This window comes from Paenibacillus eucommiae (assembly GCF_017874215.1).
GTDB lineage: Bacteria > Bacillota > Bacilli > Paenibacillales > NBRC-103111 > Paenibacillus_AI > Paenibacillus_AI eucommiae.
In genome coordinates, this window is the sequence record NZ_JAGGLB010000052.1 from 1 (window position 1) to 53,820 (window position 53,820).

Annotated in this window: 42 protein-coding genes; 17 read left to right on the plus strand and 25 right to left on the minus strand. The window is 45.6% G+C overall.

Annotated features, from left to right (window positions below; translation table 11 throughout):
- Positions 1–384: 384 nt before the first annotated feature.
- Together J2Z66_RS39580 and J2Z66_RS39585 are read right to left on the minus strand one after the other, a co-directional pair.
- On the minus strand, positions 385–984 hold the full coding sequence (locus J2Z66_RS39580) for a TetR/AcrR family transcriptional regulator (protein ID WP_209979143.1): 600 nt from the start codon (positions 982–984) through the stop codon (positions 385–387).
- Between the two features lie 216 nt (positions 985–1,200).
- Entirely contained in the window at positions 1,201–1,386 is a 186-nt protein-coding gene (locus tag J2Z66_RS39585; protein ID WP_209979145.1) for a hypothetical protein, read from the minus strand.
- 149 nt (positions 1,387–1,535) lie between these two features.
- Here J2Z66_RS39585 and J2Z66_RS39590 point away from each other — a divergent pair, with 149 nt between their 5' ends.
- Genes J2Z66_RS39590 through J2Z66_RS39600 form a run of 3 tightly spaced genes read left to right on the plus strand, consistent with a single transcriptional unit; the run spans position 1,536 to position 4,160 of the window.
- Positions 1,536–2,537: an ABC transporter ATP-binding protein gene (locus tag J2Z66_RS39590; protein WP_209979147.1), complete on the plus strand. Its 1,002-nt coding sequence runs from the start codon at positions 1,536–1,538 to the stop codon at positions 2,535–2,537.
- A complete protein-coding gene (locus J2Z66_RS39595) occupies positions 2,534–3,451 on the plus strand; it encodes an ABC transporter permease (RefSeq protein WP_209979149.1) in 918 nt (305 codons plus the stop codon). The genes J2Z66_RS39590 and J2Z66_RS39595 overlap by 4 nt, the downstream gene beginning before the upstream one ends.
- Positions 3,381–4,160: an ABC transporter permease gene (locus J2Z66_RS39600; RefSeq protein ID WP_209979151.1), complete on the plus strand. Its 780-nt coding sequence runs from the start codon at positions 3,381–3,383 to the stop codon at positions 4,158–4,160. The genes J2Z66_RS39595 and J2Z66_RS39600 overlap by 71 nt, the downstream gene beginning before the upstream one ends.
- A gap of 188 nt (positions 4,161–4,348) precedes the next feature.
- On the opposite strand, the gene J2Z66_RS39605 is transcribed toward J2Z66_RS39600, so the two are convergent.
- On the minus strand, positions 4,349–6,493 hold the full coding sequence (locus J2Z66_RS39605) for a DNA topoisomerase III (protein WP_209979153.1): 2,145 nt from the start codon (positions 6,491–6,493) through the stop codon (positions 4,349–4,351).
- A gap of 237 nt (positions 6,494–6,730) precedes the next feature.
- On the opposite strand from J2Z66_RS39605, the gene J2Z66_RS39610 reads away from it, so the two are divergent.
- From J2Z66_RS39610 to J2Z66_RS39640, 7 genes are all read left to right on the plus strand, one after another.
- Positions 6,731–7,171 carry a MarR family winged helix-turn-helix transcriptional regulator gene (locus J2Z66_RS39610; protein ID WP_209979155.1) on the plus strand — a complete coding sequence of 147 codons (441 nt, stop codon included), beginning with the start codon at positions 6,731–6,733 and terminating at the stop codon, positions 7,169–7,171.
- 23 nt (positions 7,172–7,194) lie between these two features.
- The gene (locus J2Z66_RS39615; protein WP_209979157.1) at positions 7,195–10,386 is read left to right on the plus strand and encodes an MMPL family transporter; all 3,192 of its coding nucleotides are present in this window, start codon (positions 7,195–7,197) and stop codon (positions 10,384–10,386) included.
- A 280-nt stretch (positions 10,387–10,666) separates the two neighbouring features.
- Positions 10,667–13,564 carry a 2-oxoglutarate dehydrogenase E1 component gene (locus J2Z66_RS39620; RefSeq protein WP_209979159.1) on the plus strand — a complete coding sequence of 966 codons (2,898 nt, stop codon included), beginning with the start codon at positions 10,667–10,669 and terminating at the stop codon, positions 13,562–13,564.
- A 5-nt stretch (positions 13,565–13,569) separates the two neighbouring features.
- Positions 13,570–14,865 carry a 2-oxoglutarate dehydrogenase complex dihydrolipoyllysine-residue succinyltransferase gene (gene odhB / locus J2Z66_RS39625; protein WP_209979161.1) on the plus strand — a complete coding sequence of 432 codons (1,296 nt, stop codon included), beginning with the start codon at positions 13,570–13,572 and terminating at the stop codon, positions 14,863–14,865.
- A 169-nt stretch (positions 14,866–15,034) separates the two neighbouring features.
- Entirely contained in the window at positions 15,035–16,087 is a 1,053-nt protein-coding gene (locus J2Z66_RS39630; protein ID WP_209979163.1) for a CapA family protein, read from the plus strand.
- Between the two features lie 551 nt (positions 16,088–16,638).
- Complete coding sequence (yhbH, locus tag J2Z66_RS39635; RefSeq protein ID WP_209979165.1) at positions 16,639–17,799, plus strand: sporulation protein YhbH; 1,161 nt, start codon at positions 16,639–16,641, stop codon at positions 17,797–17,799.
- A 255-nt stretch (positions 17,800–18,054) separates the two neighbouring features.
- Positions 18,055–18,480, plus strand: coding sequence for a VOC family protein (locus tag J2Z66_RS39640; protein ID WP_209979167.1), 426 nt, complete (start codon positions 18,055–18,057; stop codon positions 18,478–18,480).
- A 116-nt stretch (positions 18,481–18,596) separates the two neighbouring features.
- Here J2Z66_RS39640 and J2Z66_RS39645 read toward each other — a convergent pair whose 3' ends face one another.
- A complete protein-coding gene (locus tag J2Z66_RS39645; RefSeq protein ID WP_209979169.1) occupies positions 18,597–19,115 on the minus strand; it encodes a DinB family protein in 519 nt (172 codons plus the stop codon).
- Positions 19,116–19,439: 324 nt separating this feature from the next.
- Here J2Z66_RS39645 and J2Z66_RS39650 point away from each other — a divergent pair, with 324 nt between their 5' ends.
- Positions 19,440–19,883 carry a YtxH domain-containing protein gene (locus tag J2Z66_RS39650; RefSeq protein ID WP_209979170.1) on the plus strand — a complete coding sequence of 148 codons (444 nt, stop codon included), beginning with the start codon at positions 19,440–19,442 and terminating at the stop codon, positions 19,881–19,883.
- A 292-nt stretch (positions 19,884–20,175) separates the two neighbouring features.
- On the opposite strand, the gene J2Z66_RS39655 is transcribed toward J2Z66_RS39650, so the two are convergent.
- The 7 genes from J2Z66_RS39655 to J2Z66_RS39685 form a co-directional block, all read right to left on the minus strand.
- Complete coding sequence (locus J2Z66_RS39655; protein WP_209979172.1) at positions 20,176–22,260, minus strand: glycoside hydrolase family 36 protein; 2,085 nt, start codon at positions 22,258–22,260, stop codon at positions 20,176–20,178.
- A gap of 228 nt (positions 22,261–22,488) precedes the next feature.
- Complete coding sequence (locus J2Z66_RS39660) at positions 22,489–23,403, minus strand: AraC family transcriptional regulator (RefSeq protein ID WP_209979174.1); 915 nt, start codon at positions 23,401–23,403, stop codon at positions 22,489–22,491.
- Positions 23,404–23,907: 504 nt separating this feature from the next.
- On the minus strand, positions 23,908–24,441 hold the full coding sequence (locus J2Z66_RS39665) for a type 1 glutamine amidotransferase domain-containing protein (protein ID WP_245376190.1): 534 nt from the start codon (positions 24,439–24,441) through the stop codon (positions 23,908–23,910).
- Between the two features lie 121 nt (positions 24,442–24,562).
- Complete coding sequence (locus tag J2Z66_RS39670) at positions 24,563–25,672, minus strand: slipin family protein (protein ID WP_209979177.1); 1,110 nt, start codon at positions 25,670–25,672, stop codon at positions 24,563–24,565.
- Between the two features lie 50 nt (positions 25,673–25,722).
- The gene (locus J2Z66_RS39675; RefSeq protein WP_209979179.1) at positions 25,723–25,911 is read right to left on the minus strand and encodes a hypothetical protein; all 189 of its coding nucleotides are present in this window, start codon (positions 25,909–25,911) and stop codon (positions 25,723–25,725) included.
- 405 nt (positions 25,912–26,316) lie between these two features.
- On the minus strand, positions 26,317–27,345 hold the full coding sequence (locus J2Z66_RS39680) for a DUF4432 family protein (protein WP_209979180.1): 1,029 nt from the start codon (positions 27,343–27,345) through the stop codon (positions 26,317–26,319).
- 108 nt (positions 27,346–27,453) lie between these two features.
- Complete coding sequence (locus tag J2Z66_RS39685) at positions 27,454–28,872, minus strand: RtcB family protein (RefSeq protein WP_209979182.1); 1,419 nt, start codon at positions 28,870–28,872, stop codon at positions 27,454–27,456.
- A 249-nt stretch (positions 28,873–29,121) separates the two neighbouring features.
- Between J2Z66_RS39685 and J2Z66_RS39690 the strand changes: the two genes are divergently transcribed.
- The 4 genes from J2Z66_RS39690 to J2Z66_RS39705 all read left to right on the plus strand — a co-directional run bounded on the left by J2Z66_RS39690 (position 29,122) and on the right by J2Z66_RS39705 (position 32,958).
- A complete protein-coding gene (locus J2Z66_RS39690; RefSeq protein WP_209979183.1) occupies positions 29,122–30,435 on the plus strand; it encodes a helix-turn-helix transcriptional regulator in 1,314 nt (437 codons plus the stop codon).
- Positions 30,422–31,246 (plus strand): WYL domain-containing protein, encoded by an 825-nt coding sequence (locus J2Z66_RS39695; RefSeq protein WP_209979186.1) that lies wholly within the window; start codon positions 30,422–30,424, stop codon positions 31,244–31,246. The genes J2Z66_RS39690 and J2Z66_RS39695 overlap by 14 nt, the downstream gene beginning before the upstream one ends.
- Positions 31,247–31,447: 201 nt before the next feature.
- Positions 31,448–32,116, plus strand: a complete 669-nt coding sequence (locus tag J2Z66_RS39700; RefSeq protein WP_245376191.1) for a futalosine hydrolase — start codon at positions 31,448–31,450, stop codon at positions 32,114–32,116.
- Entirely contained in the window at positions 32,116–32,958 is an 843-nt protein-coding gene (locus J2Z66_RS39705; protein WP_209979219.1) for a 1,4-dihydroxy-6-naphtoate synthase, read from the plus strand. The genes J2Z66_RS39700 and J2Z66_RS39705 overlap by 1 nt, the downstream gene beginning before the upstream one ends.
- 596 nt (positions 32,959–33,554) lie before the next feature.
- On the opposite strand, the gene J2Z66_RS39710 is transcribed toward J2Z66_RS39705, so the two are convergent.
- The gene (locus J2Z66_RS39710; protein ID WP_376774559.1) at positions 33,555–34,943 is read right to left on the minus strand and encodes an MDR family MFS transporter; all 1,389 of its coding nucleotides are present in this window, start codon (positions 34,941–34,943) and stop codon (positions 33,555–33,557) included.
- Between the two features lie 207 nt (positions 34,944–35,150).
- Between J2Z66_RS39710 and J2Z66_RS39715 the strand changes: the two genes are divergently transcribed.
- Complete coding sequence (locus J2Z66_RS39715; RefSeq protein ID WP_209979191.1) at positions 35,151–35,612, plus strand: MarR family winged helix-turn-helix transcriptional regulator; 462 nt, start codon at positions 35,151–35,153, stop codon at positions 35,610–35,612.
- A gap of 659 nt (positions 35,613–36,271) precedes the next feature.
- Here J2Z66_RS39715 and J2Z66_RS39720 read toward each other — a convergent pair.
- The 3 genes from J2Z66_RS39720 to J2Z66_RS39730 all read right to left on the minus strand — a co-directional run bounded on the left by J2Z66_RS39720 (position 36,272) and on the right by J2Z66_RS39730 (position 38,358).
- Complete coding sequence (locus J2Z66_RS39720; RefSeq protein WP_209979193.1) at positions 36,272–36,955, minus strand: YceI family protein; 684 nt, start codon at positions 36,953–36,955, stop codon at positions 36,272–36,274.
- Between the two features lie 89 nt (positions 36,956–37,044).
- The gene (locus J2Z66_RS39725; RefSeq protein ID WP_245376193.1) at positions 37,045–37,893 is read right to left on the minus strand and encodes a M56 family metallopeptidase; all 849 of its coding nucleotides are present in this window, start codon (positions 37,891–37,893) and stop codon (positions 37,045–37,047) included.
- A gap of 3 nt (positions 37,894–37,896) precedes the next feature.
- Positions 37,897–38,358: a BlaI/MecI/CopY family transcriptional regulator gene (locus J2Z66_RS39730; protein WP_209979195.1), complete on the minus strand. Its 462-nt coding sequence runs from the start codon at positions 38,356–38,358 to the stop codon at positions 37,897–37,899.
- Between the two features lie 207 nt (positions 38,359–38,565).
- Between J2Z66_RS39730 and J2Z66_RS39735 the strand changes: the two genes are divergently transcribed.
- A complete protein-coding gene (locus J2Z66_RS39735) occupies positions 38,566–39,996 on the plus strand; it encodes a SpoVR family protein (protein ID WP_209979197.1) in 1,431 nt (476 codons plus the stop codon).
- A gap of 163 nt (positions 39,997–40,159) precedes the next feature.
- Here J2Z66_RS39735 and J2Z66_RS39740 read toward each other — a convergent pair whose 3' ends face one another.
- Genes J2Z66_RS39740 through J2Z66_RS39785 form a run of 10 tightly spaced genes read right to left on the minus strand, consistent with a single transcriptional unit; the run spans position 40,160 to position 53,454 of the window.
- Positions 40,160–41,356, minus strand: coding sequence for a M24 family metallopeptidase (locus J2Z66_RS39740; RefSeq protein WP_209979199.1), 1,197 nt, complete (start codon positions 41,354–41,356; stop codon positions 40,160–40,162).
- A 22-nt stretch (positions 41,357–41,378) separates the two neighbouring features.
- A complete protein-coding gene (locus J2Z66_RS39745) occupies positions 41,379–42,863 on the minus strand; it encodes a hypothetical protein (RefSeq protein ID WP_209979202.1) in 1,485 nt (494 codons plus the stop codon).
- 1 nt (position 42,864) lies between these two features.
- On the minus strand, positions 42,865–43,716 hold the full coding sequence (locus J2Z66_RS39750; protein WP_209979204.1) for an amidohydrolase family protein: 852 nt from the start codon (positions 43,714–43,716) through the stop codon (positions 42,865–42,867).
- The gene (locus J2Z66_RS39755; RefSeq protein ID WP_209979205.1) at positions 43,713–44,498 is read right to left on the minus strand and encodes an amidohydrolase family protein; all 786 of its coding nucleotides are present in this window, start codon (positions 44,496–44,498) and stop codon (positions 43,713–43,715) included. The genes J2Z66_RS39750 and J2Z66_RS39755 overlap by 4 nt, the downstream gene beginning before the upstream one ends.
- A 34-nt stretch (positions 44,499–44,532) precedes the next feature.
- Complete coding sequence (locus tag J2Z66_RS39760; protein WP_209979207.1) at positions 44,533–45,579, minus strand: phosphotriesterase family protein; 1,047 nt, start codon at positions 45,577–45,579, stop codon at positions 44,533–44,535.
- 33 nt (positions 45,580–45,612) lie between these two features.
- On the minus strand, positions 45,613–47,646 hold the full coding sequence (locus tag J2Z66_RS39765) for a hypothetical protein (protein WP_209979209.1): 2,034 nt from the start codon (positions 47,644–47,646) through the stop codon (positions 45,613–45,615).
- Position 47,647: 1 nt separating this feature from the next.
- Positions 47,648–49,882 (minus strand): helix-turn-helix domain-containing protein, encoded by a 2,235-nt coding sequence (locus tag J2Z66_RS39770; protein ID WP_209979211.1) that lies wholly within the window; start codon positions 49,880–49,882, stop codon positions 47,648–47,650.
- Between the two features lie 33 nt (positions 49,883–49,915).
- Positions 49,916–51,532, minus strand: a complete 1,617-nt coding sequence (locus J2Z66_RS39775; RefSeq protein ID WP_209979213.1) for an extracellular solute-binding protein — start codon at positions 51,530–51,532, stop codon at positions 49,916–49,918.
- A gap of 52 nt (positions 51,533–51,584) precedes the next feature.
- Positions 51,585–52,466 (minus strand): carbohydrate ABC transporter permease, encoded by an 882-nt coding sequence (locus J2Z66_RS39780; protein WP_209979215.1) that lies wholly within the window; start codon positions 52,464–52,466, stop codon positions 51,585–51,587.
- 10 nt (positions 52,467–52,476) lie between these two features.
- Positions 52,477–53,454: an ABC transporter permease gene (locus tag J2Z66_RS39785; RefSeq protein WP_376774558.1), complete on the minus strand. Its 978-nt coding sequence runs from the start codon at positions 53,452–53,454 to the stop codon at positions 52,477–52,479.
- Positions 53,455–53,820 lie beyond the last annotated feature (366 nt).

Sequence of the window (53,820 nt, forward strand, 5' to 3'; positions counted from 1 at the left end):
TTATCTTTTATTCTTGACGGTTCTTTCTTTTAAAAAACCTTTGCTAGAACCCCTATTTTCATTCTTGGTGGTGACGTCGGCTACGAACGTCATGGTTGGTTTTTCATTGTTAAAAGAAGGGTTCCCCGATCAATCAGCCACTTAGCGATGTTTTTCATCGCTAAAAGAAGACAAATGGCTCCTCCGGGTGGAAAAAAGGCACTTTAACGATGTTTTTCATTGTTAAAGTAAGGTTGTGGCGACGATCCATGCTTTTAGCGATGAAAAACATCGCTAAAACAGCGGCTCTTCCTCCCAGCGCCCGAGCCCACAGCCATTCCCTCCCCTAACGACTCCAAGTTTCGATTACACTCATCAAAGGACGCCGCTGGGCATTTTTCTCATTTACTTTTTCACAAGCAGCATTTGGATCGCTTTCTCCGGAGTTACCGCGGTAATTTCCTGAATGCCCGGTATATCATGGAGCGAGAGCCCTTCCATTAACGCCACATAAATCAGCGCCAGCTCCCTGCTGTCTCCGGGCATAAAGATCCCCTCCCGCTGCCCTTCGGCAATGATTTCCGCCATCGGCCCCAGGTTATCTTGAAACCTGCCGGTTACTGCTTGCTTCACCTGCTCCGGTATCGTTTCGGATGTGCGGGCATGCTGCAAAATGATCGTATGCGCCCAGCCATTCTTATTATTCAGCCACTGCTCCGTATACCAGTATAGCTTTTGCAAAGGAGGCAGCGTCTTCTGCTGCGCTTCCTCCACAAAAGCTCTATACTCTCGCTGCGCAGATTCAACCAAAGCAATAAAAATCTCATCCTTTGAAGCAAAATACTTATATACGTTCCCGACGCTCAGTCCAGCAGTTGCGGCAATATCGGATATTTTGGTCGCCGAGAGCCCGCGGCGGGCGATTACCTGCATAGCAGCGTCCAAAATTTGAACTTTTCGCTCCATCCTCTGCTTCTGATCTTTCACGGCATTTCTTGGTGACATCGTTCTATAAGCCTCCTGCCCAGTAGTGATACACTAAAGATAGCACAGTTGGCTGGATGAACTCTAGCAGGCTTGCTTGTATGTATATCAGGTATTGGATAAAAATTATGTCAAGCTTCGAAAGCGTCAGTAGCACCAGTTAGCATCAGTTAGCATCAGTTAGCATCAGTCAGCATCAGTCAGCATCAGTCAGCCACCGGAGCGCCACAGATCGCATTAAGCCTCCGCCTGTTGGTTCTCTATTGAAACCGATAAAACCGACTCCATTTCCTCTTGCTTTTTTCCTGGTTTAAAGTGATAGTAATTGTAGTGATAATGCTTTTTACATAATCCCTTTGCATAATGAAACCCGCTGCAGCCTTCCAGACTGCATATTTTTCTGACCCCTCGTTTTCTTCCCATGCCCTTGAATACCTCCCATAGGTTCACATTTTTTAAACTTCAAAATTCTCCACTGATTTCAATATGAAAATAGTAACAGACTCACATGAACAAATAATGAACAACTTTATATATGCTATATACTTGCAGTCCATAGTGGAGGTGAACCCATGATAGTTTTGGAAAATGTTAGCAAAAAATTCAAAGTATCTCAAAGGAAAAAGGGGCTTTTCAATTTTTTGATGAGCGCTGTAAACCCTAAATACTCGACTAAGCTTGCCGTAGATAACTTGAATTTTTCCATAGCTCCCGGTGAAATTGTAGGTTATATCGGTCCAAACGGAGCAGGCAAATCAACGACCATTAAAATGCTATGCGGGATTCTCACTCCTTCTGAGGGCAAAGTATGGATCAGCGGACTTGATCCGTCGAATGAGCGAAATCGAAAGAAGGTCACTACACAAATCGGGGTCGTTTTTGGTCAACGGACTCAGCTATGGATGGACCTCCCCCTTGTGGACTCTTTACGCCTGAACCAAAAAATATATGGTATTGACGAAAAGGCTTTTCAACAGCAGCTGAAGTTATTTGATGATACTTTGTCTATAGGCAGTTTTCTGCACACACCCGTTCGCCAACTGAGCTTAGGTCAAAGGATGCGCGGCGACCTGGTGGCCTCACTTTTGCATAGACCGAGTATTTTGTTTCTGGATGAGCCCACAATAGGGCTTGACGTTCTCGCCAAAGATGCACTTCGAAAAATGATCCGGGAAATTAATCATCAATACGGGGTAACCGTCATCTTAACCACGCATGATATGAGCGATATTGAGGAGACTTGTAAGCGCATCATTTTAATAGATAACGGAACCCTTCAATTTGACGGATCTTTGGATGATATTAAACAAAAATACGGCAGTCATCGTACGCTTTTTGTGGAATTTTATCATAAACCGGCACAGCTTCATTTGCCCGAGCTTGAACTCCTAAAAACGGTTGATAACAAATACTGGTACTCCTTTGATTATACAACTTCCAATCCCTCGGATTTATTAACAAAAATAGCTGCACAAGCCGCTATCAAAGATTTAAGTGTGAATGAAATAAAAGTGGAAGACATTATCCGGCAAATCTATTCGGAAAGAAAGCTGATGCGGGAGGGGCTCGGGTGAAGTTCCTTTATGTGTTTTATTTATCCTTCAAATCCCAAACCATCTATTTAGCTCATGTATACATGTCCATTATGTTTGCACTAACACAGGTTGTCGTTCTGTTTTTTTTCTGGAAAGCCGTGTACACAGGCCGTACTCTCATCGACACCTACACCTTCCAGGATATGATAACGTATATTTTAATGGCTCAAATTATTGATTTACTTATTTTTTTCTCAATTGAACGATACATAAGCTCACAGCTGGCAGATGGAAGCATCGGTGTTAGATTGCATAAACCCATCAGCTTTCCTGTCTATGTGATGTTTGATCAAATGGGCCATACTGGCTTTCGTATCATGACTTCCGTTTTACCGATGTTTTTCATCGTCCTTTTCTTTTTCGACGTCCATATTTCACTTACCTTTATTGAAAGCCTGGTGTTCATCTTTAGCTTGATTGCGTCTTGGATACTCCTCTATTGCATTCAGTTTATTTTTGGACTTTTTGTTTTTTTTACAATGGCAGATGGCGGTATACGGGGCTTGAGGGTAACCTTGGTGCGGCTGCTCTCAGGCTCCTTGGTCCCTTTATCGATGTATCCAGACTGGCTGCAGCTCGTAGTGATGAATATACCGTTGAAGTTGATCTATTTTGTACCCTTGTCGATTTTAACAGGTAAGCATACATCCGATTTCGCCAATAAATATGATGTAATCCATCAAATACTTATCAAACTGGGGATGCCTTCATTAATGGCCATTACGGTCGAAATTATAGTATGGTTGGCCGTCTTTCTTCTGAGTGTGAACTATTTGTGGAACCAAACAAAACGCGATGTAGTTATCCAAGGGGGTAAAGATTTTGAAAACCCTGCAACTTTTTTATCAATATCAAAGGCTGCATTATGCGAAGTGGGGACAGTATACGAGTAATTTTGTAATCGAGGCATTGACATCATTGTTAGAGCTCACGATCGGTCTTTTAACTTTAAGTATTGTGTTTTCGAAAATTAACCTGTTAGGCGGCTGGTCACTCCCAGAGATGCTATTGCTCTATGCAACCTGGATTCTTGGGCTTTCTTTCTATCACACCTTCGGTCAAAATATTGCCGAGCTATCCAATTATATTCGTACTGGTGCCTTCGATCTAATATTGATGAAACCTGTCCACCCCTTATTCCATATGGTCTGTCTGGGATTAAATACGAAGGAATTAAGCCGAATGGCGTATGGCATCGTTATCCTTATTGTGGCGGTGAATATCGGAAATTTCCCGGTCGAACCCTACACATGGTTCATTTACATCCTGATGGTGCTATTCTGCAACCTGCTAAATTTCGCGCTCTATGCGACAGCTGTGAGTGTGTGCTTTTGGCTCGGCTACCTCCCCTCTCTCTATGGTATTTTGTTCAGCTTCACTAACGTCATGCAATATCCACTCGATATTTATCCAAGTTTGATTCGATTGGTTTTCATTGTTCTTCCGCTTTCCTTCACAAGTTATTTTCCTGCTATGTATTTACTGGACAAGCATGGAGGATCAATGGGCTTTCTTACGCCTGTAATCGCAATAATCTGGACCCTGCTTGCTGTAAAACTGTGGAACAAAGGCATCCGGTATTATCAAAGTACTGGGAACTAAGTTGCACCTACACGGCACCCCAGACAGCGAAAAAAGGCTCCTTAGTGATGAAAAACATCATTAAAGAGCCTGATTCTTTGAAACTTCATCACTTAAGGATGAAAAACATCACTAAAGTACGGATTTGTAGCTTGCCAGCGAATGAATCGGCTCTATAGCGATGAGAGAGCTTAAGAAAGTCAGCTAAGCTATTTATCGCCGCCAGACTTGTTTAAAGCAGCTTTAAGCGCGTCGGCCAGGCTCGAAGTAAGCGGCTCGGCTTCGCTGAATTGTTTGACGAGCTGCGACTGCTCCTTTTTGCTGGCGCGGCTATTTTCTTCATTTAACATCTCAATGACGTTACAGCGTCTGCACTGGGCATACTTCCCTGCCTTCCCCGTATGCAGCTCCATCTTCTTCATACATTGCGGGCAGCGTTTGTTAATAACCGCAGGCTCGGCCGAACGCCGGTATTCACATTCGCGATTGGAGCAAACCAGTGTTTTGCCGCGCTTGCTGTTGCGCTCCATCAAGAGATTGCTGCATTCAGGGCACTTGGAATGAGTCAGATTATGCGGCTTGTACACAACCTCGCTGATCTTCACTTCACGGACCAGCTGGGCCGCCTGCGCACGAATCCCTTCCATGAATTTGCCACGGTTCCCCTTGCCGCGGGCGATACGTTCCAGCTCCAGCTCCCACTCAGCTGTCAGCTCAGGCGAACGCAGCTCGTTGGCCGCCAGCTCGATCAGCTGCTTTCCTTTGCCGGTAGGAACCAGATTCTTTAAGCGCCGCTCAATCGTATCGCTCGACAAGAGCTTCTCGATAATATCAGCACGCGTAGCCGGTGTGCCCAGGTTATGCTTCTCCATCTGAGAAAGCAGCGAAGCTTCGGTATAGCGGCTTGGCGGGAGCGTCATCAGCTCCTGCGCCCGGCAGCCTTTGAGCTTTAACAGGTCGCCTTCCTTCAGCTCGGGCAGCAGTTGCCTCGTTGTCTGACGGTCATCACGATCGACCTCCTCATCCTCATCGGATGACTCCGGAACGCTGCCATAAACCTCTTTCCAGCCTGCATCCTTCTGCACCCTGCCCTTGGCAAAGAACAGCTCTCCAGCAGCCTTGAGGGTAAGACTTGTTTCTTCATAACGGTACGGAGGATAAAACAAAGCAATGAAGCGCCTTACTATAAGATCGTACAACTTGCGCTCCTCTACGCTTAATGCATTCAGATTAAGAAATTGCTCTGTAGGAATAATAGCATGATGGTCCGTAACCTTCGTATCGTCAACAATTCGCTTCGTGATCGCAAGCGGCTTGCGCAGCAAAGGCTTGGCTAATGCCGCATAGGGACCTACCGAAACGCTTTCCAATCGGCTCTTCAGCGTCGAAGCCATATCAGAGGTTAAATGACGCGAATCGGTTCGCGGATAAGTAACGAGCTTATGCTGCTCATAAAGCCGCTGAAGCACATTGGATGTCTGCTTGGCCGTAAAGCCATGGCGTTTGTTCGCATCCCTTTGAAGCTCAGTCAAATCGTAAGCCAGAGGCTGCGGTTCCATCTTCTCTGTTTTATTCAGCCTTAAGAGTCTTACATCTGCTGTCTTCACTTTATTCACGATCTCATCTGCTTTATCCTTGGCAAAAAGCCGGCCGTCCTGCTGCTCTCCGCCGCGCCATTTCGCCTGGAAGGAACCGAGATCAAGCGTAACGTTCCAATAAGCCACAGGCTTAAAATTGGTGATTTCCGACTCCCTGGCCATTAACGTTGCGAGGGTTGGCGTCTGCACACGACCAGCTGACAGCTGCGCGTCATACTTGCAGGTTAACGCACGTGTGACGTTAAGTCCGATTAACCAGTCGGCTTCCGCGCGGCACACAGCTGAAGCGTACAAGTTATCGTATTCCCTGCCTGGTCTCAGCTTGGAAAACCCTTCACGAATCGCCTTGTCCGTCTGCGAAGAAATCCACAAACGCTTAAAAGGCTTCCGCCAATGCGCCATTTCCATAATCCAGCGGGCTACTAGTTCGCCTTCGCGTCCAGCATCCGTAGCCACGATCAACTCGCCAAGATCACTGCGTTTGCAAAGCTGGGCTATCGCTTTATATTGGTGCGATGTTTCCTTAATGATTTTCAGCTTCATCGTTGGCGGCAGCAGAGGAAGATCCTCAAGCCTCCACGTTTTGTACTTATTATCATAATCTTCGGGTTCAGCCAGCTCAACAAGATGGCCCAGCGCCCAGGTAACCACATAATTAGGCCCTTCAAAAAAGCTTTTCTGTCTCTGTCCACAGCCAAGCACACGGGCAATTTCCTTCGCCACACTCGGCTTTTCACATAATACTAATGATTTCATTCGATCTCCCCAATATGTATAAGATTTCTTTTTATTATACCATTCCTGGGAAAAGAATCACCTTCCTTCAGAGCCTTAGCTTGAAATGCAACATTTTGTTCACTTTTTGACAGATGTTATGCCTTGACTTTGCAGACTTGAATGGATATAGTTTCATTATGAAACAATTCATCTATGAAACTTTACAGCAGTGAAACTGTATCACAATCAAACTTATAAACAGAAATGGAGGAAATCATGAAAAAAGAGCTGCTTAAAGACATTATTTCCCGCTACGAAGCTGCATCTTTTGCCGTCGACCGTAAATTGAATGCCATTATTAAAGATCGCATGCCTGAGGAGCTTACCGTCGATCAGTTTTCAACGATCCGGTACATCCGTAAGCGCGGCAAATGCACATCATCTGAGCTCTCAGACAGTTTTTGTGTAGGTAAAAGCTCGATCACAGCCATTATTACGCGCCTCTTCGATAAAGAGCTCCTGGAACGGATGCCTGACGAAAAGGACAGACGGGTCACTTACCTGTCGCTAACTGTAAAGGGTGCGCAGCTTGCAGACGAAATGGAAGAGAAGATTCAGGTGCTGCTCGCCTCCTATATCAAGCATTTTGATGAGCAGGAAGCCATACAATTTATCGAAACCTACGAAAAGCTGGCTAGTGTACTTAGTAAGCCGTAAGAGAGGAGAACAAGTGGGACCTAATGAGAACTGTACTAAAATTTAAATGGCTGATCCTTGCTGTATGGATAGCCGCTGCTGTGGGGATGTTTCTGTCAGCACCTAACATGGAGGAACTAGTCCGTGATAAAGGTCAGGTTAATGTGCCGGATGGCTATTCCTCGACCAACGCGGCACAAATGCTCGCAGATATGCAGGCAAATCAGACGGAGGGTAACGCCGGTGTAGCGACCGTACTGGTCTTTCATAACGATAGTGGCCTCTCCTCCGCTGATATACAGCAGGTTCAAACTGCTATTACGAAGCTTGAAGATAATAAGGAGAATTACGGAATTAACTCCGTGACCTCTCATTTCGACAACAAAGAGCTTGAAAAGCAAATGGTTGCCAAGGACGGAAAAACGATATTGGCACTTATCGATGTCGCCAGTGACGGCCGTACTCCGGGAGAAATGAGTGACACGCTCTATGAAGCTATCTCTGATGTATCAGTGGAGCATTACTACACAGGTAACTGGCTGATTTCGGAAGACGTCGTACAGAGCTCGCAGGAAGGCCTGAAAAAAACGGAATTTATTACCCTCATCTTTATTATGGGAATCTTATTCCTGGTGTTCCGCTCAGCGGTTGCTCCCTTTATTCCTCTACTGACTGTGGGATTCAGTTACCTGGTCTCCCAATCGGTGGTCGCCTTTTTAGTTGAATATATGGACTTTCCGCTTTCCAATTTCACACAGATCTTTATGGTTGCCGTGCTGTTTGGAATCGGAACCGACTATTGTATTTTGTTAATCAGCCGTTATAAGGAAGAGCTCGCACATTCGGACAATCGGACAGAAGCCATTGTGACTACTTACCGGACAGCCGGGAAAACGGTGCTTTACTCCGGGCTAGCCGTTCTGGTCGGGTTCTCCTCCATCGGTTTCTCCACCTTTATGCTGTATCGTTCGGCAGTCGCGGTAGCCGTTGGCGTCGCCGTCATGCTCATCGCCTTATTCACGATCGTGCCGTTCTTCATGTCCGTTCTGGGCAAAAAGATTTTCTGGCCTTCCAAAGGAAAGCTGGAGCATAAGCCAAGCAAGCTGTGGGGAGCGGTCGGCAAGTTTTCCTTGAAGCGTCCGCTGTGGGCTCTGCTCATTCTGGCTGTAGTCACCGTGCCTTTCCTGGTTGCCTATCAAGGTAAAACCTCCTTCAATTCCTTGGATGAAATCGGTGATAAATATAAATCTGTCAAGGCCTTTAATGTGATCTCGGACAGCTTCGGACCTGGAGATTCACTGCCTTCGACTGTGGTTGTGAAGTCCGGCAAGCCGCTGGATTCGGCGGAAGGACTTGCTGCGGTAGAGCAGATCAGCCGTGAGCTGGCAAAAGTCGATGGCGTAAAAACAGTTCGAAGTGCTACCCGCCCTGCTGGCGACACTCTCGATGATCTTCAAGTGACAGATCAGGTTACCAAACTTAGCACAGGCATCGGGCAAAGCGGAGATGGCCTCGGCGAAATTGGCAAGGGCTTATCTGATGCCAGCAGCGCCTTGAACGAAAATGCGCCTAAATTAAATCAGGCTGTAAGCGGCGTGGATGATCTCATCAGCGGTACCGAGGGTCTTAAGGCCGGTATCGTTCAGCTCGGCGATGGTCTAAGGCAGCTCCAGACTGGACTGCGCAGCGGCACAACGGGAGCGGGCGAGCTAAAAGCCGGCTTGGCTCAGGCCCAGGCAAGTGCGGAGAAGCTTAGCGCAGCAAGCAAAGAGCTGCTCGGCGGATACAAGGAAATGGGCACTGGCCTTGGCCAGCTGGCAAAAGGCTACGGCGATATAACCGGACAGCAGGCAGCTCTTGCCCAAAGTCTCTCCGATCTTGGCCAAGGGCTCCAAGGACTGCTGCAAAAGTATCCGGACCTGCAAAATGATGCTGACTTTCAGCGTGCTCAAGGAACAGTTACGGAGCTTGAATCCAGCGCTTCGCAGGTGAATGACGGACTCAAGCAGCTGAATGCCCAGCTTTCCGGTATCGCTGGTGGTATTGGACAAGCGAATTCAGCCTTCCAGCAGGCAGCCGAAGGTCAGGCAGCTTTGGCGCAAGGACTTGCCGGACTTGTTGATGGCATTGCTCAGCTTCAGTCAGGCATCGCCCAAGCCGCTGAAGGGCAAGGCCAGATTGTAACGAAGCTGCCAAGCATTACCCAAGGGTTTGACCAGCTGACGGACGGACAAAAAGAGCTGCAATCCGGCTTCTCCCAATTGAATGCGCAGCTTGGAGAGCTGACGGACGGATTGGATAAAAGCGTTGACGGCCTGTCGCAGGTATCGGGAGGTCTCGCAACAGCTCAAGACTTCCTGAAGGAGCTATCCAATGCACCAGACAAGCAATTGACAGGCTGGTACATTCCACAAGAGGCTATTGCAAATGAGCAATTCCAGACTGCACTTGATATTTATTTGTCAACGGACCGGAAAACGGCCAAATTCGACATCATATTTAGCGGCAACCCTTATGAAATCGAGACACTGGAAAAAATAAACGATTTGGAAGCCGCAGCTGTGCGGGCACTTAAAGGCACATCCTATCAAGACACCGTTGTAGCAATAGATGGAGTCTCAAGTATGAATAACGATCTTCGGGACATCTCTGCGGAGGACTACTCCCGTACCATGATGCTCATGATTATCGGAATCGGACTCATTCTTATTATTATGTTCCGCTCCATCGTCATCCCGGTTTATCTGATTTTGTCATTGATGCTTACGTTCTACACTTCAATGGCTATTACTGAATTGATTTTCGTCCGCATGATCGGACTCTCGGGCATAAGCTGGGCCGTACCGTTCTTCGGATTTGTTATGCTGATGGCGCTTGGTATCGACTATAGCATTTTCCTTATGGACCGCTTTAAAGAATTTAAGCATCTTTCCCCTCAGGAAGGCATTCTCAAGTCGATGAGAACGATGGGGACGGTGATTATGTCCGCCGCGCTCATACTCGGAGGCACCTTCGCCGCTATGCTTCCTTCGGGAGTTATGTCGCTGCTGCAGATTGCTACGATCGTGCTGTGCGGGTTGTTCCTGTACGCCATGGTCATGCTGCCGCTGTTCATTCCTGTTATGGTGCGCGTGTTTGGCGAAGCCAACTGGTGGCCGTTCATGAAGCGTAAGGAGCAGGACTCCTCAGTGATGGAGCCGCTCGCCGGTTCCGCTGCCAGCACAAAGGAGCTTTAAATTATAAATGTATAGTTCTTAATAGAACCACATAAATAAAGCCATATTATAGAGACATTCCGCCTGTTTGATCAGGGGAATGTCTCTTTTCATTTTTCCGCTAATGATGATATAAATAATTAAATAATCAATCTAATTGCGAGATGATATTGAACTAATATTGCTATTTAAGTTAATCGTATGTTTTGTACTATAATAGAGCTATGTGGAAATAGTGGTAGCAGGAAGATGTTGTTTATATCCCTCACCCTAGAAAAAACATAAAGACGGAGGTATTCACGTGCCGATTGACAATGATAGAACGCAGGATCCATGGGAAAGCTATTATGGCCCAAATCTTGGCTATATCCAAGAGCAGTACGAACGGTTTATACAAGACCCCGATTCGGTAGCTGACGAGTATCGAGAATTGTTTGCCCAATTAGGCGAACCGCCTCAATCCGCTCCTTCCGAGCAGGGTGTAGAAACCGCTACCACCCCAAAATCAAATAAAGCTTCCTCTCCTCAACAACTAGACTCTAAAATGTTAAAAAATGCCGTTGCGGCTGGTAAATTAGTCTGGAATATCCGCACCTTCGGTCATCTGGCTGCTGATATCGATCCGCTTGATATAAGCGGACAGGTAAGCAATCGGATGCTTGAGCCGGAAACCTATGACATCAATCAAGCCGATTTGGCTGCGTTGCCTGCAGAGCTGGTTTGGGAAGATGTTCCTTACGATGTGGCTAACGGCTGGGAAGCCATTCAGAAGCTTCGCCAAGTGTACACAGGTACCATTGCCTTTGAATTTGGCCATGTACACGATGAGAAGGAGCGCAGCTGGTTGAATCAGCGTGCTGAAGTGGTCATTCCACGTACAGTGCTTACTGATTCCGAAAGAAAAGCCCTGCTTTCCAGGCTGCTCGAAGCTGAGCAGTTCGAAGACTTTCTGCACCGTACCTTTGTCGGCCAAAAGCGTTTTTCGGCAGAAGGTACCGATGTCGTAGTTGCTTTAACGAATGAAATGGTTCATGAGCTCGCCAACGATGGGGCACGCCATATTTTAATGGGCATGGCTCACCGCGGGCGTTTAAATGTGCTGGCTCACGTTCTGGGCAAGCCGTACAGCAAGATCTTCTCAGAATTTCATCATTCGCCAAATAAAAACCTCATTCCTTCGGAAGGCTCTATCGGCATCAATTATGGCTGGACCGGGGATGTCAAATACCATCTTGGAGCGAATCGTTCTTTCAAATTGGGAGAAACGGTCGATACCCGCCTAACACTTGCGAACAACCCAAGTCACTTGGAATTCGTGAATCCTGTTGTGGAGGGTTTTACTCGCGCAGCTCAGGAAGACCGCAGTCAGCCTGGCTATCCGCAGCTTGATCTGGATTGTGCGGCCGCTATTATCTTACACGGTGATGCTGCATTTCCTGGTGAAGGCATCGTAGCAGAAACTTTAAATCTGAATAGTCTGCCAGGATATCTTAATGGCGGAACGCTTCATATCATCGTCAACAACCGGATCGGCTTCACTACGGAGAGCTTCAATTCCCGCTCCACCCATTATGCCAGCGATTTGGCCAAGGGGTATGAGGTGCCTATCGTTCACGTCAATGCTGATGATCCGGAAGCATGTATAGCTGCAGCAAGAATGGCCAGCGAATACCGCACCCTGTTCAAGAAAGATTTTCTAATTGATTTAATTGGCTACCGCCGTTACGGACATAATGAAACAGATGATCCGGAAACAACCCAGCCGCTCATTTACAAAAAAGTGAAAAGCCACCCTACCGTGAGCAAGATTTATGCGGATAGGCTTATTAGTGAAGGCGTTATTACTAGCGAGCAAGCTGAGCAGATGAAGCTGGATATCCAGAATCGGCTGCGGGAAGCTTACGATGAGATGAAGCAGCGTGAAGAGCAAGAGCCTGTTCAGCAAACTCAAGTCATCGCAAATGACCCTAGAATTGGTGAGTCCGTTGCTGCCGTATCACTGGATAAGCTGCGTCAATTCAATTCTGCCTTGCTGCAATGGCCGGAGAAATTCAATGTTTATCCGAAGCTGCAGCGCATTCTGGAGCGCCGGGCCAACGCCTTGAACGAAGGTGAAAAGGTCGATTGGGGACATGCCGAGACATTAGCCTTCTCATCTATACTTGCAGATGGCAGACCTATTCGTCTCAGCGGCCAGGACGTAGAACGGGCTACATTCGCCCATCGTAATCTGATGCTGCACGATGCTGAAACTGGCGATACCTTCTGTCCGCTGCACCAGCTGCCGCAAGCCAAGGCATCTTTTGCCATTCATAACAGCCCGCTGGCGGAAGCTTCCGTCCTCGGCTTCGAATATGGCTATAACGTTTATGCTCCCGAAACAATGGTCATTTGGGAGGCACAATACGGTGACTTTATGAACGCTGCCCAAGTGCTTATCGATCAGTTTATTTCTGCGGGACAGTCCAAATGGTCGCAGAAATCAAGCCTTGTTATGCTGCTGCCTCATGGCTACGAAGGACAAGGACCTGAACACTCGAGCGCCCGCCTTGAGCGCTTCCTCCAATTGTCTGGTGAAGACAACTGGGCGGTTGCCAACCTGAGCAGTGCTGCTCAGTATTACCACATACTCCGCCGTCAAGCGGCGATAGCTGGAACCGAGTCTGCACGCCCGCTCATCATCATGGCTCCCAAGAGCCTGATACGTAATCCGCGTGTAGCATCTACGGGGAAAGAACTTAGTGAAGGCACCTTCCAGGCCATTTTGGAACAGCCGGGATTGGCCCAGCATCCAGAACGCGTAGAGCGTCTCGTTCTCTGCACAGGTAAAGTTGCCATTGATCTTGCGGAAGCTCTGGACAAAGAGCCTGGCAAAGATTTTGATTGGCTGCATATCGTTCGCATTGAACAGCTCTATCCGTTCCCAAGCAAGGAAATTGCTGCGGTTATCCAAAGATTGCCACAGGTCAAGGAAATCGTCTGGGTTCAGGAAGAACCGCAAAACATGGGAGCTTGGAGTTATATGGATCCCTATATCAGGAAGCATGCGCCAGAAGGAACGACTGTCCGTTATTTGGGTCGTCCTGAGCGTTCCAGCCCTGCAAGCGGCTATCAAACTGTACACAGCTTAGAACAGAATTACATTGTTTCACAAACGCTAAAGCCAAGTCCAACACTAGCGTATCAAACAGGGAGGTGACGTCCATGCACGAAATTATAGTACCAGCGATGGGTGAATCGATAACCGAAGGAACTATTTCCAAGTGGGTTGTAAAAGAGGGCGACTCCGTCAATCAGGGAGACTTGCTGCTCGAACTAGAGACAGATAAAGTAAACTTAGAAATCAGCGCTGAGCAAAGCGGAGTGCTGAAGCAAATTATTCGTCAAGAAGGCGACACTGTACAAATCGGTGAAGTCATTGGCACCATCAGCTCCGGCGAAGGAGCTGGAGCTCCAAGCGCAGCTGCTAACAGCACTGAGGGCGCTTCTTCCACTGCACAGACAGCAGAAGCTCCTGCGGCTGCAAAACCGTCTGAGCCTGCGGCTGAAGTGAGCAGCGCCAGTTTATCCGCTTCTCCGGGAGCAAGAAAGCTCGCCAGAGAAAAAGGCATCGATTTGACTCAAATGCAAGCCCGTGATCCACTAGGCCGCATTTCTCAAGAAGATGTCAAATCGTTCGGCGACCGTCCTTCTCAGCCTGCTCAATCCTCTGCAGCCCCATCTGGGCAGCGTGAGGCGCAGAAGCCTTCTGGTTCTTCAGCAAGCAAGCCCGCTGAGGCACCAGCATTTAATCCTGCCAAGCCGGCTGAACGTCAAAAGATGTCACGCCGTCGCCTGACCATTGCTACCCGTTTGGTTGAAGCTCAAAGAACAGCTGCTATGCTAACTACATTCAATGAAGTAGACATGTCAGCGATTATGGATATTCGCAAACGCCGCAAGCAATCGTTCCAGGAAAAACACGAAGTCGGTCTTGGCTTCATGTCATTTTTCACCAAAGCAGTTGTTGGCGCATTAAAGGCGTTCCCTCTGCTGAATGCGGAAATTGATGGAGAAGACATTATCGTGAAGCAGTATTATGATATCGGTATTGCGGTATCTGCCAAAGAAGGACTTGTTGTTCCTGTTGTCCGTGGCGCAGACCGTCTTGGCTTTGCCGAGATAGAAAAGCAAATAGGCCTGTTGGCAGGCAAAGCCCGTGCTAACTCACTAGGACTATCCGATTTACAGGGCGGCACCTTCACGATTACGAATGGCGGCACGTTCGGGTCCCTGCTCTCAACGCCAATTTTAAACTCACCACAGGTAGGTATTCTGGGCATGCATAAAATTCAGACGCGCCCGGTTGCCATCGATCAGGAAAGAATGGAAAATCGTCCGATGATGTACATCGCACTTTCCTACGATCACCGCATCGTTGACGGATCAGAAGCCGTTCGCTTCCTGGTTAAAGTCAAAGAGATGCTTGAAGATCCTGAAACACTGCTCCTCGAGGGTTAATTATATGAAGGACTTGGCCATTTTCATAGGGTCAGGTCCTTTTTCTTTTGCCTTTATACTCCTTTTCACTCCATGTTCTATCCTTTTTCTCACAGATTCCCCTCACAGCTGATAACGCCCACACTCCAAGAAAGCCTCAAGAATAAATTGGTTTAAAAGAGGTGATCACATGACTGAGATCAAGATTGCTGCTGTAGGAGATCTTCTAATAAACAGGAACATTTGCATGTCTGTTAAGTCACCAGGTGAGCATCTATATACATTCGATTCACTTTTTGAAGAAGTAGCCCCCTATCTGCAGGAAGCGGACCTGACCATTGGCAATTTAGAAATTCCTTTAAAGGGTGATAAGCCATTTATAAAAAAAAGAAACCCCAAAACAGGATGTCCGTTGTTTAATTGCCCTGAACAGCTCGCGGCAACATTGAAAAGAACGGGCTTTAATGTGCTTACAACAGCAAACAATCATTGTCTGGACAATGGAATAGGAGGATTACAAAGAACGCTCCAGGTACTGAATGAGAACGGGCTGGCACACACAGGAACCTTCGCAACCCGAGAGCAATCCCGTAAAAAGCTGATTGTCGATGTCAAGGGTATAAAAATAGGCATTCTCGCGTATACCCGAAGTACCAACGGCATATCTGTCCCCAAACACATGCCTTGGTCTGTCAACCGGATTAATGAGGATAAGATAAAAAAAGAGCTGTCCCAAATCAAGCAGGAGTGCGACCTTGCCATCGTCTGCCTGCATTTCGGACAAGAACATAGGCAAATACCGAACCTGGGGCAAAGAAAGCTTGTTAATAGTTTGCTTCAGCATGGAGCTGATATCATCCTTGGCTCCCACCCTCATGTCTTACAACCTATTCTAAGAACAAAATCCCAGAAACTAGCTATTTTCTCCTTGGGAAATTTCATTTCGATTCGTTTGAACAATGACCCCTACACAAATAATGGATTAATTTTACAATTATCCATAAAGAAGGAAGGTTCTAGTCGGGCAAAATTAGTTGGCGTGGATTGGATCCCGACCTGGACGCTGCGCAAACTTCAAAATAACCAAGTCTCCTACAGAGTCCTTCCTAACCTCCAACAACTGCATACTAAAGAATTTAATAAGAATCTAACACCAAAGCAGCTGATGATGATGGAAAAAATGTTCACACACACTTCTACAATATTAAACACCTCCCTCCCATCAGGGCCCAAAAAAGGGTAATTAACCTTAAGGAGCGTGTTCGAGATTTTTGGTGCGTTGCTGAAGGCGAATGGCTGTGGGTTCCAGCCGCTGCAGGCGCAGGGGATGAAGAAGACCCCTGCCAGCGCGCGCAACCGAGCGGACCTGCTACTTTAACGATGTTTTTCATCGTTAAAAGCATCAGGTCCACTCCAGATCCTTACTTTAATGATGAAAAACATCGTTAAAATCCCTTTTCAGCAGCCTGATAGGCCCTCCGTCCTCTTTTAATGATGAAAATCATCGTTAACGTGGCGGATAGACCTGGAAAGCTCCCTTTAGCGATGAAAAACATCATTAAAGGGAGCTCACGCCCAATTCGGGGAAGACAGACTGCTACATAACTATGTAAATGCTGCGTGAAAACTACGTGAAACTTACTTCTAGTTCAATAATTTTCATCTCGCTATAGAAAATAGGTGCCCCCGTCCCTCACATATCCCTGATCAAACTGAATATATTTAGTATAGCTTTCCATTTATCTTCTTCTCGTTTTGCATGTAAATGTATACCATTCAAGAGGAGGTGTCCGTATGACAGACCCTTTATTCATCGTATCCCGTGAGGATTGGTCTTTGCACCGCAAAGGATTCCAAGATCAGACCCGTCATCAGCAAAAGGTTCGCGAAGCCATCAAGCAAAACCTGCCTGACCTGGTCACGGACGAGAGCATTATCATGTCGGATGGCAAACAAATCATCAAAGTGCCTATCAAAAGTCTTGACGAATACCGATTTCGATACAATACAAATAAAAGCAAGCATGTCGGGCAAGGGGATGGCGATAGCCAAGTAGGCGATGTTCTGGGTGTAGATCCCAAAGAAGCTGCTGCCGGTAAAGGAGAAGGTGGCGCTGGTGATCAGGCAGGCGAGGATTATTACGAAGCTGAGGTCAGTATGGAAGAGCTGGAAAATCTGCTTTTTGCTGAGCTAGAGCTGCCGAACCTGCAAAATAAAGAGAAGAAACACCTGACCGCTAAAGAGGTCGTGTTCAATGATATCCGCAAAAAGGGCATTATGTCCAATATTGATAAAAAAAGAACGATTCTTGAAAATATGCGTAGAAATTCGACCACCGGCTCACCTGGCATACATGGCATCTCTCCCGATGACCTGCGCTACAAGACATGGGAGGAAGTTGAAAAGCCGCATTCAAACGCTCTCATTATCGCCATGATGGATACTTCAGGATCTATGGGTGCTTTTGAAAAATATATCGCCCGCAGCTTCTTCTTCTGGATGACACGCTTTCTGCGTTCGAAGTATGAGAATGTGGAAATCGTCTTTATTTCTCACCATACGGAAGCTAGGGAGGTTACGGAAGAGGAGTTTTTCACCAAGGGAGAAAGCGGCGGTACGATCTGCTCATCAGCCTACCAGGCAGCCGTAGATATTATTGATCAACGTTACCCTCCGTCCCAGTATAATATTTACCCCTTTCACTTTTCCGATGGGGATAACCTCACGTCAGATAATGATCGCTGCCTGAAGCTGATAGCTCAGTTGATCGAGCGCTGCAATATGTTCGGGTACGGTGAAGTCAATCAATACAATCGAAGCAGCACCTTGATGACCGCATTTCGCAGCATTCAAGATCCTAAGTTCCTCCATTATGTAATCCGCGAAAAAGGCGAAGTATATAAAGCACTTAAAAAATTTTTCACCCAGCCTGTAGGTGGAGCCGTCCAAGGCTAAATCCAGCACAAAAGTGTGCTGGATGCTCATGACTCAAGCGCTGATTCTCATAGCGCTTATTTTTTTGTTTTTTTTCTTATTGGCCTTATCAGCACATTAAATCAATTTGGTTGAGCCAGCAAGAATCAAGTATATTTAAATAAGCACAGTTAAATGATACAATACAGGGTAGGCGGCTGTCCTTCGGGACAAGCACGTTTGCCTAACAAACATGCTTCGAAGATTACCAAATCTTAAGACTAGGGAGCGAAACCAATGGCTATTGATGTTTATTTGAATTTCAATGGAAACTGTCGTGAAGCTGTAGAGTTCTATGCAGAGGCATTCGGAACAGAAAGTCCAAAAATTATGACCTTCGGAGAAACACCTGCTGATCCCAACTACCCGCTTCCAGAGGAAGCGAAACAGTTAGTCATGCATACGCGGCTGAACATTCAAGGCAGCAATGTCATGTTTTCTGATGTTTTTCCTGGCATGCCTTTTGTTGCAGGAACCAACATAACTCTGTCAGTCATCAGCAAGGATATAGACGAAGTTAAAGCTTTATTTCATAAGCTGAAAGAAGGCGGCACTGTAGGGATGGAGCTTCAAGAAACCTTCTGGAGCAAATGCTATGGCAGCTTAACAGATAAGTTTGGCATTGGATGGCAATTTAACTTAGACAGCGGAGAAACATACTAGTAATAGCATAACTATTTGCTTGCATGGAAAAGTATAAGAATGCGTAAAAAGGATATGGACCTTTCCCTCAAAAGAAAGATGCCATATCCTTTTTATTTATTTCAAATTTATAGGAATCATTTGCCTTGCAAATATAAATAAAGTGAAAAATCAGTTTGGGTGCCTGCATGTCCCAATTGCCGCAGCATAGCCGTTATATTCCCGCGGTGGTACGTACCATGATTAACGACATGCTGTACAAGATCGATATACCGGGCATTAAAATCTCCATAAGAGCAAAAGGCTTCTACGTTCTGCTGCTGCTCGAAACAAGCATGATACCGATTGGCTAAACCGGAAAGCATCTCTCCCATTTCGCTCAAGCTCTTCCCTTTCGTTTCATTCGTTAATCTCTCAGTTGAAGCCGTTAATTCCTCCACATATTCGGGAGAAAACTCCGCAACCCCATTCGTCGCCAAAATCGACAACCAGCCGCTATCTATGACGTAGATATGGACAAGCACATCGTAGATTGTCGGAAATATACTCTGAATGCTGGTGAAGCAGGTGGGCTCTGGCAGTTCTGCTAAATAAGCACACACCTTGTTATTGGCCCAAGCATGGTAATCATACTGCTGCATCATGTAATGCTTCAATGGATTTCCCCTCTTCCTGTGTAGGGGATTACGCAGTTTAAGGGTATTTTATGCGCTTAGCCCCTCGTAGGTATACCCCATACTTCTTTTGCTTTTTTTCATCATCAACGCCTCCTTTATAAAATTGGCTTTATTATATCAGCTCTCCGAATCGAACAGAAGTGAAAGAATAGTTACAAACAATTTTATATTTTAGCTCATTTTATTAGACGAATTTTTGCTAAATCCATTTTCTTCCTGTTTCGTTTTTTGATATATGGTTAATAGATAGTACGTCAGTAACAGAAACCTTACGAATATAAATGATAAAAGGAGCGGATCAACATGGATACCATTCAAGAGAACAAGGGAAATATGAAGGCTGTTATTATTGCAGGAGCAGTTGGGGCGGCTATCGCTTTGCTGCTGGCACCAAAATCGGGACGCAAGCTTAGATCGGACCTTGGTGAAACCGTACAAAATTTACAAACCAAAGTTGCCGATTTAATGGAGCAGGCTAAAACTAAAACCTCAGAAACACTTCATATGATTCCGGAAAAAGGCTCCATGCTGATGGATAAAGCCTCCAAAGTAGTGGACGGAGCTGCCGAGTCAGCCCGAAATGCTACTGAATCCGTAACTCAATCTGTTCATAGCGCTGCCGATAAGGTAGCAGATTCCGCCAATAAAGCGGCAGATAAGGTCAAAGAAACTACACGAAATACGATGGATGATGCCAAAAGCTCACTTGACAATGTAAAGCAATTGTCTCCAGCGGGTAAATATTGATTTAAAAGAGTGTCTTCGTATCATGGTGCATGAGGAGGAAATGGATACGGTCAACCAGTGATCATATTCATTCCAGTCTTCCACCAAAACTTTTACTTTTCAGCACCATCATAACAAAAGCAAGATCCTTCGCAGTTCTCTGCCTAGGATCTTGCTTTTAATCAATCTGCAACATCTGCATAATTCCATAACGGCTCCCTGACAGCTGTGCCTTCTGATGACTAGTCGCAGACTTTCCATTTAACCAGATCAGCTTAACCAGGTTAGCGTATCTTCTTCAACATGACATCCTTTACTGAAGTTCAAAAAGCCGGGCACAGTTCATTGACGGTAAAGTTACTGTTAATACCCCACCTTCTGGATTCCATTTCCAGGCGCAGTCTTGCCGCTGCGGATAGCTGCAGCGAACATCAGCATCCAATCCCGCCAGAAAATGTATCGGCAATTCAATGGTATCTTCTGTGCTCTCCAACCTCCATATGGCCAAATACGACTTATCGCCGCAACGCAGCCCTAAGCACAACCACGAATCACCATAGGAGGGTAATCCCAGAGGCCAATAAGGAAGCCCGCCGGCAAGGTCTTTCCGAATGGATTTGTAATAATCCAATCCTTCGCGAATCAATGCGAAACGATTCGGCGAAATTTCCGCCAAATGCCCACTCTGATGGACTCTCATCAGCATGCAGTTGACGAGGTTGAAAATCACTTCTTCCTCGCTGCCGTCCCGGAGCGGGTAAGACCATACCGCACATTGTTCCGGCGTGATCGCTGTCGGAGCTGCAGCCACAATCGCGGCATATTTGCGGTAATCGGTCTGATCGCTGCTTGACTGGATGCTGTGACGACTTAGCAATGCGTAATCCATACGCATGCCTCCACTTGCACAGTTTTCTATGACAAGATCGGGATACCGCTCGAATACCCGGTCAACCCATTGGAGATATGCGCGATTATGCTGGAGAAGACCATCCCCAAAGCTGTCAGCTTTCACTTCGGTGCCAATCCCCGCATTGATGTTATAGTCCATCTTGATATAACCGACACCATACTCCTTTACGAGCCGGTCTATCACTTCATCTGCGTGCTTTACTACTTCCTGATTTCTGAAATCCATCTGGTAGCGTCCATGATCAATAACACGTTTTCCATGACGCATGAAAAACCAATCATCGCCTACTGTATCGGCAAGCGGGCAGTGTACCCCCATAACCTCAAGCTCCAGCCATAGTCCTGGAACCATTCCTTTGAATCGGATATAGTCTGTTACTTCCTTCAGACCACCCGGAAAGCGTGTTTGCGATGGCTGCCACAATCCAACCTCATCCCACCACTCTCCATCCGCATACCAGCCGGCATCGATACAGTAATATTCACAACCAGCTTCTGCCGCCGCATCAACCAAGGGCAAAATCTTCTCCGTTGTCGGGTCGGCAAACAAGCAATTCATATAATCGTTGAAGATGACAGGCAGCTGCACATTGTCCACATTCGGCCGCCTTGTCGCCCGGCGGTAACGAGTTAATTCACCGATCGCCTGTTCGAAAGCCCCTTCAACAATACCAACAGCTACCGGAACCGAAACGAATGTTTCACCTGGCCCGATGCTTTTCCACCAATGGTTTTCGTTTTCAGTAGGGCCGCTAAGCTGTAAGTAGAGGTGGTTCGCCATATCGCTGATTTCCCAGTGCCAGGAACCGTTATGCTCAATTTGCCAGAACAAAGCCGTGCCCCGCTCGACATTTTCGAAGCAGCCCATTGGAAGCAAGCCCTCGGATGACCATGTTCCCGATGTACTGTAAGAAAGACGTTTCAGTGAAGAAGCGTTAGCCCTTGTCAGGCCAAGCTCCGGCAGCGTGTTGTTTCTCCATTGCAATTCGCCATGCCAAGTATTGTGAGCGACATGCAGCCGGCTTTTTGCTTCCCAACTGCTGCTCCCTTCTTTGGCAATGCCGGTCAAGGCGAAGGATGATACATATTCCAAGCCTATCGGGGTATTAGCGCTATTTGTAATTTCTGTCCATGAACGTAAAACTGGAATGTCGTTGAACATCTGGTAGTGAACCGTAACAAGCAGCCCTTCATCTTCCAGCACAATCTCCAGCTTTCGTCCATACTCGTTATGCCTGTCGGTATGGCATACATATTTCAAGCGATTACCTGGCAATGTGCCCGTATATTTCGCTCCATGATGATCATCCTGATCCATCCCGGTCACTTGAATTTCCACAATGCGGAATTTCCGCCGGGCATCTTCTGAATCCAGCTCTTGTACATTCAAAGGAAATGGTGATAGATGCAGCAGCCGAACATCCCTGCTCTCTGTTATCTCCACTTCCAGATAAATTCCGTTTTCGCAAATAGAAATGTTTGGCATGTCGTTCATGATCCTCTCTAAAATAACTGTGTTCACTCTCACTACGATGTGTTTCATCTCTAATAAATAAATTGTCCGTAAAAACTACTTTCGCACTCGTAATCCTGGTACACGCCTAACCTTCCAACGACATAAAAAAGACGCTTACCGTATGTTCTTCCCACTACATTGTAGCAGTCCGTAACCAGCAAGCGTTATCAATTTTGTGACTTCTTAGTCGATCTAATGTCAAGAATTATCACTTAATAAATATTTCCATCGGTGTTTATCTACAGCTTTCCGGTAGGCCGCAGGTGACCAGCCCGTGTACTGCTTGAATAAAGAATGAAAATACTGCCGGCTTCCCACGCCAACATACTCAGAAATCTCTACAATTGGAATGTCTGTTTGCTGCAGCAGCATTTTTGCCTTCTCCATTCGTAAGGAAGTCAAATATTCGGTAATCGTCGAACCTGTATGAGATTTGAAAATACGCTGAAGATAGCCAAGATGCAGGCTAACATAAGAGGCGATCTCTTCCACCCGGATTTGACGGTCGTAATTATGCTGCAAATACTCGATACACTGATTGATGTAATAGTCGGTCTGCGGCTGCCCATCCAGCCGTACCTGCTCCCATAACCTGGCGAGCCGGATCAATAGCTGCGTAAATAACAGCTGCACCATCACTCCATTTTCCAAAGCATGATTATCAAGCTCAAGAACAAGGCTTTTCAGTACCTGGTACAGCTCATCCGGATCAGCCATCAGCAGGTAAGGCTCGGGCGATTGGATAAGAGCTGCAAGTGCCTCCTCTGCCCCGGCAAACTGCTTCATCGACGGAAACATGCCTTCGCTGCAGCTAAAGTGAAATTCCACATTCAACATCCTGCAGGAGACATTTTCATCCACGAGTAACCGATGTGGCACATTCCCGTCAAGAATAATGAATTCACTCTTCGTTAATTCCACACATTCAATTTCCCCAAGTCCCAAATCGAGCTCTACCCGGCACTCACCGCTGATCACATACATAATCTCCGTCGAATTATGGTGATGGAAGGACATCGATAAGTTCTGCCATTGTTTGAAATAGTAGGCCATGATTTGCGGCGAGTAATCCTCCTGCAGCAGCAGGGGTTGAAATAGTGATCCGATTTCCATGGTATCCTCCTGACTGGGCACAATATACTTATGGTTGTGTTCACCTGATTGCTAGTCTCTTTATTTTGACTGAAATTAGAAAGGCTTACAAGAGGATAATTCCTTGTTTGTACACACTTAAGTGAGATTTGAATGGAATAGATTGGATTGGATTGGAAGTGAAGGTTGGAACAAATCTTTAAAGGCGGACACAACCGCTCTTCCACCAACGCCATTTCCTCTTTTCTCAGCTACAATCGCACGAATTGAATCTGCCTATCTCAAAATGACTGCCAGCAGAAGCTGCTTTCCTGAACGAAAGGGATAGTGCCGATAGGGATATGGCGATAGAGAAAATGTGAGATTTTTTTCTGAATTTATGCTTTCTGACTAATACAACAATAAAAAAATCCTTTGCAAATTTCCGCAAAAGATCTTTTTTATTATCTTCGTATTTATTTTGTAATAAAGGAGTTCCAGCACTGACAATAAATCAGCAGATTTAGTATCTTTCTTGTTACAAAATTAGTAAGCAGATACCCCAAGCTTATTAATAATTTCTTGAATAAAGGCTGGCTCATCCTCCGGCGTTCGTGAAGTAATCATATTGTTATCCACAACCACTTCCTTGTCTACGAAGTTGCCTCCCGCTTCCTTAATCTCTTCCGCAATGCCGGGATAAGAGGTTAATGTTCTCCCCTTTAACAGGCCCGCTTCAGCAAGCAGCTGAGGACCGTGGCAAATCGCAGCTATCGTAATGCCCAATTGATCGGCCTTTTTAACAAATTCGATCATATGCTTGTTTACCAAAAGCTTGGATGGCGATTTACCGCCAGGGATAATAACCGCTTCATAGTCACTCGCATCTGCTTCTTCCGCGGATAGATGCGAGGTGTAGGAGATGGTCCCCTTTTTGCCCTCCAATTTGGCGCCTTTTTCTAAACTTATAATAACTCCATCGTTTCCGTTTTGGGACATAGCCTCATAAGGGTTCATCATCTCGGAATCCTCATACCCGTCGGCTATTAAAAAAGCAACCTTCTTCACCATTTGTTTCATTTATATCTACTCCTCTCTTCTTCAGGATGAACAATTCTCTCAGTTTCTTCCCTCCTCTATGCTATACCCCTTTTGGCCTGGAAATAAACATAACTGGATACTGCCGTCTGCCGCTGCTGCCTTAAGCTCCATTCCTTACACTTAACAGCGAATTCAACTGCTCCAGCAAATTGCCGCCGCCAGTAAGCGAAATCGTGCCGATTTTCTCACAAATCTTCTCCAGAAATTCAAGCTCCTTAAGGCGGTAAAGCGTCTGATTCTCGTCCATCAGCTTTGCTGTATTCAGCAAACTGCGAGTCGAAGCCGTTTCTTCCCGGCGGGTAATAATATTAGCCTGCGCCTTCTTTTCAGCCAGCAGCACCGTGTTGAGAATATCCTTGATATCTCCTGGCAGGATGATGTCCTTAAGGCCAGCAGCCTGAAACTGCACACCATAGTGTTCGCTTTTTTCATTTAAGCGGGCTAGCACGAACGTAGCAATCTCCTGTTTCATTTTCAACAAATCATCCAGCTTCAATGTCCCCACATACTCCCGCAAAATAAGCTGCAGTACAATATAAACCTGATCCTCAAAAGATTTGATTTCCAAAGCCTTAAGTGGATTTACAATTTTATACTGGCAGACAAAGTTTAACCGCAAAGTAACCTTATCCTCCGTCATAATCTCTTGTCCGGTCATATCCAATTGCTGCTGCCTCAGGTCCTGAATTTTGACGACAACAGTTGTAGGTCCTTTCCAGAAATAGTACTTGCCCGGGGTCAGCTCTTTTTGCAGCACATTGTTGTAGAAAAGCATACCTGACTCGTGAGCCCCTACTTCTACGATTTGGCAGCAGCCGTGCAGTTTGGGCAAAATTGCTAAATCCACTTCCGGCGCAATCTCCGGATTTCTGATGTCTACTCGTAAACATTCATGTTTCTGCCATATATTCCAAAAAGCATACACCCCTGCTCTCAAAAGAGAGACAAACTTGCCGTCCACATAATGAAGCACATATTCGTAATCCTGAACATCTACAATCGTTAATTGCTTAACCAGCTGCTCATCCTGCATAAACAAACGGATATCTTTATTGGGCACGGAGAGAGGCTGCATCACATTTTGTACGATAACAGTATGATCGGTAAAAGGAGCGAATCGGTATGTACCTGGCTGAAGGTGCTTGATATAGCTTCCATTTCTGAAAAGAAGTCCACGCTCATCATTTTTTATAATAACTTTTGAAAACATGATTATTCCCCCTTGATTTTAACGACCTTGAACAAGGAATCCTCCTGCAGCTAAAGCGGAATCAGGCTTAATGAAGCAAGGTAACCCGTAATTTCGGACAAAAACTCTGTGAATCGATCATTAGGTTCAACAGCAACCCATAACCTTTTCACTTCATTTTTGGCAAAAATAAACGGATTTGCTTGCTGCATAATCAGCTGATTGCAAAGCCCAGCTCGCAGTGCATGCAAGAAGCGCACACTGAGGATTCCCCTTTGAGGTCTCCAATTTGTTAGATCTGACCACTATTTCATCGCTTGAAAAGCGAGAAGGGATTCGAACCCTCACACATGGTAGATTAATGCCGAATGGACCTTACAGGATACCTGCACATACAATATGCGGGCACTGCGGAATGATAAGATATTCCAGCCTCGGTAAGCCATCCTTGCAATAACCTGATCTAGGATGGATAAAAGATCCATCACAGATCAGGTTATTGCTTACGAGTTCTATCATCGCTGATTTGGGTGCTTACGAACATGGTGCAAGTATGGCGACTCGGAAAAAGAATGAAGTTTTTGCAAATAAATGAAAAACCCGCAAGGCTCAATAAGAGCCCTTGCGGGTTATGGCTTGCTTATACAATCGGTGGATAGCTGCCTTTAGATGCGAACTTGGCCTTCTTTGGATACGAATTTCACCTTATCAGAAGTATTATGTATAACAAATGTCATCCAAGTTTCAAGGCTCTCTCCAGGCTGTAATACCGGCGCTTCCCCTTGCTCCACTGCATTTGATAGTGTGGGCACATTCGATGCTTGAGGCTCCAACGCCATACTGTATACCTTTCCGTTAAAAGGTGCTTCTTGAATCGTATGATGCTCCTGCCACAGCCACAAAAAAGGGAACGCCTTGTTGTCCCAGGCAAGTGCAAAGCCGAGGCCCTCCTGCTCATTAAACACGTTGTACCAGTATTCCTTGATTTCGTCGATAAAGAGCATTTCACTGAAAGGATCTGCAGGAAAGTAGGTGAGATCCAGCATTTCTCCTTGTTTTCCTTGTATACTATCGAGCGTTCCGGAAGCTCCGGGCAGCACCCTGCTGTCAGCAGCATGGTCTTCCAGCCTATCGAACACACGGCATTCAGGAAGATCAATACGTGTAGCAGGACTCACGAAAGGAGCGCCAAATGTTATATGCTGTCCCCATAGGTAAGGCTCAGCTTCCCCGCTTTTGTTCGTGATTTTTTCAGATATAAACAGGCTCGATTCATTGCTTCTAAACACAATTGATTTGGAAATCAGGAACGGAAGCACCTTGCTCTCGGTCCATAAAAACAAACGAATTTCCTCATCGCCATCCTGCTCAATCCGGAACTCCCATGACTGATATTGCACATCGCCATGTCCTGGAATATCCGTATTCTTGTAGCTGCAGCCGCTCCCTGCATTCGGAAACAGCTCATACCAACCGCCTACATCATAAACCAGGCCTTTGGGATCCTTGTAAAGTACATCGATATCAGTCCGCTTATCCCTTATTTCAAAAATATGGGCTCCATGATCCACATCAATGCTGACCCGAATAGCTTCATTTTCCAGCGTTAGAACACGGTGCCCCTGTATTTCATGCTGTAAAAGCTGAGCCTTCCCTGTGCTCCTTGCTTCTGCCGATTTACTATTTTCCACCATCTTTGCATCTCCCTCGAATCAACCGAAATATGAAATATGAGTTCAATTCTTCCATTAACATTATCGATTATATCACATAGCAATGAAGGCTTCCTTCGTTTCTTTTCTTCATTTACCTTTAATCGCCGCCATTGGAATGCATCTGGCTACTACGTCCGCTAAGGATGCACCTACAACACTATCAATAATTTGATCGACATCCTTATAGGCCTGCGGGCATTCGTCCAGAATCGTTTCCAGAGACCGATGATTCACCAGGATCTCTTCCTCTGTACCGATGCGCAAGGATTGTGCGAATTGATCAATGGTAACGGCTTCCTTAGTAGCTCTTCGTGATCTCACCCGGCCTGCACCGTGACAAATAGAATAGAAGTTTTTCAAGCCTTCTTCTTTTCCAACCATAATGTACGACGATGTCCCCATAGAACCAGGTATTAATGCAGGGTGTCCGGTTTCCTTGTAAACAGGGGTATTCAGGAAATGATTCGGTGGAAGCGCCCGAGTGGCCCCTTTGCGATGAACGAGCATCGGCTGGTTTCTATGAAATTCCTTCAGCGCGTAGTTATGCATCAAATCGTATAGTACAGGTGTTTCAATCTGTGGACCAAATACATCTTTAAAAGCCTGGCGCACGCCAAAAGCGATCATATGCCTGTTGCTTACAGCAAAATTAAGTGCAGAATACATAAGGTTTAGATAGGTTTTCCCTTCTTTGCTGGTAATAGGCGCATAGATCAAATTAGGGTCAGGATTCTCCACGCCCCAATGATACATAGCCTCCTTCATTACCTTGTTATATTCGCGGCCCAGCATGGCTCCCCAAGCGCGAGAACCCGAGTGAATCATAATGACCACTTGCCCGTCGAATAAGCCCCACTTAGCCGCAAGCTCTGCGGAAGCTTCATTGATCTCCAAATATTGCAGCTCGATAAAATGATTGCCGCTCCCAAGTGTTCCCAGCTGCCCGCGGGCATTTTTACGGATTTTCGGTGGCAGATGCTCCAGGTAAGTATGGTCATATTGGAAGGTAGATTCCTCAACATGCGTAATCCATTGGTTATCTGGGACATACTTGGAAGGCAAGCCCCTTAGCCCCTGCTTCACAACTTCCATGATATCGATATCCGCAAAATGTGAATTCGTCCGTTCGTTGGTAGGTACATAAGATTCAATTGCTGCTATTAAAGCTCTGCGTACTGCCTTGTCCTGAATATCCCTTTTGTGCAGAGGCGTCGTATGTACCCGCATACCGCAGCCGATATCTACACCCACAATCGATGGAGAGACAATCCCATCCTTCATACTCCAAACTGCAGTTGTCCCAATACAAGTTCCTACGCCAACATGTGCGTCAGGTGTATAGCTCATATATACATTCCGCGGAATCCGCAGATTATTGTCTGCCATTTCATATACCTTGGCTTCAAACGACTGAAACACCTCAGCGTTGGCAAACACATGGACATTTCCATGATCTAAGCCGATTTCATAATGATTGTTTCCGTGCATTTTTTGCTGCATGTTCATTCTTTTACCTCCTCGGGAATAGCTGCTCCGCTCAGCCTACATGGATACCATGTATTAGTGCTGCGAGTGCTTTCTTTATTTTGCGTTTTGCTTTATGAGACCTATCATCGCTTATTTGCCTGCTTACGAACATGGTGAAAGTATGACGACTATTGAAAAAATATCCATTTTCTTCATTTCCCGTACCTGTTACAATGAAAGGAATGCTGCAAAAAGAACAGAAGCTTCATCGTAAAGGAGCGAAGGAACTTGGCTAAGGAAAGCTTTGATAAAGAAATTCAGTTTTTGCGCATACTTGTGCTGACCAGTGGAGCGTACAACCGCCAACAGTTTGCCGAAAGACTCGGCATCTCTATACATACTTTTGATAAGACCCTCAAACGCTTAAAAGAAATTGTTAGCACCATACACCAGCAATTGCCCGATGAACAGGGAAAAGAATTTGCCGAGAGCATCCGCTACAGTTATTTCGATTCAACTGATCCACTGCTGCTGTTCCTATTTCGCGCTAAGTCCCTTAAGGAAACCGAGAGTCAAAGAATATCTCTGCTCTTGGCAGCTATAAATGAGAAGTCCTTGACGGCTATGGAGCTGCTGGATGCCTGCTATGACAGGTTTCCTGCTAACCTTCCACTTCCAGATGAAAAAACGATTCGAACAGACCTAAAATACCTTGAAGAGGTTGGAGTTATTAGCAGGATTCCGGGTCCACGCCCCTACAGCTACCGCATACATAATGGATTGGTAGAAGAGCTGTCGCAGGATGAATTACTTGATTTGTACGACTTTGTAGACATCATGGCTAACACACAGGTACCTTCCCTACAGGGTTATTTACTCCGTGACGGATTGAAGAAAAGAGTAGCCCGGGGCGATCCAGATAAAACCGCAATAGAGCCCTTCCTATATAAATATCATTATTATTCGCGAATTTTGGATGAGGCCCATCTGTTCACCCTTCTTGCCTCCATTCGTAAGCGGTGCAAAGTTAAATTTCTGTATTTCTCTCCAAAAAATTCGAAAAGCTACGCCTCAAAAAATACGAATCCTCTATTCGAGCGTGAAACGGAAGGAAAGCAGGAAATAACGCTTCCGCTCAAAATTGTCTATGACCATCAATATGGCCGTTGGTACTTGCTTTCCTACAGTTCCCGGTATGGCATCAAGAAATATCGCCTGGAAGGAATGACTCAAATCGGGGAAGACGATGCTGTGCCTGAGGAATGGTTTGCGGAGAAAAATAAAGAGCTTGAGGAAAAAACAAAGTACAGCTGGTTAATTGACACAGGACGTCCCCTTACGCTGCGAGCCCGTTTCTTCAATCCCGGAAACGCCCAGCCCAATTTTATTAAAGAGCGGGTACTGCTGCAGGGCCAGTGGGGACAAATTGTTGAAGAAGATGATGTCTCCTTTGTTTATGAAATCATCGTTAATGGAACGACGGAAATCAAGCCTTGGCTGCGCAGCTTTGGTTCCAGCTGTGAGGTACTGGAGCCGATTCGTCTCAGGAGGGAAATGATCGCCGAATGGAAGGAGATCAGGCACTGCTATGAATCCATTTGAAAAGATTTTCAACTATCAGCTCCTCTCCCGGCTCGACGAATCCGGCACCTTCATGATCACCTCACATGAACGCAGCTGGTTGAAAATGATGCTGCAGCATCCCGCGGCCGCGGAAGCTTTTACAGCTGTTACTCTGGATAAGCTGCAGCTAATTCTGGAGCTTGAGCAGCCCCTTGAACTGACAACTGTTTTTGTTGAGAAAGCACGCAGCCTGGAGCGACAAGTTTACCATCCGCACCTGCGTCTCCTGCGCCGCTGCCTGGTCAATAAAAGCCGTATTCGTCTGAGCTTCAGCATCAAAGGAGATCAATCCCGCAACGAACAATTAGGCTTTCCCTACAAGCTGGAATATTCAATGGTCAAAAGAGAGTGGTATCTGCTTTGGTATCATTTGAGAAATCATATGCTGATGAGTACTAGGCTGCAGAAAATTTCCACTATCACAGAAGAATCCCTTCCTGAGGAAATGTCAGCCAAGGCGTTGGCTGATATTCAGAAGATATTGGAAAAAAGGAAAGCAGAGGCCTTCATCCAAATAAACAAAGAATATAATCGTGAATTGTCGCGGATCTTATATGCCTTTTCCTGTTTTGAGAAAGAAGTCAGCTATGATGCCTCCGATGACAGGTATACAATTCATTTAAGCTTTGCAGGAAATGAAAGTGAATATGTCTTGTCCAAAATCCGTTTCCTTGGCAAGCGAGTTCGAATTATCGGGAACGAAAAGCTGCAGCAGCGCATGCTGGAAACCGCATCAAAAGCTTTGGAGCGTTATGGCATAAGCGATTCGAGCAATGAGACGGATACATAAGCGGGAAGAAGGGCGACTTAGAGGACCCCAGAGGACCCCAGAGGACCCCCTCAGACCTCAGAGGACCACTTAGAGCTCAGAAGACCACGCAGACCTCTGAGTCTGAGGTTGTCCAGAACCAGCAAGAGGATTATAATGAAGAACAATAGCTTCACATGTCTTTAGAGGCAGATGCCTGTTATAAAAGGGAGTATTAATAGCATGAATATACTAAAAACAAGTACACGTGTGCTAGTAGTGACAGCTGTCGATGTCGAGAAAGACGCCGTGCTGCGGGGACTTCGCGGCAGCAGCAGGTTTGATGTAATAGCCGCAGGTGTCGGACCCGTTGCAGCAGCTATTACTACTACAACGGTATTGGCTGCTGCCCATTTTGATTATGACTTTGTCGTGAGTGCCGGGATCGGCGGCGGCTTCCCCGGTCAAGCGGAGATCGGCTCACTGGTAGTCGCTAGTGAAATTATCGCAGCGGATCTGGGAGCCGAGACTCCTGAGGGCTTCAGCAGCTTGGACGAGCTTGGCTTTGGCTCATCAACCCATATTCAAGTTGATGAACACTACGCTGTCCGTTTAACTGAAGCATTGCACACTGCCAAATTGCCGGTCCTTATGGGACCAGTGTTGACCTTATCAACCGTAACCGGCACGGCTGCGACCGCTGCGAAATTGGCTCTTCAGGTCCCACAAGCTGCTGCAGAAGCTATGGAAGGTTATGGAGTAGCAGCAGCAGCTTATCAGCGTGGTATCCCTGTATTAGAAATCCGCGCCATCTCCAATCTCGTAGGTCCGCGTGACCGTTCAGCTTGGAGAATCGGCGATGCTCTTACAGCATTAGAAGCAGCAAGCTCAGTCCTAATGGAGGTTTTATGATGAAGATTGCTTTTTCACCTTGTCCTAATGATACTTTTGTTTTTCATGCGTGGGTGCATGGACTACTGCCCGGTGCCCCAAAGCTGGATGTCACCTATGCAGACATCGACATTACCAACAACCTAGCAGCTAATCCTGGCGGACCGGACGTGCTCAAAATTTCATATGCAGCTCTGCCCTGGGTACTATCCGAATATGCTTTACTGCCTTGCGGTGGAGCACTCGGCAGAGGCTGCGGACCGTTAGTACTGACTAGAAACAACGTGTCAGCCACGAAAGACCCAGCTATATTGACTGGCCGCAGGGTAGCAGTTCCCAGTGAGCGCTCGACCGCATATATGCTGTTCAGACTTTGGGCAGCCGAGCAAGTCCCCGGAGGCGTGGGCGAAATTGTTGTGATGCCATTTCAAGAAATCATGCCAGCAGTACGTGATGGTGCAATCGACGCTGGCTTAGTCATCCACGAAGCACGTTTCACATACCCCTCTTACGGTCTTTCGCTTTTAACCGACTTGGGCAGCTGGTGGGAAGGCGATGCCAATCAGCCCATACCACTCGGAGCCATCATTGCTCATCGTTCTCTTGATCTTAAGTCCATCGCTGCATGGACGAGAGCTTCCGTCGAGTATGCCTGGGCTCATCCGGAAATGTCACGGGACTATATCATGCAGCACGCTCAAGAAATGGACCCTATCGTTGCACAAGCACACATCGATTTGTACGTAAACGAATTCACAGCGGATCTAGGCGAACTGGGTTACACAGCAGTAACGACACTTCTGAGTCGTGCCTCACAAGTTGGACTTATCCCTGAGTTCGATCTTTCTTTGCTCCGATATTAATTTACTTTCGTAAGAAACCCGCCTTTTTTGGCGTCCTTTGAGGAGCGTATTCGTGACATTGGTGCATGGAGGTAGGAAATGGCTGTGGGCTCCAGCCGCTGTTAAAAATTTGTTCCCTAGAATGAAATGGATGCAGAGGCGAGAATAAATCTTTAAAGGCGGGCGCAGGCGCTGGGGATGAAGAGGCGCACGGCTGAGAAGGATCTGCTACTTTAACGATGTTTTTCATCGTTAAAAGCACTGGGTCCGCTCCACATCCTTACTTTAACGATGAAAAACATCGTTAAGTGAATCGCACACTCAAAAGGACTGCCAATAGAGGCTGCTTCCTGAGAGAAGGGGATAGGTGGTGATGGGGAAACCTGTGCTTCCTTTCTGATTCCCTTGGTAAATGAAGAGTTACATGAGTTGCACCAAACATTTTATCACTATAAAGCTGCACCACGCGAGTCACGTGACTCACGTGACTAATTCCTTTCACTCCAGGCATCCCCAAAACTTATACTTTCTAAAAAGTTTACAAAAAAGGACTCCGCCGCGTCATCAAACGCAGTAGAGTCCTTTTCAATTTCACATATCTTTGCAGCACCTGCCTCTTATTCTTCAGGAGCCTTCGTGCGCTTCATAAACAAAGCAAGAACAAGTCCAGCAACTGCAAAAACTAACCCGACTGTGAAGGATTTTTGCACACCGGCTAGCAAAGCTTCTGCTTGCTGTTGCGGGGCTGTCGGATCGGACGAATTTTCCAGGAAAACCCGCTGTCCCGACGACATAATACTGATAAAGAAGGCAACGCCTATCGCTCCAGAAACCTGCTGCAGCGTATTAAGAATCGCTGTACCATGTGGATAATACTTACGCGGCAGTTGGTTCAAACCATTTGTCTGCGCAGGCATCATGATCATGGAGATAGCAATCATCATACTGATATGCAATGCTATAAACATCCCCGTTGTTGTGGCTAGGGATACTTGTGTAAATAAATACATAATGACGATTAACAACGCAGCGCCCGGTATAACAAGCGCTCTAGGACCGAATTTATCGAACAGTTTACCTGTTAACGGAGATAGAAGGCCATTGAGCACACCACCGGGCAGCATAATAAGGCCCGTTGTAAAAGCTGTTAGCAAGAGCGCTCCCTGCAGCAGGAAAGGCAGCAGCAGCAGCGTTGAGAACAATGTCATCATTACAATAATAAGCAATAGTGTGGTCAAGGAAAACATCGGTGACTTAAATGCCCGCAAGTCAAGCATCGGCGACTTCGAGCCGATCTGACGCAGTACAAACCATATCAGGGAAATAGCTCCTACGATAAGCGAGACATATACCTGTGGACTGGACCATCCTCCATGCCCTTCTCCCGCACTGCTAAAGCCGAACACGATTCCCCCAAAGCCAAGCGTAGACAATACAATGGAAAACACATCTACCTTTGGTTTGGTGATATCTGAAACATTCTTTAAATAAATAAAAGCGAAAAAGAAAGCAAAGATGGCAAAAGGCAGAACCATATAAAACAACCAGCGCCAATCCAACGAGTCAAGGATCAAGCCAGAGAGAGTAGGTCCGATAGCCGGGGCAAACATAATGACAAGCCCGATCGTTCCCATCGCAGCACCGCGCTTATCCGGCGGATAAAGCACCAGAATGGTGTTCATCAAAACCGGAAGCATAAGCCCTGTACCTGCAGCTTGAAGCAAGCGACCAATCAATAACACTGAAAAACCAGGAGCGACTGCACAAACCAATGTACCTAGGGAAAATAAAAACATGGCCCCAAGAAACATTTGCCTTGTTGTAAACCATTGAACCAGTAATGCTGAAGCAGGTACAAGTACACCTACGAGCAGCATATATCCGGTTGACAACCACTGGATGGTTGATGGGGTCACACCCAATTCAACTACTAAATCCGGAAAAGCGATATTTAGCAGCGTTTCATTCAAAATCGAAAAAAAGGCACCTATGATCAAGGAAATCATGATTGGCAGCTTTTTTATGTTGCCCAAATCTTTACCTTGTGGGCCAGGAGCTACACCTGCAGTATTCAACTTCTCTTCCTCCCTATCCATCCAAACTATTTATCTTTTGAATTTCATTATAAATTAATAATGGTTATGAAACAATAGCAATTATTCACACTAATATGATAAAATAATTATAATTAACATTAGGGTGGTGTGTGATCCGTGAGAAACGAGCTCATCGAACAATTTTCCGATAATTTCATGCTGTTGATGCCGCTATTGCAGCGAAAAATATTCGATGCGGTAGCGGTGGAAGAATGCCCCCCTGTGCGTTTATCTCCAATGGCTGCTCGTTTACTAATTCTTCTGCATGAGGTGCGCAGGTGTATTGTATCTGATTTGTCTGAACAATTAAATATCACCCGTTCGAACATAAGCCCATTGTTGGACAAGCTGGTGAAAAAGGGGCTTGTAAGCCGTCACTCCTGCGAGAATGACCGGAGACTTGTATTTGTTGAAATTACCGAACAGGGTGACTGGCTCTGTAATGAGTACCAACGGATTATTTCCAATAAAATTAAAGAGATGGTCAGCTTCCTGGATGTAACAGATTTATCTGAATTAAATGTCCATATGGATAAACTAAAATCAATTTTAATCAAAACGAGTAATCGGCAGCCTTAAAAACACTCTTTCATAATAGCACAAGCGTTCGTATTCATACAAGTAAAAATTTACAAATCATTACTTTGCTCCTTGCTAAGGCTGCTATTTTCCAGCTTATCTAACAACAGCCATCTGTATGCTGAACAAAACAAAGACCGTCAGGATTATCCTTCCGGTCTTTTTGTTATTGTGTCCGTATTATAAAGATATAATCCCCATGCAGCCCGCCCGCCTCCTCCCAATTGAAGTATTGAGCGTGTGCTTCACTTAAACGATGTTTTTCATCGTTAAAGTCAGTATGTGGAGACGCCCCGGTGCTTTTAGCGATGAAAAACATCGCTAAAGTAGCAGATCCTCCCGGTGCGCGCGCTGGCAGTGGCCATCTTCATCCCCAGCGCCTGTGTCCGCGGAGAAATCTCCTCCAACCAAAAGAAAAAAACTGGTTGGCTGTCCGTTTGAGCTTAGTGTTCGAACGATTATAGCTAAGTGAGGTAAGGGGTGTGGGTGGAAGAGCGTGAGCGCCCGCCTTTAATGATTTGTTCCAATCTCCACAGCCATTCCATTCAAGGGAACAAATCTTTAACAGTGGCTGGATCCCACACCCCTTATCTCCCAATTACAGGCGCCAGGAACAAGCTCCTCAATGGACACCAAAAGGCGTTTTCCATTGCCCGAGCTTACTTTTTCAAAATAAGTCTGAGTTGAATCGTTAAATCATTTTGCGTATCTAAGACGACAGTGTGTGGATTTTTCATGCCGAAATCTTCGAATGTTACGACGGTGCTGCCTTCTAAATTGAAGCTGCCATCGCTATAAAGTGCATCTGTCGTAAAGGTTACCTCCTTAGAAATTCCTTTTACGGTAAGGGTGCCAGCCATATTGAAGGACGCTTTCGTTCCTTCCTGCCATTCCTTGGGGAAATTTTCAAACGATTTGACAGTAAAAGTGGCTTCCGGGAACGTTGCTACGTTCAGGTACTCCTCCCCTTTGACATGACCATCTCTTTGTGAGTTGCCGGACTGCAGCGACGCGGTATCGACCTTGCCTTCTGCACTCATTTTACCAGCATCAGCAGCTTGAATCATCCATTGCCCTGTCACGGTTCCTCCTTCAAAATTCACTGTTTCCTTAGAAGTTGTTACAGAAAAGTATACCTTTGAATCCGGCTGAATGCTCCATTGACCATCGATCTCGCTTGCATCTACCACCGCTGTTTCCGTTGAAGCCTGCTCTGGCGAATTAGCAGCTATAACTTCCTTTACTTCAATATGGTTTCCAGCAAAATAATCGTAAGCCGCGTAACCCCCGCCTGCTAATACAACGACAATCCCTAAGGTTATAACCGTTTTTTTGATGTTCATTTCATATTCCTCCTAGTAAGTTTTCATAAATTTTCAAAAGTTTTCACCTATTCAACACTACGACATGTAGTGTAAGTAAACAAAAAAAATTAAATAAGCTCAACAAAAAACATAGCTGATAAAACTACAACCACTTGCAGGGATATTATCATCCTCTGTACAGGCAAACGGAAGGCAAGCTTAGTCTGCGGATCAATAAGATACTGGATTCTATAATTAATGGAAGATTCCGCAAAGGATGCATAGGTAAAAGAATAGCGTGTTTTCTTGTTTATACTTAGCAGCTTTAATAAAGCACTTCCCAAGCTCTCAGAAGAGCCCGTTATTCCAATTGCATAGCAATCAGCCAATACTTCTCTTGCTGTCTGGTACTGCTTATAGCTCCACTTGAGAATAGGAACATACCAGAGAACTGACGAGGACAGGAACATAAGAAATGTTTTCAATGGATCGTTATTTTTTCTGTGAAACCTTTCATGCTGAATAAGTGCCTCCAGCTCGTCCTCATGTAATAATTCGAGCAGACCCGTTGACAGAACAATCTGTGGACGAATAAACCTCATAGTAAGGGCAATGGAATCTGGATGAGTAACGACAATAAACTCCTTTCTCCCCTCGCCATACATTTGGTTAAAAGCTGCAGTAAGCTCCACATCAACAAGCTTGTTCAGCTTCGTGTAGGTGCGCCGGGAAAAGTACAGCTGTTTGCCTATAACCCAAAGCATCATGATCAGCGTATATACGACTAAAGTATCCAGAAGATAAACCATCCATGACAACCCCAGCCTGTTAAGTAAGCTTATGCAATGATCAAATATATTGTAGGCGTACGGTCTGCCTAGCAGCCCTTGCGTAACATACATCCCCATTTGCAAAAGGATACACATAGCAATAAATAGATTTGAGATGATTAGTATCCTGGATCTTCGTTCCCACATATCCTATCTACCCTCTTTGAGCGCTTTTATTTTTTGTTCCAGCTTATCGAGCAGCTCCGGATCGGCTTCATCCAATGCATCCAGCATATGATTGACGACTAGAGGACCGAAATCTTCTACCAGGTTTAAAGAAATCTCTTTGGACTGATTTTCCAAAAAGCGTTCCTTCGATTCCACAGTGCTATACAAGGAAGTTCTACCTGCCATTATCTTGGTCAACAGCCCTTTGTCCAGCAGACGATTCATCACTGTCATCACTGTATTGAAATTCAAATCCTTTTCCTTCTCCAGCTTTACTTGGACTTCTTTAATGGACAGATTGGGCTGGGCCCAAAGAATCTCCATTATTTTGGCCTCCAAGGGTCCGAAAAATCGTTCAAGCCCTCTGTTCTTTAAATTGAGCTTTGAGCTGAGCTTTGAGTCGAGCTTAGGGTTGAGTTTTTGGCTGAGCTTATGGTTGTCCATTTGACCACACCTTCCACTACTCATTGTAGTGAATAATATTTCAAATTGCAACTTTTCTGCTGTTTCCAATATTTTAATGTCTTAGGCTGAAAGAAATCTGAATCAAAGCTTAAGTAAAGATTAAAAATCATTGCTATTCTGGCTCACACATATTGAACGGTTCCTCGAATATATATATATGTATACCCCGATGAAAGAAGGCAGTCAATGAATACTTCAGATAAACAGCAGTTGGAATATGCCATCGCTGAAATTACAGAGATCGCCCAAGGGTTTGGACTTGATTATTACCCTATGCGTTATGAAATCTGTCCAGCGGAAATCATCTACACTTTTGGAGCCTATGGTATGCCTACACGTTACAGTCATTGGAGCTTCGGCAAAAACTTCCACAGGATGAAAACCCAATACGATCTTGGTCTAAGCAAAATTTATGAACTTGTTATTAACTCCAACCCTTGCTATGCGTTCCTGCTCGATGGAAATTCGTTAATTCAGAATAAGCTGATCGTTGCTCATGTGCTCGCACACTGTGATTTTTTCAAAAACAATGTCCGTTTCTCCAAAACAAACCGCAATATGGTGGAAAGCATGTCTGCATCCGCAGAGCGTATCCGCCAGTATGAGCTGGAATTTGGCATTGATCAGGTAGAGAAATTTATCGACGCGGTTCTGGCTATTCAAGAGCATGTGAATCCGATACTGAACAGTCCCTATCGCCAAGCAGATAAACATTTGAATCCGAACAAAACGCTAGACTCAGCCTCATCCAAAGATGCAAAGCTTAGTTATGAAGACCTGTGGAGCTTGGATGATCAAAAAATATCTGAACCCCTTAAAGATGAAATCAAGCGGTTTCCCCCTCAGCCAGAGAAGGATCTGCTGCTCTTTATAGAGGAGCATGCCCCTTATATGCAGGAATGGCAGCGCGATATTCTGACTATGCTGCGTGAGGAAATGCTTTATTTCTGGCCGCAGCTGGAAACAAAGATTATGAACGAGGGGTGGGCATCCTACTGGCATCAACGAATCCTCAGGGAGCTTGATCTGTCCGAGGAGGAAACCATCGAATATTCCAAGCTCAACTCCTCCGTCGTACAGCCTTCTCGCAATAGCCTAAACCCCTACTATTTGGGGCTGAAAATTTTTGAGGATATTGAGAAGCGCTGGAATGATCCCAAGGATGAAGAAATGGTAAGACATGACAGGCAAAAGGGCGAAGGACGCAGCAAAATATTTGAGGTTCGCGAGTACGAATCGGATACCTCCTTCATCCGAAATTACTTAACCAAGGAGCTTGTAGATGATCTGGACCTATACATTTTCGAGAAAAAAGGACCCGAATGGAAAATTACCGAGAAATCGTGGGAGCCTATCCGCGATCAGCTTGTTTATTCGCGGGTGAACGGCGGCTTCCCTTATATCGTCGTAACTGATGGGGATTACGAGCGCCGCGGCGAGCTGTATCTGAGCCATTCGTTTGAAGGTATGGAGCTTGATCTCAAATATATTGAGAAGACACTTCCTTATATTTATCAGCTTTGGGGGAAAACCATCTACCTGGAAACACGCGTGGAGGGTAAGCCGGTGTTGTTCTCTTATGACGGCACGAAGCATAACCGCAAATTTATTGTATGAATAGAGCCCCCTATTATTAGGGAGCTCTGTTTTTCTATTCCGAATAACCCATCAAACCGATATACGCCAAATTAGGCTGGGCGATGTCCACTCGTCCTTTATAAGGCAAATAGCCGTCGATCACATACCAATTCTTTGCTCCTTGCTTGCTCATGCCAGCCTCCTATAGAACCGAGATCTCCCCTGTTTTCTTCCAATTGCTGCTTAGCTTTCGGACTAACGCGGACATGGATTCGTAGCCTTCATCCGTCACGATCAGGCTTTCCTCTATCCGGTTGGAGCCATGGGGATGTCCGAACAAACTGACATCCGTATTTACGGTCATTCCTGCTTGAAACAGCACCTCTGTATGCTCATCGGGATAAGGCGATTCCGCTTCGGCCAGACCACAACCATGAAGCGGCGGATAAAGGTCGTAAGCCGTCACCTTCTTCTCCGCGAAGTAATCTTTAACAGCGCGTACGACTTCTTGCTGCTTAACCCCTGCTCTGAGCCTGGATAACGCGCGATCTTCAGCTTCTACAAGAATCTGAATGAATGCCCTCTGCTCCTCGTTCATGCTGCCGGCAACAAACGGGAAACCTATAGTAGCCACATATCCTTCTACCTGTACGGCTATCGCGGCCATAATCATCTCTCCATCTTGAATGACCTTTCTCGTTGGCCTTCCGATAATGGTCTTGGCCCTGTCTCCGCTCGTCAGCACGCAGAATGGCATATATTCCGCGCCTTGCTGCGTGCATTCGCCTAAAGCAAGCGATGCCAGCTCCAGCTCCGTCATCCCTGGCTTGACCTGCTCAATCATCAGTTGGTAACCCGCATCAGCAATTCGCGCCGCCTCTTTCAGACAAGCAACTTCATGTGCCGTCTTGGTCATACGCAATTGAAATAGCAGATCTCCTGAATCCAAGATTTCCATCGGCTCGAAGCTGCGCTCAATGGCATTCAGCAAGGAAGCAGGCATCGCGTCCATTCCTACGATTCCGATTCTTTTTAGAGGGATGGTCTTATTGATCCCAATCCATATTTCCCTTAGGCTCGTGTATTTGGCAAGGGGATATTCGATTTCATCCGGAACGGTTACGCACGTAAATTCAGGAAGCAGACGGATATCCGGCCAAGCGCTCATCTCCTCACATAGAACCTCTCCTTCGGGAGCGGCAATAACGATGGGCTCGCCTACGAGCGGCACGATCGCAGCACCTCTCTCGAACAACGGCCAATAATTGCTTATATAGCGGAGATTCTCCTTCCTGTACTCATCTCCATAGATCAAGCATGCCTGAATATCCTGTTCCCTCATTAAAACCCGTAAGTTGTCCGCCCTCGCAGCGAACTCTGCCTGGGGTATGTGTATCATGAAATGCTGCACCTCCAACGAATTAATAAATAACTTTACGAATGTTCATGAAATCGGCAACATGCGACAGCTCTTCCGTCAAATCACCGTAGCCGATAATGCAGTGATGAGCAAATCCCTCTTTAATCAAAGCTGCCAGAAATTGCTTGATGGGCGTACCCAGTTGAACGATCGCCGTAATCTCTTCACAAGGAATGTTCTCCGGGATATGCAGTACCTGGCCTTTCACGATAAGCATCTTATAGCCTTCGGCATCAATAATCAGATGACTGATCGTCACCTCTCCAGGCTTCAGCGTATATTCGAAACCGAAGCCCGCTCCCTGCAAGCCCCATTGCTCGGGTGAGCGATTGACCTTGACCGTGCTTCTGTCAGTCGCATATTCCGTATTGGCATATCCGTGATGAACCATGAGCAAGGCGTTTAGCTCCTCGTCATATTCACCCCATTCAGCATAAGCGGGCACTTGACCGCTAAGCCTGTTCATAATTGTCATCATAATCAGGCCATGCACATCTCCCTCGGTGTTCACGACATACTTGCCTTCTTCATGCATCAGGGTATTAGCCAAGTAAGAGGTTGTTCCCGTCTTCTGCTCCACGTAATGCTGACCGAGCAGCGTGAGTGCATCAAGTCTGAACCGCTCCAGCGTATTTTTGAGTGCGACATAAAATTTAGAAGATTTATAAATATCGTCCTCACTAAGACCGACAATATTAAACCGGTTTTTCGTCTGTGCAACGATGTCTTCTATTTCCACATCCGTTGCCTTCCCGAATTGCTCCAGCAGATGATCCACCTGAATCGAGATAATATTGGGACCCAATGTGCCTTTGATCATCGTCTTGTCGTATTCGAAGTCGTACATGCCTCTGAATACATGGCCGATGACGCCAATATTGGTGCTTTTGAGACTCAAATAAGCTTTGTATGCCCGGATATAGGTGGTCATTTCTTTATAAGCGGACATATCCTGGATGGATCCCACGACAACTTTCAGGTCGGGATACCAGCCCATTTTACGAAAAGTGGCGGCCAATTGCAGATTGGCAATTAAAGCGCTATTCCTTAGAATGTTCTCATAATTAGTGCCGAGATTTATCTTGTTTGTATGCTGGGTGTTGAAAAGAATGACCGGGACATGGCGTACATGCTCCAAAGCCTGGATAGCCATATAATCGGGACAATATGTTCCGGCTACATATACGATGAGGTCAACCCGCTGGTTTGCCAGCTCTTGGCCTGCAGCCTCCGCAGCATCAAGTGTGTCGATCATACCTGGCCATATGACTTCGTCCTCTTTCAGAACCTGGCGCAGATGATCGTAGATGCATGTCATATCCGCTGTCACGTTAGCCTTCAAAGTATTCGGGAACATCCGCCAATATTCAAAAAAGCCTAATGTGATCAACCCAATCTTCAGTTGTTTGTCCGCTGCTTTAGTTGTTAACAAATCTCCGAAAATATGCCCTTTTGCGGTTTCAAATGATTCTATGATTTCAGTCATTTCATGTCCTTACCTTTCTATGTGGAATTCCGTGGAGCAGACGAACGGCGTTGTCATGGATAATATTCCGGATATCCTCATCCCCGATGCCTGAGAATAATACACTGCCAAGCATATAGTGAGGGTCATACCAAGGGAAATCGGTACCGAACAGTACCTTCTCCGAAGTGGCCTCCCGAACCATTTTGCCAATCATTCCGTTTAGACGCCCAGTATCGCATAATTCCAGATATACATTCGGCTGCGTCCTGGCAAGCTCTATCGCATAATCGGTCTCTCCAGGCGCAGAATGGCCTAAAAGAAAGCTGATATTCTCATATTTGCGCGCGAGCTCCCCGATCATCTGCGGAGGATTGTAAGAACTGTGTCCCCATGTATGGGATAAAAGAAGCAGCCCGCGCTCATTGGCAAACTCATAGATTCTGCGAAACTTCTCGCCGTTGAGCGGATATTTATGATAGTCTGGAAGCAGCTTGAAGCCAACATAGCCCTTTACACGATCGAACTCGGCAAGATCGCGCTCCAGATCGTGATCATAATGAGGATTCACCACATAATATCCATAAATTTTATCCGGATACTTGGTTATTGCCTCGCGAATTTCCGAATTTCCGCCGATTGGATCGAACAACGCACTATGTGGTGCCGAAATGATCCACTCTATATGTTCCCTGTCCATCGTCTGTATCATCGTGTCCAAATGTGCCTCCGGCAAATATGTGCCATAGAACGGGCCCATATGGGTGTGCATGTCGATGATCGAGATGCTGGACAACCTCCCGGTTTCAACAAACTCCTTTGCCAGCTGCGACCTATTGGTCATCGTCTGTGAAATCCTTGCTTGTATGCTCATAGAGTCACCTCGCTCAGCATTCTTTCCAGATTTTTGTACGCGATATTTTCCATATGCTCACTGCTTATCCCGGAGCCAAGCAAAGCAGCCAGCGGCCCGCCTATAGCATTGCTCGGAAAGTTAGAGCCGAAGAGAATCCGTTCTGAACCGAATTTACTGCAAATTTCCTTAATTTCCCCTGCTGTCTGCATATCCCCGCTTTCGATATACAGGTTCTTGTAGGCTTTGAACAATGGAAATGTCAGCCGGGCATGACTCCACAAGCCGTAGTTATGAAGGATGACACTCAAGGTCGGAAACTCCTGCATAATACTGTAAATACTTTGCCAGCCTTCGCTTGGCGTCAAATACAGCGGAATTTGCGCTGCAGCGATTTCTCCAATTAGCTCACCCATAACTACCTTGTTAAGCAAATACCGGTTGCGCTCCGGATAAGCTCTGAGCATCTGCACCTGATTCGCCTTCATCGCGGGAAATAAATGCTCAGGCGCATACTGACCTTCAGTAATCGGTGGCAGTATAGTCCACGTTGGAAGCAGCCGCTCCGGCGCTTTCACAGTCTCAGCGAGGACGGCCCGATTGCCATAGTCCGGATCCACATCAACCATCGTGTTGTGGCTGACTACCGCACTGTCAATCCCGCAGAAATCCAGTTCCAGGAGCAGCTCCTCCGCATCACGCGCCTGCTTTACTTTTTCCCTGACTATAAAGTTCTCATGGTTAACGATCTCATAATTGATCGTTTTGTAACCGATAGCACAGCTGCAATCTATTATTTTCATCGCTATCCTCCTTGCTTACTGTCCGAAATGAGTACTACCCGTAATTATTATCCAGAAATTCAGCCGGGTTGCCGCACATCAGGGTTTGGATCTGTTCAGGCAATATGCCTTCATCCTCCATCATCGGAATGATGTTCGTAATGACGTGGTCATATCCCCATCCGCCGTAGCTGTGCAGACAAGTTTTCAGGCACACATCGTTAGATACCAATATTCTTGACAGGAATCCACAATCGATCAGTTCCTTGATCGCCCGCACCCGCTCGATGTCTCTGGCGAACAGCCCCTTCAAGACGCTTTTATGCTGCTTATCGGCGTAAAACTCTTTGCCGAAATTATCAAACTCCACATAGACACCTTGATGAAGAAGCGCCTTTATATAATCCATCTTAATATCCACATCAATGTGATTAATGCATATTTTCTCCGCTGCTGCGCCGTTTTCAGTTAGAATTTTCACAACCTCAAAGCCGTTGGTTGCCCATAGATCGGTATGTACATGGAGTCCCAATCCGGTTTCCTGCTGAACAGAGGCCGCTGCAATCAGCGTCTTTCTTTCGTTCGGATAGATGATTTCACTCGTCCCTATTTCACCAATCACTCCCGCTTTGATACTCGTTCCATTTATCCCATACTTGATCTCACCAAGCATCTCTGCGGCAATCGCCCCGATTGTCTTATCATCCATATCAGGAGGATGGGATTTATGAATGTAGTACCCACAACCGGCAACAATATGGATATCAAGCAGCCTCGATAAGCGGGCCAGTAAAACAGGATCTCTGCCAATGTCCCGCAGCGTCAAGTCAACGAATGTCTTTCCTCCAGCCTTCTTAAACTCCATCAGCTCGAACTCGGCAATTTTCTCGTCATCAATCACAGCATTGTCCAGCACCGCATAGGGATTTCTGAGCAGCTTCCCCATATTGGAGAGCGATACTTTTTCCTGCGCTGTTACCTTGCCCGAAATCGTATGCGGAGCAGGCACCAGATTTCTAAGATCGATATAAGCATGCTCATGAGGCAATACGAGTCCTAAGCTGTCTGAGCTCACTTTACCGGTCACAGTCATAACAGACATCTCATCCGCTTCCTTTCATTTAACAGCTTCTAATCAATCCGCAGCTTTGAAGTCTAGCTCGACGATGACCATGCCCCGGCCGGGAACATACAATTTGAATTTCGAATCATTTGCATCAACAGGTATTCCCGGAAAATCTGTTAAAATGCTCATAGTTTCTATTGAGCGGCCCACATCTATGTGTGCAGTTTTATAGTTCATGTGCAGATTTCGGATAATGATGCGCCAACGTCCAGGATTCATCTCCAACACAGCGGTACGGATATGATTTTCATTTCTCAACATACGGGGTGCCCCGGTGATCTCAATCAACGCCTGCACACAGTGATTTAAGAATTCTTCAGCTACAGGGCTGTAATACAGGCTGTCAAGCCAAGTTAGCCCATCGTTGATCTCGGAAAGACTTTTTTGCTCCTCTATTACAAGCTCTTTGGCCTGCTCCATCAAGAACACTTCTGCACATTCACCGTGCTCGTTGCGCACTGCACAAAACAGTTGATTCGCTTCGCATTCCAAGCTCAAACCAGCCCCCGCGGCCGCCTTAGACACACGTTCCGTCCATCGTCCAATCATAACAGCCGCGCCATTCCGGTAAGTAAGCACTTGTTCCAATTGATCATCTGGAAGTGTATGAAGATTCGCCACAATAATCGGACCTGTTGCTTGCTGCAAATCCTTGACGTTCACAACCGCATGAATCGGTGCACCTCTGGATATCCATTCATGTGTAAATTTATGAGCAGGCCACTCGCGAGAAGCTATATACGCTTCCAAAGAGTTATGCAGAGCTTCATCGGACCATACCAAGCTGGCTCCAACTACCCGCTGCGCCAGACTATCAAACCCTAAATTCCAACGCTTAACAATCCATTTCCAGCCATCCTCACTAATGCCATCTCCCAAGCAAGCCATGAACCCCGAAGCGCAGCGGCGCAGCCCTGTCTGATCCTGCACATACATATTGGAAAAGGCATAAATGTCCCTCTCCAGCACAGTTGGGGCGTGACTGAGTGCATCCCACTGCTCGTTCGTATCCTGGATGGCATTCAAACAGATCAGCTTCGTATCCGGCACATAAGCTTTGATCGTCATAAGCATGGACATAAACTCTGTACATGGCTCATATTCCGTTTCATCGGCTCCAGCTGACAAGGAGGCTCCAACGGACTCCACGATAAATCCATCCACTCCAGTTGCAGCAAGCTGCTGATAGTCGACTCCGTAACGGTACAAGGCTTCAAAGGGGTCTCTTGTCCAAGCCGTATTGATAAACGCCTTCTTTCCCTCTTGACGAAGTGCCGCCATAATTTTATGCCAAAGCTGAGCCCACCGTGCTCCATGAAATTGAATCCATTCCATTCGCTTATGATGCCAAATCCATTCGGCCCTTTTCCCCATATTTGCAGGATTATCATCACAAGCCTCCAGAAGTTCTTTCTCGGCAGCCAAACCGCTGAACTGAGCAAACTGCTCAACCATATCATCGGAATAATCGGCTTCAGCAAGGCTTTTCCTTGGACTTGTGTACCCGTCTGCTCCATGGTAACCATCAAATCCATAATCCTGCATGACGACCATCAAATCCCGGATAAAGAAATCTTCGTAGTAGGTTCCATCTTTAAATCTTCTCAGTGGATTAATAACCGAAAGTGCTTTCCCCGACTTATTCATCTCATACAGCTCGGGATGAGCGCCGCACCATTCACTGGCTCTTGGGGTCTCCCCGCCCTCAACACGAAATAAATCAAAAAAGCTGCAATATATTTGGGCGCCATGCTTCTGCAGCTCTGCTACCAGACCCCGCAACTGATAATTGGTCCACACCTGTCTGTTCCGTTCCTTTCCATAAGGACGGGCAGCATAAGAGCAAACTTCAATAGGCAGTATGGCTTCGCTCTCCATGCCCTCATGAGCATGCACAAAGTCAGGTGTAAAAAAAAGCAGCGACATCGCCGTAGGCACAAATCCGATTCGCTCCATATAAGCAGGAACAGCGAAATCACTTTGTGTATTGTCGAACCCGATCAACTCGATCCATATCCATTTTTCATACATGGCAAGATTCATTTTAAAATCCCTCACTCTGGTTTTTATTAGCTTTATAATAATTCCGGTACTCGACTGGGGTCATTTGCAGCTTTTGCTTGAACTTGCGGATAAAATTAGAAACATCCTTATAACCGATCAGCTCGACAATTTCTTGCACAGGAAGCTCTGTTGTTTTCAACAGCTCTTTGGCCTTTGTAATGCGCAGCTCCTTGACATGATCCATAATCGTATTTCCCGTATCTTCTTTAAAAATCCGGCTAATATAGGAAACCGAAAACCCCAGATCCGCCGCCATACTCTGAATGTTTAAGTTGTAATCATCAAAATGCTCTTGAATATACGCTTTAATCCGATCCGTGCCCGAAATGCGGTCCAGATGAATGCCCCCAGATTGGATGATTTCACACGCCATACGGCAAACATCCACAGTTTCCTCCAGCAAACGGTCAATCGAGTTGAAATTCGCATACGAAATCACATCAGGAAACATATGAGAGTTCGAATAATTAATATGACTGTATCGCTGGCGCAAAAATAATAAAATGGCATTAATCACTTCAATACAATTAGATTTGGCTTGAAACAAAGAATCACTCTTGCCCTTGATTTCATCAACTAAAATTCCGACCGTCTTCATCGCCTGATCAACAGACCCGCGATCCAAATGGACCAGCAGATGCTCTGTCGATTCCGTGACATCGTAGCTTTTCCGTGAAAATCTGGGGTCCAGCTCCGAGAAACAAATGACCTTGCCGCTTCCAAAGATAAATTTATGATGCAGCGCTGTGGATGCCTCAATATAGGAATTGGTAAGCTGACTCAGCTCACTGTAAGCCGTCCCGACACCAATTGTAACAACCTGATTCAGCTCTTCAGTCAAAGCCTGCTGGACACTAACCAGTTCATCCTTCGGCAAGCTGTTCGTGTTCTGGCCTATAATCAACGTTAATTCAGCTTCGGTCTGCAGCTCAAATACCTGGTACCCCTTAAGCTCTAGCTCCCTGTATAGGATGTGATCATTCATACCCGTTTGGAGCATGCCTTCCGCTTGGATCACCGCAACAAAATAGCTCTTCTGGCTCATCGCCAGGCCAACAAAACTGCCCGCTTTATTGAACTCTTCTTTATTCGTAATCCTCCCCTGCAGCAGACACAATAACAGATGCTGGCGAACATAGGGAGCATTCAGGACGTTTTGCTGCTTCCATTTCTCCGCGGTAGAGAGGGCATTCTCAATTTTTTTGAACCCATTCTCGTCTCGTATTTCTCCCCATATCTCCTCCACACTGGCGATAATGCGACGAACCGGACTGTAGTTAAACCGCATGCTGATATAAATACCGAAGCTGCCAAGCAATATAATAAACATAAAAGACAACAGTGCAATATATTTGATTTCATTTACACTTTTGAACAGCTCTTTTTCCGGTGTGGCCACCGCATATATGAAGCCTGTTAACTTGGATTGCACATAGGAAATGTTCACTGATTGCCCTAAATGATTTTTATGAATAACTTGTTTTTTATGATCTGTAGATAAGAGCTTGGCAATAATGGATTCCTCTAAAGGCTCACCCTCGTAGGAACCCGTTATGATCTCTCCCTCCTTGTCAATAATAAAAGCTTCGTTCCCCTTATATAGCAAGACCGGCTCGAGGAGATCTCTGAACACTTGCTCTCTAATTAAATAGATGGCTGTGCCATTTGGTTTATACGCTGAAACTGGAATAGGCCTTAAATACGTAATGAAACTCTCTCCATTGATTAATTCTGCTTTACGCAGTACTGGCTTGATCGATGTGTTTAAAGTATCTCTAATGTCATCAACAGGCCAATCCTGATACTTATATACATCATTGAACACCTCTAAAGAATAGGTGCTGACAGAAGAGTACAAATATTCCCTTTCACGGTCATATAGGAATACCTCATGCAAAAATGTGTTGCTCAGCCGATAATTCATCGCATGGCGCATCGAGTAAAAGTAGAAATAATTGCGATATTGGCTCAGTGAGACCAGGGGATTCGTTGACAGATCCGTTGCAATGTTAGCCATTTCCAGAAACTTCGTATCAATCACTTCACCGACTTGTTTCAGCATCTGCTCATTGGCAGCAAGCGATTGCTCCCTTACGGTATCGAGAATACTTTTGTAAATAACCACGCCCGTAATAAACGTAGGAATAAACAATACGATGGCGTATGAGATTAAGTATTGCATGTAAATGGGTAGCCGCATTTTGTTTCTAATCATGACATCCCCCGAATCTTGAACTGAAAGTAATCTCTATTTTTTCAATTGATAATTGCTATGGATTTCCAAAAATTGATCTACACCCAGCTTCTTCAACTGATCCACATGCTTCTGCCATTTCTCATCTGTTATCCCGTTAATGACAAACTCAGCAAAATTCGTTTTGACGTAAGTATTCAAATCCTCATAGTCTTCGAGCTTTTTGTAATCTTCCTCTTTATACACTAACAAGCTGTTAAGCGGTTCGTATTTGAGCAGAGGCTCTTTCAGCTTGAAAGCATCCATCTCTTGCTGATCACGTGGTGTGATAAAAATGCCGTTGGTATAATTCTCAGAAGGAATGACACTTGGTGAGTTGAAGCCGGGCGTCAGACTCAAATTAAATTCGACATTGTCCATCCCATCTGGAGCAGGCATATCTTCATATTTGCCATCGGCCAATTTCTTCAGCCCTAATCCAACGGGACCTTCCTGAATCTCCAGGCTCATCTCAAAAGCATAATGGGAGTCTACCCATTTCATCGTAATCTCTGGATTTTTATTGGCCGAGGTGATCATAAATGCCCCAACCCAAATACCCGCATTTTCTTTCTTCCAGCCAGATTCACCCTTAGGTCCTTTTAATCCCAGCAGCGGGACGTATTCATCGCCATTTGTTAAATAACTGTTAATCGGATATGAAGCCACACCAATCACTGGAACTTCGTTCTGCAGCCTTGAGAAGTATACTTGAGCCGTTTGTGTGAACATTTCCTTATCCAATAAGCCTTCACTGTACAAGCCATTCATATAGGTTACATAATCCTTGTATTCCTCTTGCTGAGGAGCATACATCAATTTATTATCTTTTATATACACATGAGCACCTTGATCCATTATTCCAAAAGCATTTGCTAAGGAATTACCACCTAGCCAGTGAGAAGCATACATAAAGCTCATTGGTATCTCATCCTGCTTGCCATTCCCATTTAAGTCCTTGCCCTTAAACGCTTTCAAAGCTTCATAAAGCTCTTCTGTGGTCGTAGGTACGGGAAGGCCAACCTGATCCAGCCACTTTTTGTTAATCCACATCGTATCTGGAGCCTGATAGAAAGGAGCATCTACAACCTTAGGCAGCGAATAAATATTTCCATCAAAATGCGTCACCGCCGCTTTGTATTCTGGATGCTCCTCGAATATTTTTTTCAGGTTCGGTGCGTATTGATCAATAAGATCGTTCAGAGGGATAAGAATGCCTTGCTGCGCCAAAGAGCTTAAGTTCGTGCCTCCCAGCATGGAGCCGTAAACTGCATCGGGATAAGTTCCGCTGGCGAATACTAAATTCAGCTTTTCCATCAGCGTAGATTCATCTACAAGCGTCCAATCCACATGAACATTGGAGTCTTTCTCCAATTTCTTGAACAGTTCATACTCATTGTAATCTCTTATTTTACTTCCAGTTGCTTTAAATGCTAGAATGTCCAACGTTGCTTGTTCCGCCAGTGGGAATGCATATTTGTCACCCGTCTTGCCTTCCTGCCCATTACCTGCTGTGGCAGAAGGCGAGGCTGAGGAATCCCCATCTTGCTTTGCTTTCTCCTTAGACGAACATGCCGCTAATAAGGAAAGTGCCAATACTAAAACTAACGTCAAGCTGAACCACTTCTTCATGTTCATTTCCCCTTTTTCGTTTTTATTATATCATGTTGGACCTGCAAAAGAATTACCCTTTCACGGAACCAATCATCATACCTTTCACAAAGTATTTCTGCAGAAAAGGGTAGAGCACCAGCATAGGCAAGCTCGCCACAATGATAAGCCCATATTTGATTAATTCTGCATACTGGACCATATCTTGAGCCGAAGTAACGTTTCTCAGCAGCTCACTCGCTTGATTTTTAACCAGAATTCTGCGCAGTATAATTTGCAGTGGCTGCAAATCTTCGTTCGTTATATAGATCAGCGCCTTAAAATAAGAATTCCATTGCCCAACAGCATTAAACAGCGCTATTACGGCAATTATCGGTAAAGATAGAGGCAGTACGATTCTAAAAAAGAATCTCGTATTGTTGCACCCGTCCATCATCGAAGCTTCCAATAATTCATCCGGGATCGACTGCTGAAAGAACGTTCGTGTAATAATGAGCAGAAAAGCGGAAACCGCTCCGGGAATAACCATCGCCCATATCGTATCGAGCATCCCCAGGTTTTTAATCAGAATATAGCTGGGAATCAGTCCGCCCTGGAAGAACATCGTAAATAAAATAAATAGCATAATAGGGGTACGGCCTACCAAATCTTTGCGGGATAACGCATACCCTCCGCTTATAGTTAAAGCAGTGCTGAATGCTGCACCTAGGATGGCATAAACCAGTGAGTTCTTATAACCCATCCAAATCGAGCGCTCCATAAAAATCGTTTCATAGCCTTTCCAATTGAAGTCGACCGGCCACAGCCAAACCTTTCCAGCGTTTATAGCAACGGGGTCACTTACAGAAGCAATAAGAATAAAGTACATAGGGTACATAATGAGCAAAAGCACAAGGATGAAAAGTGTTACATTAAAAAAATCAAATAAACGGTCCGATACTGTTTTTCTATTCATGTGGCACCCCCTACCATAAAGAAGTCTGATTCATTCTACGTGAGATCGTGTTCACTATAAGGAGCAAAACAAAATTGACAACGGAATTGAAAAAACCGATAGCAGAGGCGTAGCTGAATTGCCCTCCAACAAGACCTTTCTGGTATACATAGGTTTGTATAATTTCAGAAGATGCAATATTGAGAGGATTTTGCAGTAAGTAGGCCTTTTCGAAGCCCAGATTCATCAGATTTCCAACACCTAATATAAACAAAATCGTTACTGTGGGCATAATGCCAGGCAAATCAACATGCCAGATCCGCCGAACCTTGTTGGCTCCATCAACTACAGCAGCTTCATGCAGCTCAGGACTTATAGATGTCAAAGCAGCCAAATAAATAATCATGCCCCAGCCCATATTTTGCCAAACGCCAGACCACACAAAGATCGATTTAAACCATGCCGGTTCACCAAAAAAGAAAATAGATGTTCCGCCAAGCTTTTCTATGAAATGATTGATGATGCCATCGCGTGGCGATAAGAATAAATACAGCATCCCGGCCAAAACTACCGTAGATATAAAATGAGGCGCATAAGTAACCGTTTGCACAAAGCGTTTAAATTTACTGCTGGTAAGCTGGTTCAATAACAAAGCCAAAATAACGGCGATCGGGAAAGTGGCCAGTTCGTATAAGCTGAGCAGAACCGTATTGCGCAAAATGTCCCAAAACAAATAGAAATCGAAAAAACGTTCAAAGTGCTTCAGACCGACCCATTCGCTGCCAAAAAATCCTTTGGAAATCACATAATCCTTGAAAGCCATTTGCAATCCGTACATCGGGATATATTCCATGACAATAAAATAAGCAATCGTTGGCAAAAGCAACAAATAAAGCTCCCAATTTTTTGTTATTTTATTCCATTTCCCGCTTTTTTTGCGGAGAGGGCTGGTCATCTTATGTCCGCTCTCCAGATCAGCTTTAGGGAGTCTATCCATTAGAGCATTCATTCTGTCTCCTCCACTAATATAGATTGTTGATTGTTCTTCTCCCCTCCTGTTGTTGATGAGCTGGATGATTAACGGAGCGTCGTTGACACCCCACCCGCTAAGCATCCTGCCCAAATGTAAGCGCTACAACTTTCTTGTTCCCAAGTGTATTAGGATTCGATAACGGGTTCAATATGTGGTTTGTCGTGGAGTATGCAGAAATTCAACTAAATCTTGTCCAGTTCATTTTTTACGCACTAATGTAAGCGCTACATATTTGAGAAGGATGCCTTGCGGGACTGTTGACAAATTACCTTTTTGACGAAATTGACGTTTGAGAACCCGCATAAACACTGGGAATCTAAAAGTCTTTTTTCGTAAAATTGG

Bases quoted from the DNA above. Each gene is read 5' to 3' on its own strand.
- J2Z66_RS39580 (WP_209979143.1), bottom strand. From the start codon at position 984: ATGTCACCAAGAAATGCCGTGAAAGATCAGAAGCAGAGGATGGAGCGA.
- J2Z66_RS39585 (WP_209979145.1), bottom strand. From the start codon at position 1,386: ATGGGAAGAAAACGAGGGGTCAGAAAAATATGCAGTCTGGAAGGCTGC.
- J2Z66_RS39590 (WP_209979147.1), top strand. From the start codon at position 1,536: ATGATAGTTTTGGAAAATGTTAGCAAAAAATTCAAAGTATCTCAAAGG.
- J2Z66_RS39605 (WP_209979153.1), bottom strand. From the start codon at position 6,493: ATGAAATCATTAGTATTATGTGAAAAGCCGAGTGTGGCGAAGGAAATT.
- J2Z66_RS39610 (WP_209979155.1), top strand. From the start codon at position 6,731: ATGAAAAAAGAGCTGCTTAAAGACATTATTTCCCGCTACGAAGCTGCA.
- J2Z66_RS39615 (WP_209979157.1), top strand. From the start codon at position 7,195: ATGAGAACTGTACTAAAATTTAAATGGCTGATCCTTGCTGTATGGATA.
- odhB (WP_209979161.1), top strand. From the start codon at position 13,570: ATGCACGAAATTATAGTACCAGCGATGGGTGAATCGATAACCGAAGGA.
- J2Z66_RS39630 (WP_209979163.1), top strand. From the start codon at position 15,035: ATGACTGAGATCAAGATTGCTGCTGTAGGAGATCTTCTAATAAACAGG.
- yhbH (WP_209979165.1), top strand. From the start codon at position 16,639: ATGACAGACCCTTTATTCATCGTATCCCGTGAGGATTGGTCTTTGCAC.
- J2Z66_RS39640 (WP_209979167.1), top strand. From the start codon at position 18,055: ATGGCTATTGATGTTTATTTGAATTTCAATGGAAACTGTCGTGAAGCT.
- J2Z66_RS39650 (WP_209979170.1), top strand. From the start codon at position 19,440: ATGGATACCATTCAAGAGAACAAGGGAAATATGAAGGCTGTTATTATT.
- J2Z66_RS39655 (WP_209979172.1), bottom strand. From the start codon at position 22,260: ATGCCAAACATTTCTATTTGCGAAAACGGAATTTATCTGGAAGTGGAG.
- J2Z66_RS39660 (WP_209979174.1), bottom strand. From the start codon at position 23,403: ATGGAAATCGGATCACTATTTCAACCCCTGCTGCTGCAGGAGGATTAC.
- J2Z66_RS39665 (WP_245376190.1), bottom strand. From the start codon at position 24,441: ATGAAACAAATGGTGAAGAAGGTTGCTTTTTTAATAGCCGACGGGTAT.
- J2Z66_RS39670 (WP_209979177.1), bottom strand. From the start codon at position 25,672: ATGTTTTCAAAAGTTATTATAAAAAATGATGAGCGTGGACTTCTTTTC.
- J2Z66_RS39680 (WP_209979180.1), bottom strand. From the start codon at position 27,345: ATGGTGGAAAATAGTAAATCGGCAGAAGCAAGGAGCACAGGGAAGGCT.
- J2Z66_RS39685 (WP_209979182.1), bottom strand. From the start codon at position 28,872: ATGAACATGCAGCAAAAAATGCACGGAAACAATCATTATGAAATCGGC.
- J2Z66_RS39695 (WP_209979186.1), top strand. From the start codon at position 30,422: ATGAATCCATTTGAAAAGATTTTCAACTATCAGCTCCTCTCCCGGCTC.
- J2Z66_RS39700 (WP_245376191.1), top strand. From the start codon at position 31,448: ATGAATATACTAAAAACAAGTACACGTGTGCTAGTAGTGACAGCTGTC.
- J2Z66_RS39705 (WP_209979219.1), top strand. From the start codon at position 32,116: ATGAAGATTGCTTTTTCACCTTGTCCTAATGATACTTTTGTTTTTCAT.
- J2Z66_RS39710 (WP_376774559.1), bottom strand. From the start codon at position 34,943: ATGATTTCCTTGATCATAGGTGCCTTTTTTTCGATTTTGAATGAAACG.
- J2Z66_RS39720 (WP_209979193.1), bottom strand. From the start codon at position 36,955: ATGAACATCAAAAAAACGGTTATAACCTTAGGGATTGTCGTTGTATTA.
- J2Z66_RS39725 (WP_245376193.1), bottom strand. From the start codon at position 37,893: ATGTGGGAACGAAGATCCAGGATACTAATCATCTCAAATCTATTTATT.
- J2Z66_RS39730 (WP_209979195.1), bottom strand. From the start codon at position 38,358: ATGGACAACCATAAGCTCAGCCAAAAACTCAACCCTAAGCTCGACTCA.
- J2Z66_RS39735 (WP_209979197.1), top strand. From the start codon at position 38,566: ATGAATACTTCAGATAAACAGCAGTTGGAATATGCCATCGCTGAAATT.
- J2Z66_RS39740 (WP_209979199.1), bottom strand. From the start codon at position 41,356: ATGATACACATACCCCAGGCAGAGTTCGCTGCGAGGGCGGACAACTTA.
- J2Z66_RS39745 (WP_209979202.1), bottom strand. From the start codon at position 42,863: ATGACTGAAATCATAGAATCATTTGAAACCGCAAAAGGGCATATTTTC.
- J2Z66_RS39750 (WP_209979204.1), bottom strand. From the start codon at position 43,716: ATGAGCATACAAGCAAGGATTTCACAGACGATGACCAATAGGTCGCAG.
- J2Z66_RS39755 (WP_209979205.1), bottom strand. From the start codon at position 44,498: ATGAAAATAATAGATTGCAGCTGTGCTATCGGTTACAAAACGATCAAT.
- J2Z66_RS39760 (WP_209979207.1), bottom strand. From the start codon at position 45,579: ATGTCTGTTATGACTGTGACCGGTAAAGTGAGCTCAGACAGCTTAGGA.
- J2Z66_RS39765 (WP_209979209.1), bottom strand. From the start codon at position 47,646: ATGAATCTTGCCATGTATGAAAAATGGATATGGATCGAGTTGATCGGG.
- J2Z66_RS39770 (WP_209979211.1), bottom strand. From the start codon at position 49,882: ATGATTAGAAACAAAATGCGGCTACCCATTTACATGCAATACTTAATC.
- J2Z66_RS39775 (WP_209979213.1), bottom strand. From the start codon at position 51,532: ATGAAGAAGTGGTTCAGCTTGACGTTAGTTTTAGTATTGGCACTTTCC.
- J2Z66_RS39780 (WP_209979215.1), bottom strand. From the start codon at position 52,466: ATGAATAGAAAAACAGTATCGGACCGTTTATTTGATTTTTTTAATGTA.
- J2Z66_RS39785 (WP_376774558.1), bottom strand. From the start codon at position 53,454: ATGAATGCTCTAATGGATAGACTCCCTAAAGCTGATCTGGAGAGCGGA.